The organism is Acidovorax cavernicola (assembly GCF_003581445.1).
On record NZ_QXMN01000044.1, the window covers coordinates 1 to 53,017 of the forward strand.

Annotated in this window: 59 protein-coding genes (1 of these 59 cut by a window edge); 27 read left to right on the top strand and 32 right to left on the bottom strand. The window is 68.9% G+C overall.

Translation table 11 applies throughout. The annotated features are described in order from the left end of the window. Positions 1 to 98: 98 nt before the first annotated feature. Complete coding sequence (locus D3H34_RS25475) at positions 99 to 1,301, bottom strand: ammonium transporter (RefSeq protein WP_119557026.1); 1,203 nt, start codon at positions 1,299 to 1,301, stop codon at positions 99 to 101. A 173-nt stretch (positions 1,302 to 1,474) separates the two neighbouring features. After that, the gene (locus D3H34_RS25480) at positions 1,475 to 2,416 is read right to left on the bottom strand and encodes a LytTR family DNA-binding domain-containing protein (RefSeq protein ID WP_119557077.1); all 942 of its coding nucleotides are present in this window, start codon (positions 2,414 to 2,416) and stop codon (positions 1,475 to 1,477) included. A 157-nt stretch (positions 2,417 to 2,573) separates the two neighbouring features. On the opposite strand from D3H34_RS25480, the gene D3H34_RS25485 reads away from it, so the two are divergent. Then, positions 2,574 to 3,830, top strand: coding sequence for an acyltransferase family protein (locus tag D3H34_RS25485; RefSeq protein ID WP_119557027.1), 1,257 nt, complete (start codon positions 2,574 to 2,576; stop codon positions 3,828 to 3,830). Here D3H34_RS25485 and D3H34_RS25490 read toward each other — a convergent pair. Next, positions 3,748 to 4,191, bottom strand: coding sequence for a PaaI family thioesterase (locus D3H34_RS25490; RefSeq protein WP_119557028.1), 444 nt, complete (start codon positions 4,189 to 4,191; stop codon positions 3,748 to 3,750). The two genes, D3H34_RS25485 and D3H34_RS25490, sit on opposite strands and share 83 nt — an antisense overlap. 234 nt (positions 4,192 to 4,425) lie before the next feature. Between D3H34_RS25490 and D3H34_RS25495 the strand changes: the two genes are divergently transcribed. Next, positions 4,426 to 6,051, top strand: a complete 1,626-nt coding sequence (locus D3H34_RS25495; RefSeq protein ID WP_119557029.1) for a DUF4139 domain-containing protein — start codon at positions 4,426 to 4,428, stop codon at positions 6,049 to 6,051. A gap of 21 nt (positions 6,052 to 6,072) precedes the next feature. Here the strand turns inward: D3H34_RS25495 and D3H34_RS25500 are convergent, their stop codons facing one another. The 7 genes from D3H34_RS25500 to ylqF form a co-directional block, all read right to left on the bottom strand. Further along, positions 6,073 to 8,259: a TonB-dependent receptor gene (locus D3H34_RS25500; protein ID WP_119557030.1), complete on the bottom strand. Its 2,187-nt coding sequence runs from the start codon at positions 8,257 to 8,259 to the stop codon at positions 6,073 to 6,075. Between the two features lie 37 nt (positions 8,260 to 8,296). After that, positions 8,297 to 9,778, bottom strand: a complete 1,482-nt coding sequence (locus D3H34_RS25505; protein ID WP_119557031.1) for an ABC transporter permease subunit — start codon at positions 9,776 to 9,778, stop codon at positions 8,297 to 8,299. Positions 9,779 to 9,792: 14 nt separating this feature from the next. Continuing rightward, the gene (locus D3H34_RS25510; protein WP_205736808.1) at positions 9,793 to 11,193 is read right to left on the bottom strand and encodes an ABC transporter permease subunit; all 1,401 of its coding nucleotides are present in this window, start codon (positions 11,191 to 11,193) and stop codon (positions 9,793 to 9,795) included. A gap of 4 nt (positions 11,194 to 11,197) precedes the next feature. Continuing rightward, a complete protein-coding gene (locus D3H34_RS25515) occupies positions 11,198 to 11,902 on the bottom strand; it encodes an ABC transporter ATP-binding protein (RefSeq protein ID WP_119557032.1) in 705 nt (234 codons plus the stop codon). Positions 11,903 to 12,024: 122 nt separating this feature from the next. Then, a complete protein-coding gene (ykgO, locus tag D3H34_RS25520) occupies positions 12,025 to 12,174 on the bottom strand; it encodes a type B 50S ribosomal protein L36 (RefSeq protein WP_013542562.1) in 150 nt (49 codons plus the stop codon). Positions 12,175 to 12,277: 103 nt separating this feature from the next. Beyond that, on the bottom strand, positions 12,278 to 12,748 hold the full coding sequence (locus D3H34_RS25525; RefSeq protein ID WP_119557033.1) for a Fur family transcriptional regulator: 471 nt from the start codon (positions 12,746 to 12,748) through the stop codon (positions 12,278 to 12,280). Positions 12,749 to 12,802: 54 nt separating this feature from the next. Further along, the gene (gene ylqF, locus D3H34_RS25530) at positions 12,803 to 13,789 is read right to left on the bottom strand and encodes a ribosome biogenesis GTPase YlqF (protein ID WP_119557034.1); all 987 of its coding nucleotides are present in this window, start codon (positions 13,787 to 13,789) and stop codon (positions 12,803 to 12,805) included. Between the two features lie 216 nt (positions 13,790 to 14,005). On the opposite strand from ylqF, the gene bamE reads away from it, so the two are divergent. The 3 genes from bamE (at position 14,006) to D3H34_RS25545 (ending at position 15,665) form a co-directional block, all read left to right on the top strand. Then, the gene (bamE, locus tag D3H34_RS25535) at positions 14,006 to 14,608 is read left to right on the top strand and encodes an outer membrane protein assembly factor BamE domain-containing protein (RefSeq protein ID WP_119557035.1); all 603 of its coding nucleotides are present in this window, start codon (positions 14,006 to 14,008) and stop codon (positions 14,606 to 14,608) included. A gap of 160 nt (positions 14,609 to 14,768) precedes the next feature. After that, entirely contained in the window at positions 14,769 to 15,197 is a 429-nt protein-coding gene (locus D3H34_RS25540) for a CBS domain-containing protein (protein WP_119557036.1), read from the top strand. A 105-nt stretch (positions 15,198 to 15,302) separates the two neighbouring features. Continuing rightward, positions 15,303 to 15,665 (top strand): HPF/RaiA family ribosome-associated protein, encoded by a 363-nt coding sequence (locus D3H34_RS25545; RefSeq protein ID WP_119557037.1) that lies wholly within the window; start codon positions 15,303 to 15,305, stop codon positions 15,663 to 15,665. A gap of 3 nt (positions 15,666 to 15,668) precedes the next feature. Here D3H34_RS25545 and D3H34_RS25550 read toward each other — a convergent pair whose 3' ends face one another. The 7 genes from D3H34_RS25550 to D3H34_RS25580 all read right to left on the bottom strand — a co-directional run bounded on the left by D3H34_RS25550 (position 15,669) and on the right by D3H34_RS25580 (position 20,998). Continuing rightward, on the bottom strand, positions 15,669 to 16,133 hold the full coding sequence (locus tag D3H34_RS25550) for a MerR family transcriptional regulator (protein WP_119557038.1): 465 nt from the start codon (positions 16,131 to 16,133) through the stop codon (positions 15,669 to 15,671). Then, entirely contained in the window at positions 16,123 to 16,551 is a 429-nt protein-coding gene (locus D3H34_RS25555) for a nuclear transport factor 2 family protein (protein WP_119557039.1), read from the bottom strand. Before D3H34_RS25555 ends, D3H34_RS25550 begins: the two co-directional genes overlap by 11 nt. A gap of 105 nt (positions 16,552 to 16,656) precedes the next feature. Then, a complete protein-coding gene (locus D3H34_RS25560) occupies positions 16,657 to 17,580 on the bottom strand; it encodes an SDR family NAD(P)-dependent oxidoreductase (protein ID WP_119557040.1) in 924 nt (307 codons plus the stop codon). Between the two features lie 123 nt (positions 17,581 to 17,703). Then, positions 17,704 to 18,084 carry a response regulator gene (locus D3H34_RS25565; protein WP_119557041.1) on the bottom strand — a complete coding sequence of 127 codons (381 nt, stop codon included), beginning with the start codon at positions 18,082 to 18,084 and terminating at the stop codon, positions 17,704 to 17,706. A gap of 161 nt (positions 18,085 to 18,245) precedes the next feature. Beyond that, positions 18,246 to 19,802, bottom strand: a complete 1,557-nt coding sequence (gshA, locus tag D3H34_RS25570) for a glutamate--cysteine ligase (RefSeq protein ID WP_119557042.1) — start codon at positions 19,800 to 19,802, stop codon at positions 18,246 to 18,248. Positions 19,803 to 19,967: 165 nt separating this feature from the next. Continuing rightward, on the bottom strand, positions 19,968 to 20,285 hold the full coding sequence (locus D3H34_RS25575) for a putative quinol monooxygenase (protein ID WP_119557043.1): 318 nt from the start codon (positions 20,283 to 20,285) through the stop codon (positions 19,968 to 19,970). Positions 20,286 to 20,335: 50 nt separating this feature from the next. Further along, entirely contained in the window at positions 20,336 to 20,998 is a 663-nt protein-coding gene (locus tag D3H34_RS25580) for an alpha/beta hydrolase (protein ID WP_119557079.1), read from the bottom strand. A 157-nt stretch (positions 20,999 to 21,155) separates the two neighbouring features. Between D3H34_RS25580 and D3H34_RS25585 the strand changes: the two genes are divergently transcribed. After that, positions 21,156 to 21,638 (top strand): Fur family transcriptional regulator, encoded by a 483-nt coding sequence (locus D3H34_RS25585; RefSeq protein WP_119557044.1) that lies wholly within the window; start codon positions 21,156 to 21,158, stop codon positions 21,636 to 21,638. Between the two features lie 7 nt (positions 21,639 to 21,645). Here the strand turns inward: D3H34_RS25585 and zigA are convergent, their stop codons facing one another. Further along, a complete protein-coding gene (gene zigA / locus D3H34_RS25590; protein ID WP_119557045.1) occupies positions 21,646 to 22,839 on the bottom strand; it encodes a zinc metallochaperone GTPase ZigA in 1,194 nt (397 codons plus the stop codon). A gap of 121 nt (positions 22,840 to 22,960) precedes the next feature. Here zigA and D3H34_RS25595 point away from each other — a divergent pair, with 121 nt between their 5' ends. Next, complete coding sequence (locus D3H34_RS25595) at positions 22,961 to 23,377, top strand: hypothetical protein (protein ID WP_119557046.1); 417 nt, start codon at positions 22,961 to 22,963, stop codon at positions 23,375 to 23,377. A 10-nt stretch (positions 23,378 to 23,387) separates the two neighbouring features. Here the strand turns inward: D3H34_RS25595 and D3H34_RS25600 are convergent, their stop codons facing one another. Together D3H34_RS25600 and D3H34_RS25605 are read right to left on the bottom strand one after the other, a co-directional pair. Beyond that, entirely contained in the window at positions 23,388 to 24,299 is a 912-nt protein-coding gene (locus tag D3H34_RS25600) for an SDR family NAD(P)-dependent oxidoreductase (RefSeq protein WP_119557047.1), read from the bottom strand. A gap of 71 nt (positions 24,300 to 24,370) precedes the next feature. Further along, positions 24,371 to 25,243 (bottom strand): helix-turn-helix domain-containing protein, encoded by an 873-nt coding sequence (locus D3H34_RS25605; protein WP_119557048.1) that lies wholly within the window; start codon positions 25,241 to 25,243, stop codon positions 24,371 to 24,373. An 89-nt stretch (positions 25,244 to 25,332) separates the two neighbouring features. Between D3H34_RS25605 and D3H34_RS25610 the strand changes: the two genes are divergently transcribed. Continuing rightward, positions 25,333 to 25,998, top strand: a complete 666-nt coding sequence (locus D3H34_RS25610) for a glutathione S-transferase (RefSeq protein WP_119557049.1) — start codon at positions 25,333 to 25,335, stop codon at positions 25,996 to 25,998. Between the two features lie 15 nt (positions 25,999 to 26,013). On the opposite strand, the gene D3H34_RS25615 is transcribed toward D3H34_RS25610, so the two are convergent. Continuing rightward, positions 26,014 to 26,916, bottom strand: a complete 903-nt coding sequence (locus D3H34_RS25615; RefSeq protein WP_119557080.1) for a LysR substrate-binding domain-containing protein — start codon at positions 26,914 to 26,916, stop codon at positions 26,014 to 26,016. 130 nt (positions 26,917 to 27,046) lie between these two features. On the opposite strand from D3H34_RS25615, the gene D3H34_RS25620 reads away from it, so the two are divergent. Both D3H34_RS25620 and D3H34_RS25625 read left to right on the top strand, forming a co-directional pair. Next, on the top strand, positions 27,047 to 28,396 hold the full coding sequence (locus tag D3H34_RS25620) for an MFS transporter (protein ID WP_119557050.1): 1,350 nt from the start codon (positions 27,047 to 27,049) through the stop codon (positions 28,394 to 28,396). Between the two features lie 57 nt (positions 28,397 to 28,453). Beyond that, on the top strand, positions 28,454 to 29,557 hold the full coding sequence (locus tag D3H34_RS25625) for a M14 family metallopeptidase (protein WP_119557051.1): 1,104 nt from the start codon (positions 28,454 to 28,456) through the stop codon (positions 29,555 to 29,557). A 5-nt stretch (positions 29,558 to 29,562) separates the two neighbouring features. Here the strand turns inward: D3H34_RS25625 and D3H34_RS25630 are convergent, their stop codons facing one another. Both D3H34_RS25630 and D3H34_RS25635 read right to left on the bottom strand, forming a co-directional pair. Further along, positions 29,563 to 30,360, bottom strand: coding sequence for an enoyl-CoA hydratase/isomerase family protein (locus D3H34_RS25630; RefSeq protein WP_119557052.1), 798 nt, complete (start codon positions 30,358 to 30,360; stop codon positions 29,563 to 29,565). 76 nt (positions 30,361 to 30,436) lie between these two features. Next, the gene (locus D3H34_RS25635; RefSeq protein WP_286186228.1) at positions 30,437 to 30,865 is read right to left on the bottom strand and encodes a hypothetical protein; all 429 of its coding nucleotides are present in this window, start codon (positions 30,863 to 30,865) and stop codon (positions 30,437 to 30,439) included. A gap of 148 nt (positions 30,866 to 31,013) precedes the next feature. On the opposite strand from D3H34_RS25635, the gene D3H34_RS25640 reads away from it, so the two are divergent. Continuing rightward, positions 31,014 to 31,229, top strand: coding sequence for a hypothetical protein (locus tag D3H34_RS25640; RefSeq protein WP_119557053.1), 216 nt, complete (start codon positions 31,014 to 31,016; stop codon positions 31,227 to 31,229). Between the two features lie 15 nt (positions 31,230 to 31,244). Here D3H34_RS25640 and D3H34_RS25645 read toward each other — a convergent pair whose 3' ends face one another. Further along, positions 31,245 to 32,159, bottom strand: coding sequence for a DUF808 domain-containing protein (locus D3H34_RS25645; RefSeq protein ID WP_119557054.1), 915 nt, complete (start codon positions 32,157 to 32,159; stop codon positions 31,245 to 31,247). A gap of 90 nt (positions 32,160 to 32,249) precedes the next feature. Continuing rightward, positions 32,250 to 32,768, bottom strand: coding sequence for a GNAT family N-acetyltransferase (locus tag D3H34_RS25650; protein WP_119557055.1), 519 nt, complete (start codon positions 32,766 to 32,768; stop codon positions 32,250 to 32,252). A gap of 87 nt (positions 32,769 to 32,855) precedes the next feature. On the opposite strand from D3H34_RS25650, the gene D3H34_RS34315 reads away from it, so the two are divergent. The 3 genes from D3H34_RS34315 to D3H34_RS25660 are packed head-to-tail and all read left to right on the top strand — an operon-like array spanning position 32,856 to position 33,579. Next, entirely contained in the window at positions 32,856 to 33,008 is a 153-nt protein-coding gene (locus D3H34_RS34315) for a hypothetical protein (protein WP_167481274.1), read from the top strand. Further along, positions 33,005 to 33,295: a VF530 family protein gene (locus D3H34_RS25655; RefSeq protein ID WP_119557056.1), complete on the top strand. Its 291-nt coding sequence runs from the start codon at positions 33,005 to 33,007 to the stop codon at positions 33,293 to 33,295. Before D3H34_RS34315 ends, D3H34_RS25655 begins: the two co-directional genes overlap by 4 nt. Continuing rightward, positions 33,292 to 33,579, top strand: a complete 288-nt coding sequence (locus D3H34_RS25660; protein ID WP_119557057.1) for a 2Fe-2S iron-sulfur cluster-binding protein — start codon at positions 33,292 to 33,294, stop codon at positions 33,577 to 33,579. The genes D3H34_RS25655 and D3H34_RS25660 overlap by 4 nt, the downstream gene beginning before the upstream one ends. Here the strand turns inward: D3H34_RS25660 and D3H34_RS25665 are convergent. Further along, positions 33,576 to 34,772 carry an MFS transporter gene (locus tag D3H34_RS25665; RefSeq protein ID WP_119557058.1) on the bottom strand — a complete coding sequence of 399 codons (1,197 nt, stop codon included), beginning with the start codon at positions 34,770 to 34,772 and terminating at the stop codon, positions 33,576 to 33,578. The two genes, D3H34_RS25660 and D3H34_RS25665, sit on opposite strands and share 4 nt — an antisense overlap. 143 nt (positions 34,773 to 34,915) lie before the next feature. Here D3H34_RS25665 and D3H34_RS25670 point away from each other — a divergent pair, with 143 nt between their 5' ends. Continuing rightward, entirely contained in the window at positions 34,916 to 35,581 is a 666-nt protein-coding gene (locus D3H34_RS25670; protein ID WP_119557059.1) for an RluA family pseudouridine synthase, read from the top strand. Here D3H34_RS25670 and D3H34_RS25675 read toward each other — a convergent pair. From D3H34_RS25675 to D3H34_RS25690, 4 genes are all read right to left on the bottom strand, one after another. Then, entirely contained in the window at positions 35,568 to 36,008 is a 441-nt protein-coding gene (locus D3H34_RS25675) for a universal stress protein (RefSeq protein WP_056579296.1), read from the bottom strand. The two genes, D3H34_RS25670 and D3H34_RS25675, sit on opposite strands and share 14 nt — an antisense overlap. Before the next feature lie 118 nt (positions 36,009 to 36,126). After that, entirely contained in the window at positions 36,127 to 36,876 is a 750-nt protein-coding gene (locus D3H34_RS25680) for a 2OG-Fe dioxygenase family protein (protein ID WP_119557060.1), read from the bottom strand. Further along, entirely contained in the window at positions 36,873 to 37,157 is a 285-nt protein-coding gene (locus tag D3H34_RS25685; protein ID WP_119557061.1) for a DUF427 domain-containing protein, read from the bottom strand. Before D3H34_RS25685 ends, D3H34_RS25680 begins: the two co-directional genes overlap by 4 nt. A 139-nt stretch (positions 37,158 to 37,296) precedes the next feature. Next, the gene (locus D3H34_RS25690) at positions 37,297 to 38,223 is read right to left on the bottom strand and encodes a LysR family transcriptional regulator (protein WP_119557062.1); all 927 of its coding nucleotides are present in this window, start codon (positions 38,221 to 38,223) and stop codon (positions 37,297 to 37,299) included. A gap of 234 nt (positions 38,224 to 38,457) precedes the next feature. On the opposite strand from D3H34_RS25690, the gene D3H34_RS25695 reads away from it, so the two are divergent. Genes D3H34_RS25695 through D3H34_RS35025 form a run of 11 tightly spaced genes read left to right on the top strand, consistent with a single transcriptional unit; the run spans position 38,458 to position 49,708 of the window. Next, the gene (locus D3H34_RS25695) at positions 38,458 to 39,249 is read left to right on the top strand and encodes a 5-oxoprolinase subunit PxpA (protein ID WP_167481275.1); all 792 of its coding nucleotides are present in this window, start codon (positions 38,458 to 38,460) and stop codon (positions 39,247 to 39,249) included. Between the two features lie 58 nt (positions 39,250 to 39,307). Further along, positions 39,308 to 39,556 (top strand): acetyl-CoA carboxylase, encoded by a 249-nt coding sequence (locus D3H34_RS25700; RefSeq protein WP_119557064.1) that lies wholly within the window; start codon positions 39,308 to 39,310, stop codon positions 39,554 to 39,556. 11 nt (positions 39,557 to 39,567) lie between these two features. Continuing rightward, positions 39,568 to 40,965, top strand: coding sequence for an acetyl-CoA carboxylase biotin carboxylase subunit (locus tag D3H34_RS25705; protein WP_119557065.1), 1,398 nt, complete (start codon positions 39,568 to 39,570; stop codon positions 40,963 to 40,965). Then, a complete protein-coding gene (locus D3H34_RS25710) occupies positions 40,962 to 41,861 on the top strand; it encodes a 5-oxoprolinase subunit B family protein (protein WP_119557066.1) in 900 nt (299 codons plus the stop codon). Before D3H34_RS25705 ends, D3H34_RS25710 begins: the two co-directional genes overlap by 4 nt. After that, entirely contained in the window at positions 41,851 to 42,828 is a 978-nt protein-coding gene (locus D3H34_RS25715) for a 5-oxoprolinase subunit C family protein (protein WP_119557067.1), read from the top strand. The genes D3H34_RS25710 and D3H34_RS25715 overlap by 11 nt, the downstream gene beginning before the upstream one ends. Before the next feature lie 50 nt (positions 42,829 to 42,878). Beyond that, positions 42,879 to 43,961, top strand: a complete 1,083-nt coding sequence (gene torT, locus D3H34_RS25720; RefSeq protein ID WP_119557068.1) for a TMAO reductase system periplasmic protein TorT — start codon at positions 42,879 to 42,881, stop codon at positions 43,959 to 43,961. A gap of 7 nt (positions 43,962 to 43,968) precedes the next feature. Next, entirely contained in the window at positions 43,969 to 45,474 is a 1,506-nt protein-coding gene (locus D3H34_RS25725) for a sugar ABC transporter ATP-binding protein (RefSeq protein ID WP_205736809.1), read from the top strand. After that, the gene (locus D3H34_RS25730) at positions 45,471 to 46,517 is read left to right on the top strand and encodes an ABC transporter permease (protein ID WP_119557069.1); all 1,047 of its coding nucleotides are present in this window, start codon (positions 45,471 to 45,473) and stop codon (positions 46,515 to 46,517) included. Before D3H34_RS25725 ends, D3H34_RS25730 begins: the two co-directional genes overlap by 4 nt. 33 nt (positions 46,518 to 46,550) lie before the next feature. Continuing rightward, positions 46,551 to 47,822 (top strand): 4-aminobutyrate--2-oxoglutarate transaminase, encoded by a 1,272-nt coding sequence (gene gabT, locus D3H34_RS25735; RefSeq protein WP_119557070.1) that lies wholly within the window; start codon positions 46,551 to 46,553, stop codon positions 47,820 to 47,822. Positions 47,823 to 47,843: 21 nt separating this feature from the next. Continuing rightward, positions 47,844 to 49,307, top strand: a complete 1,464-nt coding sequence (locus D3H34_RS25740) for an NAD-dependent succinate-semialdehyde dehydrogenase (RefSeq protein WP_119557071.1) — start codon at positions 47,844 to 47,846, stop codon at positions 49,305 to 49,307. A gap of 20 nt (positions 49,308 to 49,327) precedes the next feature. Then, entirely contained in the window at positions 49,328 to 49,708 is a 381-nt protein-coding gene (locus tag D3H34_RS35025; RefSeq protein ID WP_119557072.1) for a GFA family protein, read from the top strand. Between the two features lie 19 nt (positions 49,709 to 49,727). Here the strand turns inward: D3H34_RS35025 and egtD are convergent, their stop codons facing one another. Together egtD and egtB are read right to left on the bottom strand one after the other, a co-directional pair. Next, positions 49,728 to 50,726, bottom strand: coding sequence for an L-histidine N(alpha)-methyltransferase (gene egtD / locus D3H34_RS25750; RefSeq protein WP_119557082.1), 999 nt, complete (start codon positions 50,724 to 50,726; stop codon positions 49,728 to 49,730). 24 nt (positions 50,727 to 50,750) lie between these two features. After that, positions 50,751 to 52,013, bottom strand: a complete 1,263-nt coding sequence (egtB, locus tag D3H34_RS25755) for an ergothioneine biosynthesis protein EgtB (RefSeq protein ID WP_119557073.1) — start codon at positions 52,011 to 52,013, stop codon at positions 50,751 to 50,753. A 137-nt stretch (positions 52,014 to 52,150) separates the two neighbouring features. Here egtB and D3H34_RS25760 point away from each other — a divergent pair, with 137 nt between their 5' ends. Then, positions 52,151 to 53,017: the 5' portion of an NAD(P)/FAD-dependent oxidoreductase gene (locus D3H34_RS25760; RefSeq protein WP_119557074.1), read on the top strand. It continues 480 nt past the right edge of the window; 867 of the gene's 1,347 nt are visible here — the first part of the coding sequence; it begins with the start codon at positions 52,151 to 52,153; the stop codon falls past the right edge of the window.

Consider the following 53,017-nt stretch of genomic DNA (forward strand, 5'->3'; position numbering starts at 1 on the left):
GTCATGGGGGGGTGGGGACCGGTCGTTCAGATGGAAGCCGGCAAGTTTGCTACAGCTTCCGGATCCGTGCCTCGACTCGGAAAGGCCCCTTCACCGCCTTACCAGTTCACCTCGCGCTCGGGCGTCGCCGAGATGTGGTGGATCGACAGGTCGGCCCCGTCGTATTCCTCTTCCTGCGACAGGCGCAACCCCATGGTCGCCTTGAGCACGCCATACACGATCGCACCGCCGATCAATGCCCAGACCACGCCGATCACGGTGCCGATGAGCTGCGCCCACAGGTTCACGCCGCCGATGCCGCCGAGCATCTGCGTGCCGAAGATGCCGGCCGCGATGCCGCCCCAGGTGCCGCACAGGCCGTGCAGCGGCCACACGCCGAGCACGTCGTCGATCTTCCATTTGTTCTGCGTGCGCGTGAACATGAAGACGAAGATGGCGCCGGCCACGCCGCCCGTCACGAGCGCGCCCAGCGGGTGCATCAGGTCGGAGCCGGCGCACACGGCCACGAGGCCGGCCAGCGGGCCGTTGTAGACGAAGCCGGGGTCGTTCTTGCCCATGGCCAGCGCGACCAGCGTGCCGCCGACCATCGCCATCAGCGAGTTGACGGCGACCAGGCCCGAGATCTTGTCGATGCTCTGCGCGCTCATCACGTTGAAGCCGAACCAGCCCACGCACAGCACCCAGGCGCCCAGCGCCAGGAAGGGGATGTTCGACGGCGGATGCGCGCTGAGCGAGCCGTCGCCGCGGTAGCGATTGCGGCGTGCGCCCAGCAGCAGCACGGCCGGCAGCGCCAGCCAGCCGCCCACGGCGTGCACGACGACCGAGCCGGCGAAGTCGTGGAACTCGTGGCCCGTGACCGAAGCGATCCAGCCCTGGATGCCGAAGGCCTTGTTCCAGGCGATGCCCTCGTACAGCGGGTAGACGAAACCGACGATCACCGCCGTGGCGATGAGTTGCGGCCAGAACTTGGCGCGCTCGGCGATGCCGCCCGAAATGATGGCCGGGATGGCCGCCGCGAAAGTGAGCAGGAAGAAGAACTTCACCAGCTCGTAGCCGCTTCTTGCCGACAGTTCGGTCGCGCTCACGAAGAAATGCGTGCCGTAGGCAACGCCGTAGCCCACCAGGAAGTACACGATGGTCGACACCGAGAAGTCGACCAGGATCTTGACCAGCGCATTGACCTGGTTCTTCTTGCGCACGGTGCCCAATTCCAGAAAGGCAAAGCCGGCATGCATGGCCAGGACCATGATCGCGCCGAGAAGGATGAACAGCGCGTCTGCGCCCTGTTTGAGTGCGTCCATGAGAGCTTCTTGCAGGTTTTTGGTTTGATTTGGTGCATCGCACCCGAACGGCCCGGGTCGACGCGGCAAGAAAGCAAAAATGGTGCCCGCAGGCTCTTCGATGGTGCGAAACGACCCAATAGCGGGCCGATCTCACGCCCGCGCGCACCGGATCGGGCCGCGCGCCGTGTGGCTCAACCCGCGCCGGCGCGCAGCGCGTCGCGGTAGCGCCGGCTGCAGGGCACGGTCGTGCCGTCGTGCATGTGCAGCCGGGCGTCGCCGCCGTCGAGCGGCTCGATCTCGCGGATGCGGCCCAGGTTCACGGCGTGGCTGCGGTGCACGCGCACGAAAGTGGCGGGGTCGAGCTGGGTCAGGAAGTCGGTGAGCGTGGCGCGCAGCAGGTAGTCGTGGCCATTGACGTGCAGGCCGACGTAGTTGCCTTCGGCCTGCAGCCAGTCGATGTCGGTGGCGGCGATGAGGAATTCGCGGCGCAGCTTGCGCACGAGGAAGCGTTCGGGGCGCGTCGGCTGCGGTGCAACGGATGGGGGCAACTCCTGCATCGAGGGTTGGGCTCCCTCCGGTTCCGCCAAAGTCTCGGGCACCGGCGCCCCGCCCTCTTCCGGCGCATCGAGCACCCGCGCCTCGCCCTGCAGCCGCAGCATGAAGAACCGGTAGGCCCAGATGCCGAAGACCATCGAGACGTACACCCGCACGTCCTTCAGGTATTCGTAGCCCCACTGGTCGGTCCATCCGCCGAAGTCGTAGCGCCCGCCCGCCAACGCGTAGACCAGCGAGCGCAGCGCGAACATGCCCGCCACGTGCACGAGGCTGATCGCCACGCTGGCGACGATGTGTCCGGCCAGGAAGCGCAGCCAGCGCCCGGGCATCAGCGGCGCCAGCCGGCGCTCGATGGCCACCAGCACCGGGACCAGCATCAGCAGCACCAGGTGGCTCGACGCCTCCCAGGTGACGATCTCCCACATGGCGCGCGGCACGGCGCGGCCGCGGGCGTCGATCATCGCGACCAGGGTGTTGAACGCGCCCTGCAGCGTCATCAGCACGATCCAGAAGCCGACCTCGACGTAGCGGCGGATCGGCTCGTAGCGCTCGTACAGGTTCCGGCGGGACGCTTGCATGCCCGCGATTCTCGCCATCCGCGCGCTGCCGGGGCGAATTTCGTCCCACCCGGGCCACCGCTCGTCACAAAGCCCGGGCGATCCGTCCCACGGCCATCCCGCGGCGCGGCGCCGGCCCCCACGATGACCGCACTTTCCCCGTTTCGAGGACCTTGCGATGACCCTCCCGACCTCCCCGCCCGGCGCGGCCCGCCGCCACGACATCGACGCCCTGCGCGCCCTCGCCTTCCTGCTCGTCATCCTGTACCACGTGGGCATGTACTACGTGGCCGACTGGCCCTGGCACCTCAAGAGCCCGCACGCGGCCGACTGGCTGCCCTGGCCGATGCGGGTGCTGAACCTGTGGCGCATGGACCTGGTGTTCCTGATCTCGGGCGTGTCGCTCGGCTTCCTGAGCCGGGGCCAGGGCACCTGGGGCCTGCTGCGCAGCCGCGGCCTGCGGCTGATGCTGCCGCTGGCCTTCGGCATGGCGGTGGTCGTGCCCTACCAGGCCTATGCCGAAGGCGTGGCCCGCGGGCTGGTCGCCCCGGGCTTCGGCACCTTCCTGCTGCGCTACCTGTCGATGGGCGCACCGTGGCCCAAAGGTGCGTTCGCGGGGGCGGAGTTCGGCATCACCTGGAACCACCTCTGGTACCTGCCCTACCTGTTTCTCTACACGGCGGGGGTCGCGCTGACGCTGCCTCTGTGGCGATCGGCCGCCGGGCAATGGGTGCGCCGGCGCTTCAACGGGCTGCGCGGCTGGCAGCTGCTGGTGCTCCCGGCGCTGCCGTTGCTGGTGTGGACGATGCTGCTGGCGCGGCATTTCCCGGCCACGCACAACCTGGTGTGGGACTTCCACCTGCACAGCATCTACTTCACCGTGTTCCTCTACGGCTACTGGATGGGCGTGGACACCGGCATCTGGCGCGAGCTGGAACGGCTGCGTCGCGTGTCGCTGCTGCTGGCGGTGGCGGCGATCGGCGCGTTCATCGCCTTGCGCGTCGGCGCCAAGGCCCCGCCCACGGGGCTGCTGATGGACGTGCTGCGCAATGCCTATCTGTGGCTGGCGGTCGCGACGATCCTGGGCCACGGTCACCACTATCTGAACCGCCCCTGGCCGTGGCTGCGCTGGGCCAACGAATCGGTCTACCCCTGGTACATGCTGCACCAGACGCTGATCGTCGCGGGCGTGGCGGTATTGGCACCGCTGGCGCTGGGGCCGGTCTGGGAGCCCGTGGCACTGGTCGCCGTGACGATCGCCGGTTGCTGGCTGCTGACCGACGGGCTGATCCGCCGCGTCGGCTGGCTGCGGCCGCTGTTCGGGCTGAAGCGCAAGGCCGAGGTTGCGGTGGTCACGCCGCCTGCTTTGGCTTCGGCGTCGTCGATGCCTCGTCCACCGGCACCAGAATGGCATTCGCCGTCGCCACGAGCTTGAGCGCGTCTTCGCCCTGACCTGCCGATTGCGCGAACAGCTCGGCCCCGACGAACACCTGCTTGCGCCCGGCCTTCACCACGCGCCCGCGCGCCACGAAGGCGTCGCCGATGGCCGGCGAGATGCAGTTGACCGAGAAATGCGACGCGAGCACGCGGCCCGCCAGGGTGGCGGCCGCGAAGCCGCTCACGGTGTCCAGCAGCGCGCCGATCATGCCGGCATGCAGGAAGCCGGTGTACTGGCCCATGTCTTCGCGCCATTTCATGCGCAGCTCGGCCTGCCCGTCGGCGGCCTGTGTCACTTCGAAGCCGGCCCAGCGGTTGAAGGCGGCGGATTTGTTGATGGCCTGGATCGTGTCGAGCATCGTGCGTGTCCTTTCAAGAAAGGTGGAGGGGTTGTGGGGCCCACTCTAGGAAGCAGCAGCGCCGCACGCCGTCTCTTGGGTGACCGATCCGGCGCGGGCAGATGCATGCGCGACAGCGGCGTGCCCGCGTCACATCGGCGTCATGAAAAAAACTTCGCGACGCCTTAACCCCGTTCGCCCGCCTCGTCCGTAAGAGCAGAGATTCGTCACTGACTTTCTTCCGGAAGGCTTTCCATGCACACACCGTTCTCCGCCCGTCTCCTCCTGCGCGCCACCGCCGTCGCGGCCCTCTGGCTGACCGCGAGCGCCGCCGTTCATGCGCAGCTGCAGGCCGACGCCTCGCGCATCACGCAGGTCAAGGTCTACCCCGGCAGCGCGACGGTGGAACGCGTGACGCGGGTCGCGGCCGGCGCCCGCTCGGTCACCTTCGCCTGCCTGCCGGCCGGGCTCGATGTGCAGAGCCTGCAGGTCTCGGCCGGCGCGTCGGTGCGCGTGGGCGAGACCTCGGTGCTCAGCGAGGCGCGCGAACTCTCGGCGAACTGCGCCACCAGCGCGCTCGACGGCCGCATCCGCGAGCTCGAGGACCAGAAGGCCGCGCTGCAGGCCGAGACCGATGCGCTGGGCATGGTCACGGGCTACCTCAAGGGGCTCTCGGGCAGCGAGGCCACGCCCGGTGCACGTGCGCCCATCGATGCGCGCAACCTCACGTCGATGACCGAGGCGATGCGCCGCTCGGGCCAGGACGCGCTGCTCAAGCAGCACCAGATCCAGCGCCGCCAGACCGACCTCGATCGCCAGCTCAAGCCGCTGCTGGCCGAGCGCGACCGCACGCAGGGCCAGGGCGCGCAGGTGACGGCCGTGACCGTCACGCTGGCCGCCAGCGCCGACGCCGAGGTGAAGCTCAGCTACCAGGTCAACGGTCCCGGCTGGACGCCCAGCTACCGCGCGCTGCTCGACACCACGACGCGCAAGGTGCGCATCGAGCGCCAGGCGTTGGTGGCGCAGGCCACGGGCGAGGACTGGCGCGGCGTGAAGCTGGTGCTGTCCACCGGCCAGCCGCGCCGCGAGACCACGGGGCGCCTGCCGAATGCATGGCGCATCGGCATCGAGCCGCCGCCGCGCGTGCACGCCGAGGAGGCACGCATGTACGCCCCCATGCCCGCCGCGGCACCCATTGCCGCCGACCGGAAGATGGCGGCGTCGCGCGCACGCGAGCCGCTGTTCGACGTGAGCGTGTTCGACAACAGCTTCGCCACCGAATTTTCCGTGCCGCAAAGCATCGACGTGCCGTCCAACGGCCAGCGCGTGACCCTGGCGCTGGGCCAGCACGAGGACACCGCGCAGCTCGCCGCGCGCACCAGCCCGCGCGTGGACCCGAGCGCCTTCCTCGTCGCCGAGATGGCCCAGCCTTCGGGCGTGTGGCCGGCCGGGCCGCTGCAGCTGTACCGCGACGGCAACTTCGTCGGCCAGGGTCGCTGGAACGTGTCGAGCGACGAGAAGCTGACGCTCTCGTTCGGCCGCGACGAGCTGGTGCAGGTGCGCGCCGAGCCCGAGCGCGACAACCAGGGCACGGGCGGCTTCGCCGGCTCGCGCGCCGAGCGCCAGGTGCAGCGCGCCTATGTGGTCGAGAACCGCCACCGCACGCCGATCGCGGTGCAAGTGCTGGAGGCCGCGCCCGTGTCGGTCGATGAGCAAGTGCGCGTGACCACGCGCTTCGCGCCGCAGCCGGCCGAGCAGGCCTGGAACAAGCAGCCGGGGCTGGCGATGTGGCGCTTCGACCTGGACGCAGGGCAGACGGCGCGCGTGTCGGCGGACTACACGATCGGGTATCCGAAAGACGCGCGGCTGCAGATGCGCTGAGCGCACACCGCGGCGCTGTCGTCAGAAATCGAACTTCGCCGACACCTCGAAGGTCCGCCGCGGCGCCAGCAGCACCTGGCTCGCGGCGCGGCCGGTCCAGGTGGCGTAGAGCCGGTCCGTCAGGTTGCGCACTCGAAAGCTCAGCAGCGCGTTCTTCAGGCGGTAGCTCACGGCCGCGTCGACGGTGGTGAAACCGTTGATGCGGATCTGGTTGGCGTTGTCGGTGTACATCGGCCCGGTGTGGTTCAGCGACGCGAAGTATTCGAACTTCGAACCGTCGGGCCGGTAGGTGGCGAAGACATTGGCCATGCGTTCGGGCACGTTCGGCGGGGTCTTGCCCACGCGCGAGACGTTGCCCGCCTCCACCAGCGTGTCGAAGCGCGCATCGAGCGCCGCCAGGTTGCCCGCGAGCGTCCATTCGCGCGTGGGCTTCCACACGGCCGAGAGCTCGAGGCCGCGCGACGACTGGCGGCCGTTGTTCACGGTGGTGGCTGCGTTGTTCGGGTCGCGCGAGAGCACGTTGTCGAGTTCGATCTTGTACAGCGCCGCGGTCCACTCCAGGTTCGCCGCAGGCAGGCTCTGCTTGAAGCCCACCTCGGCCTGCTTGCCGCGCGACATCGGAAACGCCGCGTTCGAGGCCGACAGCAGGAACAGCGACCCCACCGGCAGCGTGGCGTTGGTGTACTGCGCGTAGACACTGGATTGCGGCGACAGGTCGTACACCGCGCCGATGCGTCCCGAGGTGGCGCGGTAGCTCGCACCGAAGCGCGAGACGCTGCCTGCGTTCAGGTCCCAGATACGGCGGTCGACTTCGGTGCGGTCGTGGCGCAGGCCGCCGACCAGCGTGAGATCGCGCATCGGCTTGAGCGCGTCTTCCACGAAGACCGAGCTGACCTTCACGCGCGAGAAGGTGTCGGCCCGGTTGCCCGCGCCGGTGGTCAGCGCGGGGTTGTCGTCGAAGTAGCCGGTGTAGGGGTCGAACACCGGCACGCGCAGTTGCGCAGCGGTGGAGGCGCTGCTGTTCGAAAAGCGCCGCTGGCTGCCGAAGCGCGTCTCGCTGTATTCGCCGCCGACGACGAAGCGGTTGTCCAGCCCGGCGATCTTTCCCTTGTGCGTGGCGTCGAAACGGTTGAGCCAGAAGTCCTGGTCGTGCGTGATGAGCGTCTGGTCGCGCGCGATGCTGGCCGGCGGCACGAAGGTGGCGCTCTCGGAGTTGCGGAACACGCGGTTCGACCGGTTGGCCGAGAACTCGTTGCGCCACGACCAGCCGCCGTCGAGCTGCCCCGTGAGGCGCGCACGCAGCCAGTAGGTCTCGGACGAGTTCTCGTCGTCGCGCACGTTGTAGTTGGTGCGCGCCATGCGCTTGTCGATCACGCGGCCGTCGGGCGTGCTCACCACCTTCGTCGGCTGCGTGGCGAAGCTGCGCGGCACGAGCGGCGTGCCCCAGTAGGCGTCGTTGTCGTCGCGCAGGTAGTCGAACGACAGATCGAGCTTCACCGAGCCGCCCAGGTCCACCAGCAGGCCGCTCGTGAAGTGGTCGATGCGCTCGCCGTTGCGATCGATGGTGCCTACCTTGGTGTCGTTGCGGCTGTAGTCGAGCCGGTAGGCGCTGGCCTCGCCCAGCGCGCCGCCGAAACCGAAGGCCGCGCGCGTGGAGCCGTAGCTGCCGTACGAGAGCAGCGCCTCCTTGTGCGGGTTGCTGCGGTCGGGCCGCTTGGTCACGAAGTTGACGATGCCGCCGATGGCGCCCTCGCCGTCGAGTACCGAGGCCGGGCCCTTGAGCACCTCGATGCGTTCGTAGTTCCAGGTGTCCTGCACGCGGTTGGTGACACCCGCCCCCGAACTGCGCACGCCGTCGTAGAGGTACATCAGGCTGGTGAAGCCGCGCAGCGACAGCGTGGTCGGCGACGACGGCGGGCCGCCACCCGACAGGCCCGCCATACCTCGCAGCGCCTCGCTGAAGGTGCGCGCGCCGCGCTGCGCGATCGCGTCCTGCGACAGGATCTCGACCGAGGCCGGCGTCTCGCGCACCGAGAGACCGAGGCGCGAGGCCGTGCCGCTCGACTCTTCGAGGTGCAGGCTGTTCGCGTCGCGGCTGCCTTCGATGGTGACGGTGCCGAGTTCGGCCCTGCTGCTGTCTTGGGCGGAAGCGACCTGGAAGGCGGTGAGCGCGGCCAGCGCGGCGGCGGTGCGGGTGAACGGGGTCATGAAGCGGTGCGATGAAGAAAAAGAAAAGAGCGATGCGTCAGGCCACCGAGAAGCGCCGCAGCCGCCAGGCCGCGAGGCCGAACAGCAGCAGGCTCGGCACCAGCAGTTGCAGCACGGCGAGCGCAGCCTGGCCGCGCACGAGGTCGGCGGGCTCTTCGTGCCATGCGAAGGTGGGCATGCGGTCGAAATCGGCCGGCATGAGCGCATCGTGTGCATCGATGCGCGGGAAGAAGAAGCCCTTCCAGGCCTCGTGGTGCGCCACGGTCTGCGCCTCGAAGCGCGCGTGGCGGCGCGCGCCGTTGCCGGCCAACGCGGTCATGCCTTCGTAGGCCACGGCCGCCGGCGACACGGCGCCGAAGCGACTCACCAGCGCCTGCTGCCGGGCCTGCTGCGCATCGAAGCGCGCGAGCTCGGGGCTGATCGCCTCATCGACTTCGCGCTGGATGCGGTAGTTGGCCATCGAGCGGCCGGCGATCTCGATCTTTCCGTCGCGCGGCACGAGGATGGCGCCCTGCCCCACGTGCTGGTACTCGGTGCCCAGCAGGTCCTGGTAGCGCTTCATCGCCTCGGCCGTGACCACGCGCTGGCGCGTGGCGAGTTCCGTGCGCGAAGGCGAGGGGCTGGCTTGCGTGACGGCCAGGTTGAGCAGCACCGGGGCCACGAGCACCAGCAGCACCCAGGCGATGACCAGCACCATCGCATTCGTCGCCGACGAGGCGCCGAAGGCATTCACCGCCACCACCAGCGCGAACCAGAACAGCGCGTAGGCGCCGACCAGCAGCGCCCACCACAGGGTGGCGCTGCCTGCCCCTCCAGTCTCTCCCGTGAGCCCCGCAGAACGCGCGATCCACAGCACGGCCACCGGCAGCAGCACGGCGGGCCCGAGCAGCACGGCCGCGCGCACCGTGAGCTTGCCCGCGAGCAGCGTGCGCAGCCGCAGCGGTTGCGACAGCAGCAGGCGCAGCGTGCCGTTCTCGCGCTCGGCCGACAGCAGGTTGTAGCTGAGCGCGAAGATCAGGAGCGGCAGCAGGTAGACAATGACGAAGGCCAGGTCGAAATGCCCGCTCAGCAGGTGCCACGGATTCTCGATGTCGCTCGGATTCATGAACACGACGCGGCTCTGGTTCGTGACCTGGTACTGGCTCGGGAACAGATCGCTCTGCCCCAGCGCGACCGGCCCCAGCGGCGCGGTCGGCAGCAGCACATGCTGGCCGCCGTAGCCGCTCGCCATGCGCGAAGGGTCGGCCGGGTTCTCGAAAGGCGTGGGCTGCGCGGTGCCGGCGAAGATGGCTTCGAGCAATGCGCGCTGTGCAGTGCGGGTGTCGCGGTCGGCCTGCGCCACGGCCGCCTGCGCGCGGTCGCGCTTGGCGGTCTGCAAGAGGCCGTTGCCCAGTGCATAAGCCACGAGCAGCAGGAACAGCGCGCCGACGATCCAGAGGCCGCGCTCGGCGAGCATCAGGCGCACTTCCTGGCGCATCACGGCCAGCAGGCGGCGGCCTTGGGGAGGATGGATGGACATGGGTGGCCTCCTCTCTAGAGCGCGCGCTGGCGCAGGGTGGCGAAGGCCGCGAAGGCCGCTGCGAGCAGCAGGCCCACGCACAGCACGATGAAGCTGCGCGCCTGGTGCCGCAGCGCCCATCCCGCCCCGGGCGGGTGGTAGTCGAAGGGCGGCACGGTGGCCCAGAGGTCGGCTGTGGCCTGGTACGAGAAATGGCGGTCGCCGAGCGGGTCGGCATGCGCCACGAGGTCCTTGCTCATCAGGTCCTGGATGTTGCGGCGGTGCAGTTCGGCCGCCGTGGTGAAGCGGCGGTGGTGCGCGAAGTCGGTGCCCGCCATGCCCATCGAGAAGCTGCGCACCGCGAGCAGCGGCATCAGCAGCCCGCCCCACTCCTGCACTTTCTGCTGCTGTTCCCAGGTGTCCCACAGACGGCCGTAGTGGCGGTCGTACACGGGGTACGAGGCCTGGTCGTCCAGGCGCAGCGCGATGCCCCACTTGCTCAGCGGCACGTCGCGCCCCCAACGCTCGGTGGTGCCGAAGTTCTGCTGCCAGACCTGGTTCGACACGGCCTTGAGTTCGGCACTGAGTGCCTTGTTGAACTCGAGCCGCGTCGGGCTCGGGAACCAGGTGCGCGAGAGTTCGGAGAGCACGCGCGGCGCCATCACGGCCTGCCCGATCCACAGCGCGAGCAGCACGGTGATCGCCATGCGCGAGGTGGACGACAGCGCCGACACGCCCAGCACGAGGCACACGAAGATGCCGAGGTACACCGCGTAGCCCAGCGACCAGGCGCCCAGCCGCAGCAACGCATCGATGCGCCCGCCCGGCTCCGCACCCACCGCCACCGCAACGGCGGCCACGAGCGCAGCCGGCACCAGCAGCACCGCCAGCAAGGCCGACAGCGCGAGCGCCTTGCCGGCCAGCAGGCGCAGCGGTGCGACGCCCAGGCTCAGCGTCTGGCGCAGGATGCCCTGCTCGCGCTCGCCCGCGAAAGCGTTGAAGCCCAGCACGATCACCAGCAGCGGGCCCAGCACCTGCAGGATCCAGCCGACCGACAGGTTGCCGAAGCGCTGCAGGCCGGTCGCGTCCTGCGCGGCATTGAACTTGACCTCGCTCTGGCGGTGCGCCTGCAGCCACACGGTGCTGCCGATGTAGGGGTTGATGCCCGCATCGACCATCGACAGCGGCGGCTCGGGCTTGAAGGCATGCATGCCCTGGTGCGCGGCGTCGTGCGGGTGGCGCTTGTCCTGGTGCAGCCAGTCGCGGTAGTCCATGGCCTGTGCAGCCACTTGCTCGGCATGGGCGCCGCGCTGGTGCGCCCAGCCGACGGCGAGCGCGGTGAAGAGCAGCACGGCCACGAGTCCGCCGGCCCAGTACAGGCGGCCGTCGCGCAGGCGTTCGGTGAATTCGCGTCGGGCGATCCAGCGCATCAGCATCTGATCAGGCCCTCATGTGTTGCAGGTAGAGGGACTGCAGATCGGTCTGGCCGATCTGCGCGCCTTCGAGACTTTCGACCAGCCGGCCGCGCTTCATGATCCCCACGCGCGTGGCGGTCTGCTGTGCGTGGAACAGGTCATGCGTGGTGGTGAGCACGGCCACGCCGCGATCGGCCGCGCGACGCAGCAGGTCGGAGAACTCGGCGGCGGCGTGCGGGTCGAGCCCCGAGGTCGGCTCGTCGAGCAGCAGCGCCTTGGCCTGCTTGGCCAGCGCCACCGCGATCCACACCTTCTGACGCATGCCCTTGGAGTACATGCTGACGCGCTTGTCGGCGGCTGCATGGTCGAGTCCCACCTCGGTCATCAGCGCGAGCAGGCGCTCGCGCGGCAACTCGTGGCCTAGCGCCAGGCCGGCGAAGAAGCGCAGGTTCTCCAGCCCCGACAGCGTGCCGTACAGCGTGACCTGCTCGGGGATGTACGCCACGTCCTGCTTGGTGGCGACCGGATGGCGCGTGACATCGGTGCCGTTGATCTCGACCGAACCCTCGGTGGGCGCGATGAAGTTCAGGAACAGGTTGATGGTCGTCGTCTTGCCCGCGCCGTTGGCGCCCAGCAGGCAGTAGATGTCGCCGCCTCGGATGTCGAGGTCGAGACGGTCGAGCGCGGTGTGCGCGCCGTAGCGCTTGGTGAGGCCGGAGGCTCGGAGCATGGCGGAGGGATTCCGATGAAGAAGAAAAGGAAAGGCGCGCGCAGGCACGCCCCGGCGTTCGCACGCCGATGCGGTCATCGAGGGGGAGTGAAGGCGACGGCGGCGAGATGGCCGCCGAATGCTCAGCGCTTGTTCTTGTTTTTCGCGCCGCCCTGCCGCGCCTTGAAGCGCGGGTTGGACTTGCAGATGACGTAGGTGCGGCCGCGCCGCGTCACCACCTGGCAATCGCGGTGGCGCTTCTTGGCTTCTTTGAGCGAGGACAGGACTTGCATGGACGTGACCGTTGAATTGCGTTCGGACACGCGAATATACTTTATTGAGAATTCATTCTCAATAACTTTATAAGCCTTCCCGGCCTGCCGGGACCCGCCGTCGTCAGTGCGGCGGATGCGCCTTCGGGGTCTTCGCGCCGGTTTCGACGCAGGTGGCGCACAGGCCGTGCAAGGTCACTTCGTGGTGCGTCACCTGGAAGCCCTGGGGCGCCAGGTCGTGCATCGGCCCCGGGCAGGCGTGCAGCAGGAACACCTGCCCGCAGTGCGAGCAATGGAAGTAGTGATGGTGGTGATCGTGGTGGTGCCCCGCGTCGCCACCCTCGCCTGCGTCGTGCGAATGGTCGTGCGGGTCGGCCTTGCAGGCCACCTCGTAGCGCGCCGGCTCGCCGGGCAGCTCGACCTTGGCGATCTCGCCATCGGCCAGCAGCAGCGAGACCTGGCGGTACACGGTCGACAGGCTGATCTCGGGCACGATGGCCCGTGCGTGTTCAAGGATTTCGGGGGCGGTCAGCACGCGACCGGCGTCGCTGAAGGCGGAGAAAACGGCGTTGCGCTGGCGCGTGAGACGTTGCATGTCTCGATGATAGGGGCGAGGCGCGCGGCGTTCAGTGGGCCGCGCGCAAGACCTTCACTCGTCCGCCGAGGGGTTGCCGTCCGCTTCCGTCGTCTCTGGTGCGACGGGCTTTTGCTTGCCCTTCTTGCCTCGCGCCGCCTTCTTCGCGGCGCGCTCGGCGTCGGCGCGCTGGCCGGCGGCCAGCCACTGTGCGAACTCCTCGGGCGTCTCGAGCGTGATGCGCCCCAGGTTGCCGGCGCGGAACTCGTGCATCACGATCTCGGCCGCCTTCTGCAGGTTGACCTTGCCCTTGCCCAGCAGCGCGCCGCGCTTGCGGCCGATGGTGTCGAGCACTTCCTCGTCCTTCATGGCGGCCATGGTGGCGGCATCGAGCTCGACGAGCTTGAAGCGCGTGACGAGGCCTTCGGCGTAGTTCGCCTTCAGGTAGTCCAGCAGCTCCAGCGCGACCTCTTCCTCATCGAAGGCGTTGCGACCCACCGCGCCGCTGGCCGCGAGGTTGTAGCCGCTCTTGGGCACGATGATGCGCGGCCACAGCATGCCGGGCGTGTCCCACAGGTAGAAGTCGTCGGCCAGCGTGATGCGCTGCTCCAGCTTGGTGATGCCGGCCTCGTCGCCGGTCTTGGCCTTGCGCCCGCCGGTGAGCGTGTTGATGAGGGTGGACTTGCCCACGTTCGGAATGCCGCAGATCAGCACGCGCATCGGCTTGGCCATGCCGCCGCGGTTGGGCGAGAGCTCATGGCAGGCGCGCACGATGCGCTGCGCGGGCATGGTCAGGCTGGCGTCGAGCGAAATGGCGCGGGTGTCGGGCAGCGCGTTGTAGTGCGCCAGCCAGGCCTCGGTGCGCGCGGGGTCGGCCAGGTCCTGCTTGTTGAGCACCTTGAGCGTGGGCCGCCCGGCCGTGAGTTCGGCCAGCATCGGGTTGGCACTGGAGCCGGGCAGGCGCGCGTCGAGCAGTTCGATCACCACGTCGATGTCCTTCACCCGTTCGGTGATGGCCTTCTGGGTCGAATACATGTGACCGGGGAACCACTGGATCGCCATCGATGGATGCTCTTTCTTTCGCGCTGTCTGGAAGGGGCCGGCCTCGCGGGCCGGGTGCGCATTGTGAACCGGGAAACGGACCGATTCCTCGATGCTGCGCTTTTGATAGCAACAACTGGCGTATTCACTGGCTTCACGGGCGCGGGAACGCCCCTAGAATCCGCGCGCTGCGCCACGCAGCTGTTTCAAGAAGTCACAACGAGGGAGATCCTTTCCATGGTCCAGCGCCTTGCCACCGCCGCCCTGCTGGCGGCCACCACCATCCTGTCCGCCACCGTGGCGCAGGCCCAGCGCCCGTCGCCCCCGCCCGGTCCGCTGACCGACGGTTTCCTGTGCTGCAACATGCGCACATACGGCGACTCGATCAGCGACATCAACTACGACGAACAGGGCACGAGCATCGTCGCCGTGGGCACCCCGGCGCGCATCACGGCCTACGACTTCCGCTTCTTCAACGTCGACCTCGCGGGCAAGCCCCAGCGCATCAAGAACGACTACAGCCGCAACATCACGCTGATCGACTTCGCCAAGCGCTACGTGGTCACCGAAGACCCGAAGCGCAAGATCGCGAGCTTCCCGCCCGAGGTCGGCGCGGCCATCGTCGCGGGCAAGGTGATGCCGGGCATGACGCGCGAACAGGTGCTGATGGCGCTGGGCTACCCGGTGGCCAGCGAGAACCCGAGCCTGGACGCGCCCGTCTGGCGCTACTGGCGCGACAGCTGGTCGGAGTTCCAGGTGAACTTCGACGAGAAGGGCCTCGTGAAGAACGTCGCGGGCAACGCCGTGGCGCTGAGCCGCGTGCTCGCTACCGCGCCCTGAGCTCACCCCCGAAAGCCGGCGGGGTTCGTGTGCGCTGCGTGACACGCGCAACACCCCGCAGGTTTTTGCATCGCGACGGGCGATTCCGCCCCTATGATTTGTCCGAAGCACGGCGCCGCGTGCGGCGGCCGGATCGAAACCCCTGAATGGAGTGCCCGCGATGAAACCCGTCTCCGAACTGCTCAAGCGCCACGATTCCGCCGCCTGGCGCACCTCGCCCCACACCAGCGTGTTCGACGCGCTGGCCACGCTGGCGCACTTCGAGGTGGGCGCGCTGATGGTGATGGACGGCGAGAAGCTCGTGGGCTTTCTGTCCGAACGCGACTACACCCGCAAGGTCGCGCTGCAGGGCAAGAACTCCAAGGAGATGAAGGTCGCCGAGATCATGACGCCCGACGTGATGACCGTCACCCCGCAGACCCGCACCCGCGCCTGCATGGCGCTCATGAGCCAGCGCAAGTTCCGCCACCTGCCCGTGGTCGACGGCGACAAGGTGGTCGGCATGATCTCCATCCAGGACCTGATGGACGACATCATTGCCGAGCACGAGCAGACCATCACGCAGCTGACCTCCTACATCCAGAGCTGACACGGGTCAGCTACCCCGGGCAACAGGGGCAACACACCTACGCACAGGGGCACTCTTTCGGGTGCACAGTGAAGGCTCGTTCACCATCCAGCAGGGACATACGCAATGCAGATCCAGGTCAACACGAGCAATGGCATCACCAACAAGGACACGCTGGAGCGCTGGGCCGACACCGAGATCAAGCAGCAGCTGAGCCGTTTCGTCCAGGACGTGACGCGCGTCGAGGTGCACCTGAGCGACGAGAACCACGACAAGGCCGGCAGCGGCGACAAGTGCTGCGTGATGGAAGCGCGCCTGGCGCACCACCAGCCGCTCGCGGTGACACAGCACGCGGCCAGCCTCGACGAGGCCTTCCGCGGTGCGGCCGACAAGCTCAAGCGCCTGCTCGACAACACGCTGGGGCGCCTGAACAACCGCCGCGACCGCGATTCGATCCGCAAGGACGGCACCGGCTTCGTCGCCGAATAGGGCTCAGCGCCCCGGCTTGCGCTGCTTCTTCGGCGGCGCCGCCGGCAGGCCCTGCGGGGTCTCCACCGGAATGAGCGGCGGGCGCCGCCCGTCGGCCATCCAGGCGTCGTAGAAATCGATCTTGCGATCGACCAGCGACAGCGCCTGCTGCCAGTCGGCAATCGTCTGGTGCACGCGCGCGCGATGCGCCTCGAGCAGGTCGCGCCGCTGGCGCAGGGTGGCCTTGCCCTGCATCGCGAGCGCCGTGTAGTCGCGCATCTCGGCGATCGACATGCCGGTGCGGCGCAGCCGGTCCATCAGGTCGAGCCAGCCCACATGCAGTTCGCCATACACACGCCGCCCGCCTGCGTCGCGCGCCACGCCGGGCACCAGTCCCTGCGATTCGTACCAGCGGATGGCGTGCACCGTGCGGCCGGTGCGCGCCGCCAGCTCACCGATGAGGAACGGGGCGCCGTGGTCAGCCGGCATGAGCGGTCGGCGCGTCGAGCGCCCGCTCGACCAGCGCCGTGTCGAAGTACTCGGTCAATGCCTTCACCTGGCCTCCTTCGAGTCGGTACACGTAGCAGTAGCGGTTGTTGTAGCGCTTTCCGGCCTTGGTCGGCACATCGCCGCTGAACAGCACCACCACGCGGTCGCCCTCGGCGACGATGCATTCGGTCTTGCTCACGTAAGGGCCGGCGAACTGCGCGAACAGCGGCCTGATGAGTTCTTCGCGGATCGCCTGCTTGCCTTGGTAGGTGCGCGACCAGGGTGTGCTGCCTTCCAGCGTCCAGCTGGCGTCGTCGGCCAGGCTGTCGATGAAGGCCTGGCCGTTGCCCTTGTCCAGCTCCGCGTGGATGCGCTGGACGAGGGCCTTGTTGTCGATGCTGTGGTCGATCGTGTGCATGGCGTGATTTCCTTGAGGGAATGAAGACACCGGACATCCGGTGAATTCATTGGAAATGCTCGAGTGCGCTCTAGGTCAAGCGCCATGACCCGAAGGACCGCCGACTCAGCCGCGCCTGGCGTTGGCCATGCCCTTGGCGACTTCGTTCGCGCCCTGGGCCGCGCCGCTCTGGGGCACGGCCTCGCCCTCGCGCTCGGTCACGTCCGACAGGCGCGCGGCCAGCTGCTCGGGCGTGTCGGCGGCAATGCCCAGCCAGGCGCCCTGCGTCAGCGTGATGTGCGCGGCCTCGAAGGTGCCCGCGCCCGCGCACAGGATGGTGCGGTTGGGCGCATCCTGCGCGGCCAGCACCAGCATCGCGGGCACCACGGCCTCGGGGCGGAAGGCCTCGAGCATTTCCGGCGGGAACAGGTCTTCGGTCATGCGCGTGGCGGCGGTGGGTGCCAGGCAGTTCACGCGGATGTCGTTCTTGGCGCCTTCGATGCTCAGCGTCTGCATCAGGCCCACCAGCGCCAGCTTGGCGGCGCCGTAGTTGCTCTGGCCGAAGTTGCCGTACAGACCCGACGACGACGTGGTCATCACGATGCGGCCGTACTTCTGCTCGTTCATGAGCGCCCAGACGGCTTTGGTGCAGTTCACGGCGCCCATCAGGTGCACGTCGACCACGAGCTTGAAGTCGGCCAGTTCCATCTTGGCGAAGCTCTTGTCGCGCAGGATGCCGGCGTTGTTCACCAGGATGTCGACGCGGCCCCAGGCATCGACCGCCTGCTTGACCATGGCCTGCACGGCCTCGAAGTCGGTCACCGAGGCGCCGTTGGCAATGGCTTCGCCGCCGGCCGCCTTGATCTCGTCGACCACCGCCTGCGCGGCGCTGACCGAGCCGCCGGAGCCGTCGCGCGCGCCGCCCAGGTCGTTGACCACCACCTTGGCGCCGCGCGCCGCCAGCGCCAGCGCATGCTGGCGACCCAGGCCGCCGCCCGCGCCGGTCACGATGGCCACGCGGCCCTTGAAGTCGATGGTGCTGTTGCTCATGAGGTCTGTGCTCGCTGTCTGTAAGGTGTTGGGAAGAGGTTGCCGACGGGCGGCAACCCGGCGTTTTACCTCAGTTCCCCACCCTGCCTGCCGCCTCGCGCCCTCGGGCGGCCCCGGCAGGAGTCACCCATGCGACGGCTGAACCGTGGCGCAATACGCGACCAGCTGGTCGAGCTCGGCCGATTTGTCGAAGAAGGCATCGGCGCCCAGTTGCTGCGAACGCAGGCGCATGTCGGCGGTGGCGTAGTTGCTGAGCACCACCACCTTCTGGTGCGGCGCCCGCTGGCGGCAGGCGTGCAGCACGGCCAGTCCGTTACCGCGCTGCAGGAACAGATCGACGATGGCCAGGTCCCAGTCGCTCTTGTGGTCGCGCAGCCAGGCGAGGGCTTCGTCGGCGGTGCTGGCCGAGGCCACCACATGGGTCTGGGCCACGTCTTCCAGGAAGTCGACGAGGTTCTCGCGGATCACGGGGCTGTCCTCGACCAGATAGGCATGGAGCGTCATGGTGAGGGTCCCGGGTCCGATTCGTGGCAGCGCATGGCGCCATCTTCCGGGCTGCCCTCACGGCCACGGTGGGCCGGACAGGTCAATGGCTGTAGGTCATCGACCAGCGGAGCTGTCGGCAAGCACTGGCTCGCCGACGCCCTTTGGTACCTCTGACTGACTCAGGCTGCGACGGGCAAACGGCCGGGGGCCATGCCCAGGCGCGCCGGCGAGACGTACTGCTCGCGGTAGATCTCGAAGGGCATGGTGTCGGCCGCCTCGATGCGCTTCTGTTCCTGGATCGACTCGGCCGTCAGGCGCTCGAACTCGGCCTGTTGCGCCGCGGTGAACGGCAGCGCGAGCAGCGCGGCGCGCGTCTGCTCCGACTGGGCACGCACGAAGCCCACGAACGAGTTGCCATGTTGCTGTTCGATAGCCGCGAGCACGCGCGCCGAGGGCAGGCTGTCGGGATGTTCCAGGCCGGCCTTGGCGGCGCGCACCGCATCGACGTGCTGTGTGCCACCTTGTGCCGCGTCGAGCGCGGCGGCAATGGGCAGGCACTGTTCGACCAGCTCCAGGCCCCAGTCGGTCAGTCCGACCTCGCGCCCGTCGCGGCGCAGCTTCAGCCCCGGCTCGCGGCCGCGCGCGGCCGTGAGGTGCTGGTTCTGCGCCAGGTCGGCGATTTCCTGCGGGGTGTCGTCGGGGCTGTCGCTCAGCAGGCAGTGCAGCAGGAACACGTCGATGAAGCGCATGGTCTGCGCATTGATGCCGACGGTCTCGAAGGGGTCGAGGTCCATCAGGCGCACCTCGACGTACTCGACACCGCGCTCGCGCAGCGCATGCAGCGGGCGCTCGCCCGGGTGGATCACGCGCTTGGGTCGGATGGTGCCGTAGAACTCGTTCTCGATCTGCAGCAGGCTGGTGCCCAGCTGGTTGTAGTCGCCGCCGAGGTTGCGGATGCCGATGGCCTCGTAAGCCGGCCACGGGCGCGTGAGCGCGTCCTGCAGCGAGGCGCCGTAGCCCTCGAGGCTGTTGTAGCTCACGGCCAGCGAGGCCTGCGCCTCGCTCTGGTAGCCCAGGCGGCCCATGCGCAGCGAGGTGCCGTGCGGCATGAACATGCTGCCGTCGCCCAGCGGCTGCAGCTCGTGCGGGCGGCCCGCGACAAAGCTCGAACACAGGGCCGGCGAGGCGCCGAACAGATACAGCAGCAGGAAGGCCTGGCGGCGGAAATTGCGGATCAGCGCGAAGTACTCTTCGCTCGACACGTCGGGCAGCGACCAGTTGTAGTGGATGCCCGAGATGGTCTGCATGCGGCGGCCATAGCGATGGCTCAGGCCCATGCGGTACACGCTCTTGGCGCGGCCCACGTTCGAGGAGCCGTAGCGGCCGATCGGAATGGTCTCGTCGGTCGGCAGGCCGCAGGGCATGCTCGACACCCACAGGCGCTCGTCCCCGAGCTGGTCGAGCACGCGGTAGGTGAACTGGTGCACGCGCGTGAGCTCTTCGAGCGCCGACTCCACGCCCGCGTGCACGCCCGTGATGAGCTCGAGCTGCGACTCGCTGAAGTCGGTCGTGATGTGCGGATGCGTGAGCGCAGAGCCCAGCGCCAGCGGATGCGGCGTGAGGGCCAGCTTGCCGTCGGGCAACGCGCGCAGGCTTTCCTTCTCGATGCCGCGACGCATCCCCTTCAATCGCGCGGCCGGGAGTGCACCCAACCTCTCCTGCAATCTGTTGCTCATGTTCTTATGACCCATCAATCTTCTGTGGGGCTGGAAGGTAGCACGGGCGGACAGGCACTGCTGAAGCAGGGAATCCCGCATCCGGCTATGCTGTTTTTTGCTACTCTTTTCATAGCTACCCTCTCACATGCCACGGGCATTGCGGTGCGGAACGAGCGCCCGAATTCAAGCCTTGGCGCGGCCCGCCGACAGGTCGATCTCGTCCGACTGGTAGACGTGGATCGACGGCATGCCGTCGGCCATGCCCGCGAGCGCCTTGCCGAACGCGCGCGACGCGTCGACGCGAAAGTGCGCCTGCAGCGCCGCCATGTCGCTCCAGCGCTCCACGAAGGTGAGCCGCAGCGGCTCCTGCACGTCGGTCGTGACCTCGTGCGAGATGCAGCCGGGCTCGGCGCGCGAGCGCAGCACGTGCTCCACGCTGATGGCCAGCATCGCCTGCAGGGTGTCGGGCTTTGCCAGCGCGTGTCCGATGACGAGGATCATGGGAATCTCCTTCTGTGTCTGTCTCGTGGGTTGCTGCTGCGGTGCGTGCTTCAGCGCAGCACGCGCAGCAGGAAATCGTTCAGGTCGGCCACTTCCTCCATGCAGACCGAATGCGCCATCGCGTACTCGTGCCATTCGACGGTGTAGCCCAATGCTGCGAGCGCGTCGCGCGACTGGAGCGCCCTGGCAATGGGCACCATCGGGTCCTGCCGGCCGTGGCCGAGAAACACCGGCGTGTCGTGGTTGGCCGCATGGCGCTCGGCCGCGGTGCTGGCAGCCAGCGGCAGCCAGCCCGACAGGCCGACGATGCCGCCCAGGCGCTCGGTGTGGCGCAGGCCCGTCAACAGCGCCATCGCGCAGCCCTGGGAAAAGCCCGCCACCACGATGCGGTCGGCGGCGATGCCACGGGCCTTTTCATTGGCGATCACGGCCTCGATGGTGGCTTGCGAGCGGCGCAGGCCGGCCGCGTCTTCCTGCACGTTGAAATCGGTCGCCGCGATGTCGAACCATGCCGGCATCTGGTAGCCGCCGTTGAGCGTGACCGGAATCACCGGCGCGTTGGGGAACACGAAGCGCACCGGGCCCACGGCGGACAGGTCGAGTTCGCCGGCGATCGGCACGAAGTCGTTGCCGTCGGCGCCCAGGCCGTGCATCAGGATCACCGAGGCGGTGGGGTTCGGGGCGGTTTCGATTTCGATGGGGGGACGGGACATGGTCAACGAAGGTATTCAGGAGTGCGAATGCCCAGACCTTAGCGCATTCGGGCGACCCGGGCCGTCGCGAAACGGCCGGTTGGCCGACTTGCACCTCGCAACACCCCGTCCCCTGCCGATACAAGGAGACGCCGGATGCAACACAATGGCGTTACGCATGAAGACCCCAAATCCGTCCCCGAAGTCATCGTCGCCCGGCGCCACCGCCGCTTTCGACAGCGAGGCGCTGCTGCGCGGCAGCGGGCTGCGCGTGACGCGCGCCGCCCAGACCGTGCTCGAACTGCTCGAACACGGCTCGCAGCCGCTGACCCACGAGGAAGTGGCCGCCGCCTACACCGCCGCCACGGGCGAACCGCCCGACCGTGTCACGCTCTACCGCGTGCTCGACCGGCTGGTCGAAGCCGGCCTGTGCGACCGCCGCGTGGCCGCCGACCGGGTCAACCGCTTCGCGCGGCACGTGGACACCGCCTCGGGCAACACCTTCGAATGCGACCAGTGTCACAAGGTGCTGGCGCTGCCCTCCGACCCCGAACTGCCCAAGGTGATGGGCCGGCTCGGCAAGGCGCTGCGCAAGCAGGGCATCGACACGCGGCACACGGCCTTGACCTTGCACGGCACCTGCGGCGACTGCTCCCGTTGAGCCGCTCCTACGCGTTCCAGGACGGAAACGGATCGGGCAGGTTCTGCCACCACGACGGGCCAAAGCGCATCTCGTCGGGCGTGAGCAGGCAGGCATCGAGCCGCGCGCGCAGCGCGGCCTCGTCCATGCCGATGCCGATCAGCACCAGTTCCTGGCGGGCGTCGCCGGTGGCGTCGTCCCAGTTCTTGCGGATGAGTTCGAGCCCGTCGGGGTCGGTCGGCCAATGCTCGCGCGGCACGGCAGCCCACCACAAGCCCGCCACGCCGTAGCGGCAGGCGCCGCCGGCCTGCGACCACGCGCCCGCACGGGTCGGGCGGCTCGCGAGCCAGAAGAAGCCCTTGGAGCGCACCACGCCCTCCAACTCGCTTTGCACCAGATCCCAGAAACGCTTCGGATGGAACGGCAGGCGCGAGCGGTAGACGAAGCTGCGGATGCCGTAGGCCTCGCTCTCGGGCACATGCTCGCCGCGCAGCTCGGCCAGCCAGCCGGGGGCCTGCTCGGCCTGTTCGAAATCGAAGAGACCGGTGTCGAGCACGCGGTCGAGCGCGACGCGACCGAATTCCGACTCCTCGATGCGCGCACGCGGGTTGAGGCTGCGCAGGATCGCCATCAGCTGCTCGCGCTCCTGCGCGCTGACAAGGTCGGTCTTGTTGACCACCAGCACGTCGCAGAACTCGATCTGCTCGATCAGCAGGTCGACCACCGTGCGCGTGTCTTCGTCTCCCAGTGACTGGCCGCGCTGGCCCAGGCTGTCGGGCGAGCCGTAATCGCGCAGGAAGTTGAAGGCATCGACCACCGTGACCATGGTGTCCAGCCGCGCCACGTCGGCCAGGCTCTGGCCGGCCTCGTCCGCGAAGGTGAAGGTCTCGGCCACCGGCAGCGGTTCGGAGATGCCGGTGGACTCGATCACGAGCTGGTCGAAGCGCCCTTCCTTCGCGAGCCGCTTCACCTCGATCAGGAGGTCTTCGCGCAGCGTGCAGCAGATGCAGCCGTTGCTCATCTCGACCAGCTTCTCGTCGGTGCGCGAGAGTTGGGCGCCGCCGTCGCGCACCAGCGCAGCGTCGATGTTGACCTCGCTCATGTCATTGACGATCACCGCCACGCGGCGGCCCTCGCGGTTGTGCAGGATGTGGTTGAGCAGCGTGGTCTTGCCGGCGCCCAGGAAGCCGGACAGCACGGTGACGGGAAGGCGATCGGCCATGGGAGGTTCGTTCTTCAAATGCAAGGGAGTTGCATTATATGGATTGACGCAACTTGGTTGCATTTATATCACCACACGAACCTGGCACCTGCCCGGCACACGCTCGCCTACCATCCGTCACATGACCGACTTTTCCGCCTTCGTCGCCCCACCGCCCTCCGATGCGCCGCATGCGGCTGTCGTGGAGGCCGCATCGGCCTGCCTGGACCGCTTCACGGCGGCATTCAACGCCTCGGACACGCGCGGCATGGACGCCGAGCTGCACTTTCCGCACACGATGCTCTCGGGCGCGCGTCGGCTCGACTGGCCCGCGCCCGGCCAGCATCCGGTGGACTTCTTCGACACGCTCAAGGCCGCCGGCTGGGCGCGCACGCAGTACGAGAAGAAGGAGCCCGTGCTCGTGAGCCACGACAAGGTGCACTTCGTCGTGCACTACACGCGGCGCGATGCGGCCGGCGCCGTGCTCAGCACGCACGCCAACCTGTGGATCGTCGTGTGCGCCGATGGGCGCTGGGGCATCGCCCTGCGCTCGTACTGAGCCTCCTGGGCTACAGCTCGAACGCCTCGACCTGCCGCCCGTCGATGTCGATGAAGCCGTAGGCACGCGCCAGGTCTGCCACACGCAGCACCTGGCCGGTCTTGTCGAGCACCTGCGCATCGCCCGCCAGCGCGGCCACGGCACGGCCCAGGTAGCGCGGCGATTCGGTGCGCGCCAGCGCGGGGCGCTCCTGCCAGTGCGCCTCGTCGGTCTTGTGGCCCGCGAGCACGAACTCCGTGCGCATCCAGCCCGGCGACACGGCCACCGACGCCACGCCGTGCGGCTGCAGTTCCTGCGCGATGCCGAAGGCCAGGCGCGTCATCGATGCCTTCGCAAGGTCGTAGAACAGGTTGCCGCGCAGGTAGTGGTCGCGGTTCCAGAAGGTGGTGGTGACGATCAGGCCCTGCTTGCGCTTCACCATGAGCGGCGCGGCGCAGCGGCTGGCCACGAGGTGGTTGCGCACGCCGCGGTCGAACATCGAGTCCCAGTTGGAGAGCGGGTGCTCCCAGAACGGCGCCTCGAAGACGCCCGTGAAGGTCTCGTGGCCGCCCCAGGCGTTGTTCACGAGCAGGTCGAGTTGTCCTTGCTCGCGCTCGACGCGCGCGAACAAGGCGGCCACCTCGTCTTCCTTCGTGTGGTCGCAGGCCGCGGCGATGCCGCGCCCGCCCAGGCGCGTGACCTCGTCGGCGGTGTCGTCGATGGTGCCGGGCAAGGACGCCAGTTCGGACAGGGCGAGCAGCTGGCCGTAGGTGTCGGCCGGCCGCGCGCGGGTGCTGCGCCCGGTCACGTACACGGTGGCGCCGGCCGCGCCCAGTTCCTGCGCGATGCCACGGCCCGCGCCGCGGCTGGCGCCAGTCACCACGGCCACGCGGCCCGCCAGCGGACGGTGCGCGGCGTCAGGGGTGGGGTGGTCTGCTGTCATGTGTCGTTGCTCCTTCGTTCGGTGGGGGTCCTGCTTCCAGAGAGAGGACGGCCCGCCACGATAGGCCGGCCTCAGCGCGCCGTCTTGGAAGAAACCGAAACCCTGTGCCCGAGGAACTCGGTAGGCGTCACGCCGCACAGGGCGCGGAACTCGTTGACGAGGTGCGACTGGTCGTAGAACCCATGGTCCAGCGCCATGTCGGCCCAGGCCGGCGCGCTGTGCTGGCGCAGCGCGCGCAAGCAGGCATGCAGCCGCGCGAGCCGGCCCCAGGCGCGCGGCGACAGTCCGACGTGCGCATGAAAGATCTGCTGCAGCCGGCGCTCGCCCACACCGACCGCCTGCGCCACCTCACGCAGTGCCTGGCGCCCGTCGGCAGCGGCGATGAGCCGTGCGGCCTGTGTGGCGGCGGCCGGTGGCTTGCCGTCGCCGGCCTTCTGCAGCCGCTTCATCAAGGCTTGCTGTAGCAACTCCGCACGCGCGACATCGCCGCGCACCTCGGCCATGCGCGCCAGCAGCGTGACACCCTCGCCACCCCAGAGTTCATCGAGGTGCACCGCGCGGCCCGCGATCTCGCCGGCCGGCACACCGAGCAAAGCGGCCGCCGCACCGGGTCGCAACGCCACCGACAAGCCCTCGACGGTGTCGTGCATCCGCACCACAGCCGGTGCAGCGAATGCACCGATCGCTTCGACCGCCTGCCCCGGCGCCTCGTCGGCCGAGGGCGCATCGCCGAAGTTGAAGACCAGCCGGATCGCTCCGTCGGGCAGCACGCGCTCGCGCATCTCGTGGCCGGGCGCGAAGGTCTCGCGGTACATCAGCAGGTACGAGACATGCGACTGCAAGGCCGGCGCCACCGGCAGCACGCGCAGCGCCTCGTCGGGCACGCCCGATTCCGGCCCGTGCAGCGGGTCGTCGTGAAGCCGGAGGAAAAGGCGATCGCCCATGGCGGTCGATTGTGAGGAAAAACCCGCCACCACGCGACCCGGCCGGATGCTTCGACAATCGGACAACTCCCCCGTCCACCTTGGTTTGCATGCCCGATTCCGCCCTCCCCGTGCTCTATTCGTTCCGCCGCTGCCCGTATGCGATGCGGGCCCGGCTCGCGCTGGTGGCAAGCGCACAGCCCTGCGAACTGCGCGAGATCGAGCTGAAGCGCAAGCCCGCCGAGATGCTCGCCGCCTCGCCCAAGGGCACGGTGCCCGTGCTGGTGCTCGATGGTGGTACCGCAGTGCTGGAACAGAGCCTGGACGTGATGCTGTGGGCGCTGCGCCGCAACGATCCGCTCGGCTGGCTGGCCCCGGAGCGCGGCACGGTCGATGACCTGCTCGCGCTGGTGGCGACCTGCGACAACGACTTCAAGCCGCTGCTCGACCGCTACAAGTACCCGGCGCGCCATCCCGCATCGGAAGGCTCGGCACGCGACGAAGGCGGGCGCTTCCTGCAAGGGCTCGAAGACCGGCTCGCGATGTCGGCGCAGCTGGCCGGCGCCCACGCAACGCTCGCCGATGCGGCGCTCATGCCCTTCGTGCGCCAGTTCGCGATGGTCGACATGGCCTGGTTCGACGGCCAACCCTGGCCTCGGCTGCAGGCATGGCTGGCGGGCTGGATCGGCTCGGAGATGTTCGCGCGCGCGATGGTCAAGCACGCACCCTGGCAGGCGGGCACGCCCGGCGTCAGCTTTCCGCCGCTACCGGCCTGAGACAACGCGTCGCTCCTACCCCGACATCGCCGCCGCCGAGGCTCGCTGGATGCACTCGATGAAGTGCTGCGCCGCCGGTGTCGACGGCTGCCCGCGGCGGCGCACCACGCACACGTTCAGCGTCGGCAGCGTCTCGCGCACCTCGACGCGCCGGATGCCGTGGCGCTTGAAGCTGAGCCTTGCCAAGGGTTCGACGAACAGGCCGATCAGGTCCATGTGCCCCACCAGCGCAAGCGCCACGGTGACCGAGTGGCCCTGCAGCACGTGCGTGGGCGGCGACAACCCGAGCGGGGTGAACAGCGGCGCCATGGCGTTGGTGCCGCCGTGGTCGTCGCCGGGCAGGACCCATTCGGCCGCATAGAGATCGTGCAGCGAGCGCGCATTGCGCAGCGGATGGCGCTCGCGCAGGCCGACCACCAGCTGCACCGGAAACAGCTCCAGCGCCTCGAACTGCGGATCGAGCGTACCGGGCACGATGTGCGCCACTGCAAAGTCGAGGTAGCCGTCGCGCAGCCGCGCGAGCATCCACGGCAGCACGGCTTCGCTGAACTGCACGTCCACGGCAGGCAGGCGCGTGTGGAAGTCCTTGAAGGCGGCGGGCAGCACGGTGAGCGCGAACGAGGCGCTCACGGCCAGTGAGACCGAGCCGGTGGCGCCGTCGCGGATCTGCGCGATCTCGTCGCGGGCGCGCTCCATGTCGGCCAGCAGCAGCCGCGCGCGCGGCGCGAAGGCCAGGCCGAACTGCGTGAGGCGCACGCCCTTCACGCTGCGCTCCACCAGCGGTGCACCGACCTCGCGCTCGAGTTCGCGCACGATCTTGGTCACGGCGGGCTGCGAAATGCCGAGCACGCGCGCGGCGGCGCGGATGCTCATCTGTTCGACCACGGCCACGAAGGCATGCAACTGATTGGGCTTCATCTTCAGTGTGACAACCAAAAGTTATCGTTGACGCCCAATTATTGTCTTTTCATGACAGCTGCGAGTCTCTAGCATCCGCCGCGACTCGGGCCCACGCGACCCGCGCATTCGAGAAACACTCAGGAGACACATGAATACCCCCGCTTCCCGGCCCACGCCCTCCTCGGTCTCAACGGCCTCATCCGCGTCCTCGCCCGCACGCCGGCGCCAGACCATCGTGGCCACGACCATCGGCAACGGACTGGAATTCTTCGACTTCACCGTCTATGGCTTTCTTGCGCTGGTGATCGGCAAGCTGTTCTTCCCGACCTTCAGTTCCTACGGCCAGCTGTTGCTGACGGTGGCGAGCTTCGGCGTCGGCTTCATCATGCGGCCGCTGGGCGGCATCGTGATCGGTGCGTACGCCGACCGCGCGGGCCGCAAGAAGGCCATGACGCTCACGATCTTCCTGATGGCGCTGGGCTGCGCGCTGATCGCCTTCACGCCGACCTACGCGAGCATCGGCGTGGCAGCGCCGCTCATCATCGTGCTGGCACGCCTGATCCAGGGCTTCTCGGCCGGCGGAGAGGTGGGCGCCTCCACCACGCTGCTGGTGGAGCACGCCACGCCGGCCAACCGCGGCTACATGGCGAGCTGGCAGTTCGCGAGCCAGGGCCTGGGTGTGATGCTCGGCGCCGTGGTGGTGGGCGGCCTCACCTTCTCGCTCTCGACCGAGGCCATGCAGAGCTGGGGCTGGCGCGTGCCCTTCGTGATCGGCATGGCGATCGCGCCGGTGGGCATGTACATCCGCCGTCACCTGGAAGAGTCGCTGCACATCGCACCCGAAGACGCCAAGGCGCCGCGCGAGAGCAGCCTGAAGATCGTCTGCACGCAGCATGGCCGGAAGGTGCTGGCGGCCATCCTCACGCTGGTGGGTGGCACCACGGCGGCCTATGTGGTGACGTTCTACATGCCGACCTATGCGGTGCGCGAGCTGGGCCTCACGCCGTCGGTGGCCCTGTTCGGCGCCGCCCTGACCGGCCTGATCTCCTTCGCGCTGGCGCCGCTGGTGGGCAAGTGGTCGGACATCGTGGGGCGCAAGCCGCTGATCCTGTGGAGCCGCGTTGCACTGGCGATCCTGATCTACCCCGGCTTCCTGTGGCTCAACGCCTCGCCCACGCCGGCGGTGCTGTTCATCGTGCTCGGCGTGCTGAGCGTGGGCCTGGTGGCCCAGACGGTGCCCGGCATCACGATGCTGCCCGAGATGTTCCCGAAGGCCGTGCGCGCCAGCGGCATGTCGCTGGTCTACAGCGTGGGCGTGGCCCTGTTCGGCGGCTTCGCGCCCTTCATCAGCACCTGGCTGCTGAACGCCACGGGCAGCAAGCTGGCGCCCGCGTGGTACCTGGTGGCGATGACGCTGGTGTCGCTGCTCGGGCTGATCTGGCTGCGCGACCATACCGGACGCGACATCGATGCTGACAACGCCTACGCTGCGGCCTGAACGGCACTGCGACTCCGCTTTTCATCCAGCACAGATCAAGCACAGGAATTCCCCGCCATGTCCTCCCACACCACCGCCGCCACGCGCCATTTCTCGGGCACGTATGTCGAAGCCCGCGCCAAGTTCCTCGAAGCCGCCGCGGCGCGCGGCGCGGCCATCGAGTCGTTCGTGCACCCCACGCACCGCGGCGCGCTGGGCGAAGAACTCGCCACCGACGTTGCGCTGCTCGGCGCGGTCGACGCGAAGAAGGTGCTGCTCGTCACCTCGGGCACGCACGGCCCCGAGGGCTTCTGCGGCTCGGGCGCGCAAGTCGCCACGCTGCACGACGCCGACCTGCTCGCGCGCCTCGAACGCGCGGGCGTCGCGCTGCTGCTGGTGCATGCGGTGAACCCGCATGGCTTCTCGCACCTGCACCGCACCAACGAAGACAACATCGACCTGAACCGCAACCACATCGACTTCGGCGCGCCGCTGCCGGTGAATGCCGAGTACGCCGATGTGGAACCGCTGGTGCTGCCCGCCCAGTGGCCGCCGACGCCGGACGATGAAGCCGCCGTGGCCGCCTACATCGCGAAGCACGGCATGACGGCCTTCCGCGCCGCCGTCACGCGTGGCCAGTACACCTCGCCCGACGGCCTGTTCTACGGCGGCACGGCGCCGTCGTGGAGCAACCGCACCATCCGCGCCATCCTGCGCAGCTATGCGGCGTCGGCCACGCACCTGGGCTGGATCGACGTGCACACGGGCCTGGGGCCCTACGGCCACGGCGAGAAGATCTACCCGGGCCGCAACACGCCCGAAGACCTCGCGATGGCTCACGCCTGGTGGGGCGCCGACGTGTTCGCGCCCTTCGCGGGCGACTCGGCCTCGGCCGACGTGTCGGGCCCGGTGATCTCGACCGCCTACGACGAGTGCCCCAATGCGCGCGTCGCGCCCATGGGCCTGGAGTTCGGCACGCTGCCCGACCTGGAAGTGCTTGATCGTCTGCGCGCCGACACCTGGCTGCGCCGCCATCCCGAGGCGCCCGAATCGCAGAAACGCGAAATCCGCCGCCGTCTGCGCGACGCTTTCTACTGCGACAACGACGAATGGAAGGGCATGGTGCTGGGACAGACGCGCGTCGTCCTGCTGCAGACCTTGCAGGGCCTGAGCAAGGCCTGATCCGGCTAACCGAAGTTCGGCGCGCGTTTCTCGCGCAGCGAGGCCACGCCTTCGCGCACGTCGGCACCCGCGAAGCCCATGAATTCGAGCGCCAGCGAGGCGTCGAAGGTCGGCCCCGCCTGGCGCAGCCAGTTGTTCAGCGCGTACTTGGTGTAGCGGATCGCGCTCTGGCTGCCGGCCGCGAGGCGGTCGGCGATCTCCCAGGCGCGCGGCAGCAGGTCGGCTTCATCCACCGCGAGCGACACCAGGCCGATGCGCTCGGCCTCCTCGCCGCTCACCGGCTCGCACAGCAGCAGGTGGTACTTGGCCTTGGCCATGCCGCACAGGAGCGGCCACACGATGGCTGCGTGGTCGCCGGCCGCCACGCCCAGGCGCGTGTGGCCGTCGACGATCTTCGCGCCCTTGCTCGCGATGGAAATGTCGGCCAGCAGGCCCGCCACGAGCCCCGCGCCCACCGCAGGGCCGTGCATGGCGCTCACGATGGGCTTGTCGCAATTGATGATGTTGTAGACGAGGTCGCGCGCCTCGCGCCACACGCGCTGGCGCACGACGTCGTCGGTGGTCATGTCCTGCACCATGCCCAGGTCGCCGCCGCCCGAGAAGCCCATGCCCTCGCCGCGCAGCACGGCGCAGCGCACCGTGTCGTCGGCGGCGATGTCGCGCCAGATCTCGGCCAGCTCGCGGTGACCGTCATGGCCGGCCGTGGGCAGCTTGCCGTTGGCGGCGCGCATCTGGATGTCGAGCACCGCGCCGTTCGCGCCGCGGCGCGTGATGGCGAGGGTCTGGTAACGGGCGTAGTCCATGCGTGTGTCTCCGCCCCGCACGCACGGCCATGGCGCGGGGACTTCGTTCGATGAGGGGAAGGAAAAGGCCGGAGGCCTATTTTTGCGCGGCCAGCTCGCGGCAGCGCTTCACGTTCGCCTCGAAGCGCGGCGCCAGGCCCGGCTCGCAGCCGTCGTCGGCCGGATTCAGCCTGCACATGCCGACCACCGCGTAGTCCATGACGGCTGCCGTGCACATCGGGTAGGCGGCCAGATCGGGATTGGCCTTGGCCTTGAAGCCCCAACGTTCGGAGAACTGCACCATGCGCGTCATCGCGCCGAGGAAGAAGCTGCGGTCCTTCGCGGCGATAGCGGCCTCCATGCGCGGCAGCTCCTCGTTGAGGTAGCCGACCGAGTCCAGCGGAAAGCCGGCGGGGTCGTGCTGCGCAAGAGCCGTGGCGGCCACCAGGGCCAGCGAGGCGCCGACCACGACGCGTCGCAACGGAAGGAAGATGGCGGAACCGGAGGGCAGGAGGCGGTGTGACATGGCCTGCGATTCTGCAACGTTTGGAAGCATTTTTGCGGGCCGAACGATGCGCGTACGCGACGTTTTTCGCCGGTCGGCGGCCTCCCCTCGCGGCGCGGGACAATGGCCGCCTCCGCTTTCCCGCCAATTTCCCCGCAAAGACAGACTCATGGCCCGACGCCCCCAACGACAGCTGCGCACCATCGAGCGCGGCATCCTCTGCCTCCTGATCGGCGCCGCCGTGCTGCTGGGGCCGCGCTTCCTGCAGGGCACGCGCTGGTTCGAGATGGTGGCCGGCGCCTATCTGGTGGGCTGGTTCGCCCTGGCCCTGGGCATCGCGCTGGTTGGTGTCGGCCTGTTCCAGCGCGGCAAGCCGGACCGCTGAGGCCCGGCTGCGGGCTCAGTGCGCCGCCTTCTTGCCGCGCAGCTTGCCGACGAGTTCCACCACGGCCAGCACGACGGCACCGGCCACGAGGCCGATGGCAGCATTGACGCCCATCGAGCCGAGCGTGCCGAACACGCCGCCGGTGGCCTTGGCCCAGTCTTCGACCGCATGGCCGAACGCCGGCACGCCGTGCACCAGGATGCCGCCGCCCACGAGGAACATGGCGGCCGTGCCGGCCACCGACAGGCCCTTCATGAGCCACGGCGCCGCCGCCAGGATGCCGCGGCCCAGACCGCGCGCGAACGCGCTCGCGCGCTGGCTCAGGTACAGGCCCAGGTCGTCGAGCTTCACGATGCCGGCCACGAGGCCGTAGACGCCCACCGTCATGATCAGCGCAATGCCGACCAGCACGCTGAGCTGTGTCGTGAACGGCTGGCCCTGCACGGTGCCCAGCGTGATGGCGATGATTTCGGCCGAGAGGATGAAGTCGGTGCGCACCGCGCCCTTGATCTTGTCCTTTTCGACAGCGACCACGTCGACGGCCGTGTCGGCCACGGCCTGCTGGTGGCGCGCGGTGTCGGCCTCGTGCTCCTTCTTGTGCAGGAACTTGTGAGCCAGCTTCTCGGCGCCCTCGAAGCACAGGAACGCGCCGCCCACCATGAGCAGCGGCGTCACCAGCCAGGGCAGCCAGGTGCCGATGGCCAATGCGGCCGGCACCAGGATCGCCTTGTTGACGAGGGAGCCCTTGCACACTGCCCACACCACCGGCAGCTCGCGCTCGGTGCGCACGCCGGTGACCTGCTGCGCGTTCAGCGCGAGGTCGTCGCCGAGCACCCCGGCGGTCTTCTTGGCGGCAACTTTGGTGAGGACGGAGACATCGTCGAGCACGGTCGCGATGTCGTCGAGCAGCAGGAGCAGGCTGGTGGCCATGGGCGAAAGTCAGGCTGTGGAAGAAGCGGCGAGCTTATCCGCAGCCGGTGACCGCGCCGGCGAAGACCGTACGCGGCATCCGGGGGTGGATCAGTCCACCGAGCGCTTCAGGCGGATCTCTTCGACGCGCACGGCGCCCAGGGCCGTGGTCTTGGCGGTCTTCATCTCGCGCTTGAAGCCGGCGAGTTCGTGAAAGCGCATGGCGCGGTCGTTGCGGATCGGTACCCAGACGGTGACCGTGGTGCAGCCCTCTTCCTCGAGGCCTTCGCGCGCGGCGTCCCACAGGGCCACGCCCGCGCCCTTGCCCCAGTGCTCGGGCTTGACGTAGATGGCCCAGATCTCGCCCGTGGTGGGCGGCGTCTTGGGGTCGCGCGAGCGGTCGAAGCCCACGAAGCCGACGATCTCGCCGTCCTTCGTGGCCACCTGCACCTGCGGTTCGCTGAATTCGATGGCTTCGCGCCACTTGGCCTCGCGCGTGGCGGGGGTCACCACACGCAGGTCGTCCTCGGACAGGATGCCTTCGTAGGCAGCCTTGGCGGCGATGGCATGGATTTCGGCGACGGCCTTGGCGTCGCGCATCGTGGCGGGGCGAACTTCGTAATCGGACATGAAAGCGGAAAAACGTGTGGAACCGCCTATTGTCGCCGCACCGCTAAACTGCCCCCCGCATCCGCACGTATCAACTGGAGAAAGCACATGGCCAAGGGTCAGCAACGTACCAACAAGGAAGCGAAGAAACCGAAGAAGGACACTTCGCCGCCGAAGGCCCCCACCGGCGGCGGCGGCATCGAACCCGTGCGCACCATCACCACCGCGGTGATTCCGCGCGGCAAGCTCAAGAACAAGTGACCGACACACCCGCGCCCGCCCCCAGGCCGGCGCAACCCCGCAACCCGTTGCACGGCCTCACGCTGGAGGCCATCGTGACCACGCTGGCCGACTACTACGGCTGGGAACAGCTGGGCCACCTGGTGCCGATCCGCTGCTTCATCAGCGAGCCCAGCGTGAGCTCCAGCCTCAAGTTCCTGCGCAAGACGCCGTGGGCGCGCGAGAAGGTCGAAAGCCTGTACCTCTTCATGCTGCGCGAGCAACGCCGCGAACAACAGCAGCAACCCCAAGAACCTCCGACACGATGAAGGTCCGCCTCGAACCGTCGGGCCTGGAATTCGAGGCCGAGGCGGGCGTCACGCTGCTGCACGCGGCCGAGGCGGCCGGCATCGAGCTGCCGAGTTCGTGCCGCAACGGCACCTGCCGCACCTGCGTCTGCCAGCGGCTGTCGGGCGAGAGCCGCCATCTCATCGAATGGCCGGGCCTGAGCCTCGACGAGAAGATCGAAGGCTGGATTCTTCCGTGCGTGGCCGAGGCGCTGAGCGACCTCACGCTCGACGTTCCACACGCGCGCGAGCTGTTCCCCGATTAGTTTCGCGCCGCAGCCGGCGCCGCCACCACCAGCCGGTCGCGCTGCGCGAGCGACGGGAACAGCCGGAACCACGTCAGCGCCACCAGCATCGTCCCCACGCCGCCGAGCACCACCGAGCCGACCGGGCCCAGCAGCGCCGCCGTGGCGCCCGATTCGAACTCGCCGAGCTGGTTGCTCGCGCCGATGAAGATCGAGTTGACCGCGCTCACCCGCCCGCGCATGGCGTCGGGCGTTTCCAGTTGCACCAGCGTCTGGCGGATCACGACGTTGACCATGTCGGCCCCGCCCGACACCGCGAGCGCCACCAGTGAGACGAAAAAGCTCTTCGACAGGCCGAACACCACCATGCACAGCCCGAACGCCCCCACGGCCAGCAGCAGCGTGCGCCCCACATTGCGCTCGACCGGCCGGCGTGTGAGCGCGATCGACATCACCAGCGCGCCCACGGCCGGTGCGCTGCGCAGCAGGCCCAGGCCCCAGGGGCCGGTGTGCAGGATGTCCTTGGCGTAGATCGGCAGCAGCGCCACCGCGCCGCCCAGCAGCACCGCGAACAGGTCGAGCGAGACCGCGCCCAGCACCGGCTTGCGCCGCCAGATGAAACTGACGCCCGCGAACACCGTGGCCAGCGTGACCGGCTCTTTCGCGGCCGGCGCGTGGTCGTAGCGCAGCCGCAGCACCAGCACGCAGGCCACCACGAAGCACAGCACGCTCGCACCGTAGACCACCGCCATGCCCGCCACGAACAGCAGGCCGCCGAGCGCCGGCCCGCCGATGATCGCGCCCTGCATGCCCGCCGAGCTGAACGCCATCGCGCGCGACAGCAGCAGCGGCGGCACCAAGAGCGGCGTGAGCGCCTGCTGCGCCGGCATCTGGAAGGCGCGCACCGCACCGAGCACCAGCGACAGACCGAGCAGCAACCCGCGCGTGTCATTCTTGTGCAGCACCGCAAAGAGCAGCGCCAGCGCCACCGAGCCCTGCACCGCGAAGCACACCGCCACGATGCGGCCGCGATGGTGGCGGTCCACCACGTGGCCGGCCAGCAGTGCCAGCAGCAGCGCGGGCACGAACTGGTACAGCCCGACCAGCCCCAGGTCCCACGCACTGCCGGTCAGCTCGTACATGTGCCAGCCGATGGCCACCAGCATCATCTGCGAGGCCGCGGTGCCGAACAGGCGCGCCACCCACAGCTGCATGAAGGGCCGCTCGCGCCGCAGGTCGGTGAAAGTGGGAGACAGGGGGGAAGCGGAAGACGCGGAAGAATCGGGGCCGGGCATATCGGTCGAGGATAGCCCAGGCGTCTTCCCGCTTTCTGAGCCTCTCTACACTCGGCGTCCCCATGACCGCTTCGCCGCCACCGCTGATCCCCGTTCACGAAGACGCCCACCTGCTGGTGCTCGACAAGCCCGCCGGCCTGCTGTGCGTGCCCGGTCGTGGCGAGGACAAGCAGGATTGCCTCAGCGCACGCGCGCAGCAGCAGTGGCCCGACGCGCTCATCGTGCACCGGCTCGACATGGGCACGAGCGGGTTGGTGGTGATGGCGCGCGGCCTGGAGATGCAGCGCGCCCTGAGCGCGGCCTTCGCCGACCGCGAGATGCACAAGCGCTACGAAGCCATCGTCGACGGCGTGATGCCGCAACGCGACGACTGGTCGCTCATCGACGCCCCGCTGATGGCCGACTGGCCGCGCCGCCCGCTGCAGAAGATCGACCCCGCGGGCAAGCCCAGCCTCACGCGCTGGCGCGCCCTGGCCAGCGGCCCTGCTGCCACGCACGTGCTGCTGGAACCGCTCACCGGCCGTTCACACCAGCTGCGGGTTCACCTGCTGTCGATCGGGCATCCGATCCTGGGCGATGCACTGTACGGCGACGCGGCGCTGCAGGCACGCGCGCCGCGCCTGCTGCTGCATGCCAGGGAATTGGGGTTCGTGCATCCCGCGACGCGGGAGCCGTTGCACTTCGAACGTGCGGCGGGGTTTGCGGCGGAGTTTCTCAGCGGCCCTTGACGACGAGCACCGGCATGGTGGCGTCCTGCAGCACGCGCTGCGTCACGCTGCCCAGCAGCAGTTTCTCGATGCCGCTGCGGCCGTGCGAGCCCATCACGATCAGGTCGGCCGCGATGGCGATGGCCGTGTCGACGATGCCTTCATGCACCACGTGGCCGTCGATCACGCGCTGGTCGCTGTGCAGGCCTTCGGCCGCCAGGGCGGCCACGCCGCGTGCGAGCGCCGCATTGGCGCTGGCGGTGGCCGCCGCGAGGTACTCGTTCTGGCCGAGCGCATAGTCCGCGCCCACACCGATGAAGGGGTAGTTGTCGATCACGTGAATCAGCGTGATGCGACTGCCGAAGGCCAGGGCAAGACCACTGGCCTTGCTGACCGCGAGCATGGAAGTTTCGGAGCCGTCGATCGGAACCAGGATGTGATTGAACATGGCGGACCTCGCTTTTCGTTCGCAGACAGACACGGCTCGACGCCGAGCCGGGCCCCGAATTTAACCGCTGCGCGCAAGGCCCCCTGTAGGACTCGGGCCAGCGACGCCGCAAGGCCCCTCAATCCCCCTGGAAACCCTCGGCCCGGCAGGTGACCACGAGCGTGTCGCGCCATCCTTCACCGCCCTCTTCGACCGGTTGGATCGGCGTGGACTCGTGGATCACGCGCGCATCGTCGAGCAGCAGCAGCGTCCACGGCTGCGTCATGGTGAAGCGCTCGCCGCGCCGGCCGTTGGCCTCGAACACGCGCGTCTCGCCGCCCTTGATGCCCTGGCGCCCGATCAGCACCACCGCCACCAGGTCGACGCCGTCGCGGTGCGCGCCTTCGGGCGTCGGGCGGCCGATGCCGCCTGCCGTGTCGATGCGGAACTGGTGCGCTTCCACGTACCAGCGCTGCGGTGCGCCGCGCATGTCGCTGCTCACCTGGCCGAGTTGCTGCATCAGCCGCTGCCACACGGGCTGCGCGACCGTGGCGTCGAGCATCGGCGCGAACCAGCGCTGCATGCCGCCGTGCAGCGCGTTGTATTCGACCGGCTGCCAGTGCGCGCGGTGCGGCACCTGTGCGAGCGTCGCATCGGCATCGACGGTGAAGCAGGCGTGGCGCCGCGTGCGGTAGCGGCCGCCGTCCTTCAGGTATTCGTCGGGCGGCAGGTCGTTCCAGTCGGCGTGCAGGGCTTCGAGCTGTGCCAGCGGCACGCCGAGCCAGTCGCACACGCCCTGCGGGCTGAGTACCGCATAGCCCTGTTCGCGCAGCGCACCGGCCAGTTCGGCCGGCGGCGTGAACGGAGGAGCGAAGGCGGCGGTGCTCACTGGGCGCTGACCTTCACGTCCTTCCAGAACGCGACGCGGTCACGGACTTCCTCGGCTTCGGGCTTCGGGTCGGGGTAGTACCAGGCGGCGTCGGCATGCAGCTCGCCGTTGACCAGCAGCGAGTAGTAGTTCGCCGAGCCCTTCCACGGGCAGGTGGTCTTGTGGTTGCTGAAGGTGACCACGTCGCGGTTGAGCGAGCTCATCGGGAAGTAGTGGTTGCCTTCGACGAGCACGGTGTCGTCGCTTTCGGCGATGGTGACGCCGTTCCAGGTTGCTTTCATGGGATCGATCTCCGGGGGAGGTGCAAGGTGCCGATGCCGCGTTGCGCGCTCGGGACAGGGACTATTGTGACGCTGGTGAGGCAGGCTTTCCTTGCGCCGGGTCATGCCAGCCCGATGGCGGCAGGGTTTCCCTGTTGCATCAACCTCTGCCGCGCCCCGTGCGCCCCGACGCCGGCTCGAGAAACAGCTGGCGAAAATAGTCGCGAAACGCCGTCATCGCCGGCGAGAAGGCGATGCCCTGCTTCCAGCCCAGCCCGATGTTCATGGTGGGCACCGCATCGCGCAGGTTGATGGTCTCGATGCGCTTGCCTTCGAGCGACCACGGGCGGTAGACCATGTCCGACAGCACCGTCACGCCCAGCCCGTTGGCCACCGTGCTGCGCACCGCCTCCACCGAACTCGTGCGCAGCCGCACCTGCGGCTGGTGCGGCGTCTTGCTCCAGTACTTGAGCGCGGTGGCTGCGGCTTCGTCCACCGTGAGCATGATGTAGGGCTCGGCCGCCACGTCGGCCAGCGTCACCTCGGCCTTGTCCAGCAGCGGGTGCTTGGCCGGCACCCACAGCCGGCGCTGCGAGCCGAAGAAGGTTTCGAGCGACAGCTCGCGCAGCACGACGTTCGACGTGAGCACCACGCCGATGTCGTAGCGCTGCGTGATCAGGCCCTCTTCGATGGCCTCGCGCGCCACCTCGTGCACCTTCACCGTCACCTGCGGATGCAGCTGCTCGAAGCGCTGCAGGTGATGCGGCAGGAAGTAGCCCAGCACCGTGTAGCTGGCCGCGATGGTGAGCGAGCCCTCGACGTTCTCACCCTCGTGCGGCATGCGCACCGCCTCGTCCGCCGCCGACAGCACGGCATACGCGTGACTCAGGAAACGGCGCCCGGCCTTGGTGAGTTCCACGCCGTGCGGGTGCCGCTCGAAGAGCTGCTGTCCCATCATGTCTTCGAGTTCGCGGATCGCGGTGGTCACGGCCGACTGCGAGATGTTCAGCTGCAGCGCCGCATGCGAGATGCGCCCCACCTCGGCCACCGCCGAGAAGTACTTGAGCTGGCGAAGGGTCAGGGACATGGCGCCGTCTTCCTAGGGTATTTACGGATACGCGCTGCCTGCCTCGGGCGAAAACCCGATACCGCGCGATCGCTTCCCTCCAGCGTAGCGCCCATTCCGGCCACTTGCAGCATCTGTTTTTCAGATATCGAGCCGTCTGAAAACAATGCTTTTCGGCCTTTCGACCGCTGGCTAACCTTCGCGCCAACCTGCACCGCCCCCTCGGCGATGCGCACCACACAAAGGCTGGACGACGTGACGAAGACAACGCGGATCGATCTGAATTCCGACATGGGCGAAGGCTTCGGCCCCTGGACCATCGGCGATGGCGTCGACGAGCAGCTGATGCCGCTCATCAGCTCGGCCAACATCGCGACCGGCTTCCATGCCGGCGACCCGAACATCATGCGCAGGATGGTGCTGCTGGCCCGCACGCACGGCGTGGGCATCGGCGCGCACCCGGGCTTTCGCGACCTCGTGGGCTTCGGGCGCCGCCACATCAATGCACCGGCCGACGAGCTGGTGAACGACATGGTCTACCAGCTCGGCGCGCTGCGCGAGTTCGCGCGGCTGGCCGGCATGAGCTTGCAGCACATCAAGCCGCACGGCGCGCTCTACATGCATGCGGCGCGCGACGAGGCGCTCTCGCGCGCGCTGGTCACGGCCCTGCAGCAGATCGAACCGACGCTGCGCCTGTTCTGCATGGAATCGTCCGTCACCTTCCAGGTGGCGCGCGAGCTGGGCCAGCCGGTGGTGCGCGAGTTCTACGCCGACCGCGACTACGACCTGAGCGGCTCCATCGTCTTCACGCGCCGTGTCGGCGCGCTCGACCCCGAGGCCGTGGCCGCCAAGGTGCTGCGCGCCTGCACCGACGGCGTGGTGCGCACCGTCGAAGGCCAGGACGTGGCAATCGGCTTCGACTCGGTCTGCATCCACAGCGACACGCCCGGCGCGCTGGCGCTCGTGCAAGCCACGCGGCGCGCGCTTGCCGACCACGGCATCGAAGTTGCAGGCCTTGCCGGCACCACTGCGCCGGCGCAGGCTTGAGTTTTCCGTTCTTCCCGCTTTCGCTTTCGTTCTTGTTCCCGTTTCCAGGAGTGCCCCGATGCCCGCTACCCATGAAGTCCTGAGCCCGCTGCCGGGCACCTTCTACCGCCGTTCGGCGCCCGACGCGCCGCCGTTCAAGGCCGAGGGCGACACCGTGGCCGTGGGCGACGTGATCGGTCTGGTCGAGGTGATGAAGCAGTTCAGCGAAGTCACGTCCGACGTGGCCGGCCGGCTGGTGAGCTTCGCCGTCGAAAACGGCGAGCCCGTCGATCCGGGCCAGGCGTTGGCCGTCATCGAAACGGCGTGAGACACCGGACCATGACCGCTGCATTCGACAAGCTGCTCATCGCCAACCGCGGCGAGATCGCGGTGCGCATCATCCGCGCCGCGAAGGAACTGGGCCTGAAGACCGTCGCCGTCTACAGCGACGCCGACGCGCAGAGCCTCGCGGTGCGCATGGCCGACGAGGCCGTGCGCATCGGCCCGGCGCATGCCACCAAGAGCTACCTCAGCGTGGACGCGATCCTGCAGGCGGCGGCCGACAGCGGCGCCGGCGCGGTGCATCCGGGCTACGGCTTCCTGTCGGAGAACGCCGCGTTCGCCGAGCGCGTGGAAGCGGCGGGCCTGGTGTTCGTCGGCCCGACGCCGCACGCGATCCGCACCATGGGCGACAAGGCCGCCGCGCGCGCCGCGGCCATGAAGGCCGGCGTGCCCACCGTGCCGGGCAGCGCGGGCGTGGTGACCGACCCCGACATCGCCGTCGAAGTGGCGAAGGACATCGGCTACCCGATCATGATCAAGGCCTCGGCCGGCGGCGGCGGGCGCGGCATCCGCGTGGCGCACGACGAGGCCGAGCTGCGCCAGCAGTTCGCCACCGCCACCGCCGAAGCGCAGGCCGCCTTCGGCAACGGCGAGGTGTACCTCGAGCGCTTCATCCGCCAGGCGCGCCACATCGAGGTGCAGATCCTGGGCGACGGCCAGCGCGTGGTGCACTGCTTCGAGCGCGAATGCTCGCTGCAGCGGCGCCGCCAGAAGGTGTGGGAAGAAGCGCCCTCGGCCGCCATCAGCGAGGCCACGCGTGCCGCGCTGTGCGAATCGGCGCTGCGGCTCGCCAATGCCGTGGCGTACCGCGGCGCAGGCACGCTCGAATACCTGTACGACGACGACACGCGCGAGTTCTTCTTCATCGAGATGAACACGCGCATACAGGTCGAGCACCCGATCACCGAGATGATCACCGGCGTCGACCTCGTGAAGGAAATGCTGCGCATCGCGCTCGGCCAGCCGCTGCGCCTGAAGCAGGAAGACATCCGCCTGACCGGCGCGGCCATCGAGGTGCGCGTCAACGCCGAGAACGCGGCGAAGAACTTCATGCCGAGCCCCGGCCTGGTCTCGCAGCTCGTGGTGCCGGGCGGCCCCGGCGTGCGCTTCGACACCATGCTGTTCCCCGGCTACACCGTGCCGGCGTACTACGACTCGCTGCTGGGCAAACTGATCGTGCACGACACCGACCGCGCCGGTGCGCTGGCCCGCATGCGGCGCGCTCTCGACGAGCTGCAGGTGGAAGGCATCCACACCACGATCCCGCTGCACCGCGCACTGTGCGAAGACGCGGATGTGGCGAAGGCCGCCTTCCACACCGGCTTTCTCGAAACCTGGCTGGCAGCGAACCCGCTGGCCGACGCCCCCGCTCCACTTCCGAAGGTGACCGCATGACCGCTGCCAGCACCCTCCCCGCACAAGCGCGCTACAGCTTCGGCGGCGACGAGCACCTGTTCGTCGAGATCAGCGAAGAGATGTCGCTGCCCGCCTTCTTCAAGGGCATGGCGATCTGCAACGAGCTGCGCCGCCGCGCGCTGCCCGGAGTCACCGAGATCTGCCCCGCCAACGCCGCCTACCTCGTGCGCTTCGACCCCGATGCGATCGCACCCGACGCACTGCTCGCCACGCTGAAGGAGATCGAAGCGGGCCTGGGCGATGCCGACCTGCAGATGCAGACGCGCATCGTCGAGATCCCCGTGCTCTACAACGACCCGTGGACGCACGAGACGCTGATGCGTTTTCGCGAGCGTCACCAGGACCCGTCGAGCACCGACATCGAGTACGCGGCGCGCATCAACGGCCACGCCTCGGTCGAGGCCTTCATCGAAGCGCATTCGTCGGCGCCGTGGTTCGTGTCGATGGTCGGCTTCGTGGCCGGGCTGCCCTTCCTGTTCCAGATGGTCGAGCGCCAGCGCCAGATCCAGGTGCCCAAGTACCTGAGCCCGCGCACCGACACGCCCAAGCTCACGCTGGGCCACGGCGGCTGCTTCAGCTGCATCTACTCGGTGCGCGGCGCGGGCGGCTACCAGATGTTCGGCGTCACCCCCGCGCCGATCTTCGACCCCGCGCAGCGGCTGTCGTACCTCAAGGACCTGATGGTGTTCTTCCAGCCCGGCGACATCGTCAAGTGGAAGCCCATCGACCGCGCCGAGTACGACCGCCAGATCGCGCAGGTCGAAGCGGGCACCTACGCGCTGCGCATCGCGCCGGTGTCCTTCTCGCTCAACGATTTCCTGGCCGACCCCGACGGCTACAACCAACAGCTCCTGAAGGTGCTCCATGGCGATTGAAGTGCTCAAGCCCGGCCTCGCGACCAGCGTGCAGGACGCGGGTCGTCCCGGCTACTACCACTTGGGCATTCCGCTGTCGGGCGCGCTCGACCAGCAAAGCCTGGTGCTCGCGAACCTGCTGGTCGGCAACGACGAAGGCGCGGCCGTCATCGAAAGCACACTGCTCGGACCCGAGCTGCAGTTCGACGCGCCCGCGCTGGTGGCCGTGACCGGCGCCGACGCGAAGATCAAGCTCAACGGCAACGAGGTGCCGCGCAACACCTCGTTCGCGGTGCAGGCCGGCGACAAGCTCGGCTTCGATTTCATGAAGCTTGGCGCGCGCATGTGCATCGCCGTGGCCGGCGGCATCGACGTGCCGGTGGTGCTGGGCAGCCGCTCGACCTACGGACTGGGCGCGTTCGGCGGCTTCAACGGCCGCAAGCTGCTGGCCGGCGACAAGCTGCCCGTGGGCGCGCCATCCGCCAACGCCCGCGCGGGCCGCATGGTCGATGCGTCGTTGCTGCCGGTGCTCGAAAAGGAAGTGGCCCTGCGCGTGCTGCCGGGCATCTACTTCCACCGCCTGCAGGAGGTGTCGGTGCGCAGCTTCTTCGCCGACACCTGGACCGTCGGCTCCGAGGCCGACCGCATCGGCTACCGCTACAAGAACGGCACGCCGCTGAAGTTCCAGGAACGCACACCGCCTTTCGGCGCGGGCGACGACCCGTCGAACATCGTCGACGCAGGCTATCCGTACGGCTCCATCCAGGTGCCGGGCGGGCGCGAGCCGATCATCCTGCACCGCGATGCGGTGTCGGGCGGCGGCTACGCGATGGTCGGCACCGTCATCAGCGCCGACATGGACCTCATCGCGCAGATGCAGCCCAACCACAAGGCGCGCTTCGTCGAGGTCGACATGGCGCAGGCGCTCGAAGCCCGCGCCGAACGGCGACGACGGCTCGACCGCCTGCGGACCGCGCTCGCGGCCTGACGCGCCCCTTCTTCCCTCTTTTTTCACCGCTGTCACCCAAGGAGTTCTTCATGAACAGCTCGCCCCTGCGCGTTTCATTGATCGCCGCTTCGCTCACCGCCGCCCTGGCGTGGCACGCCCCGGCCTCAGCCGCCGACTGGTTCCCCTACAAGGCCGAAACCACCGAGCCCGCCTTCTCGGCCGAGGGCACGAAGAAGCCCATCGACTACACGCCACTGGCCAAGGCCTCGAAGAAGTGGGACATCTGCGTGTCGTTCCCGCACATGAAGGACGCCTACTGGCTCGGCGTGGACTACGGCGTGATCGAGGAGGCGCGCCGCCAGGGCGTGAAGCTGCAGGTGGCCGACGCGGGCGGCTACACCAACCTGGGCAAGCAGGTCTCGCAGATCGAGGACTGCGTGGCGCGCGGCGCCAACGCGGTGATCATCGGCGCGATCTCGGGCGACGGGCTGAACAACGTCATCAAGGCCACGGCCGCGAAGAAGGTGCCGGTGATCGACCTGGTCAACGGCATCAGCTCGCCCGACCTGTCGGCCAAGTCGCTCGTGTCGTTCCACACCATGGGCCACTCGACAGGCGAATACCTTGCCAAGAAGCACCCCGCGGGCTCGCCGCCGGTGAAGGTCGGCTGGTTCCCCGGTCCGGCCGGCGCGGGCTGGGTCGAAGCCGCGCACAAGGGCTTCATGGAAGCGATCAAGGGCAGCGCCGTGACGGTGCTCGACCCCAAGTACGGCGACACCGGCAAGGAAGCGCAGGCCAAGCTCGTCGAAGACGTGCTGCAGGGCAACCCCGACCTCGCCTACGTGGCCGGCACCGCCGTGACGGCCGAGGCCGCCACCGGCATCCTGCGCGCGCGCAACCTCGACAAGAAGGTGCAGGTGCTCTCGTTCTACATGACGCCGGGCGTGTACGAAGGCATCCAGAAGGGCCGCATCGTGGCCGCGCCCGCCGACTCGATGGTGATCCAGGGCCGTATCGCGGTCGACCAGGCGGTGCGCCTGCTGGAGAACAAGGACGTGGTGAAGCACGTCGGCCCGAAGATCTTCGTGGTCGACAGCAGCAACATCAAGACGGTGAAGCAGGCCGACATCCTGCCGCCGACCGGCTTCAAGCCGGTGTTCGAGGTCAAGTAAGCCCGCCATGGCTCCTGTGCTGCTGCAGACCCTCGGCCTGGGCAAACGCTACCCCGGCGTGCTCGCGCTCGATGCGATGGACTTCGAGCTGCGCGCCGGCGAGGTGCACGTGCTGTTCGGCGAGAACGGCGCCGGCAAGTCCACGCTGATCTCGCTGCTGGCGGGCGCCAACACGCCCTCGGCCGGCGAGATCCGCATGCACGGCGCGCCGGTGCGGTTTGCGAACGTGCACGACGCGCGGCGCCACGGCATCAGCGCGGTGTTCCAGGAGTTCTCGCTGATCCCCACGCTGTCGGTGGCGCAGAACCTGAGCCTGGGCGAAGAGCCGTGCACGGCCGGCCTGCTCGACCGCGCGGTGGTGCGCGAGCGCGCCCGCGCGATGCTGGCCGACCTGGGCTTCGAGATCGACGTCGATGCGCCCGTGTCGGGCCTCACGCGCGCGCAGCAGCAGATGGTGGAGATCGCCAAGGGCCTGCGCGGCGAGGTGTCGGTGCTGATCCTCGACGAGCCCACGGCCTCGCTCACCGACACCGAGACGCAGCGCCTGTTCGAGCTGGTGGCGCGGCTGAAGGCGCGCGGCGTGGGCATCGTCTACATCTCGCACCGCATGCAGGAGATCGCGCAGATCGCCGACCGCATCACGGTGCTGCGCGACGGGCGCAAGGTCACGACGGTGGACGCGCATGCGACCAGCGCCGACCGGCTCATCGAGCTGATGAGCGGGCGGGCCATCGAACAGATCTATCCGCGCATCGAGGCGCGCCCCGGCGAGGTGGTGCTGCAGGTCGAAGGCCTGGGTTCGCCCAACGGCGTGCGCAACGCGAGCCTCACGGTGCGGCGCGGCGAAGTGGTCGGGCTCGCGGGCCTCGTGGGCTGCGGCAAGTCGGAGCTGTTCCGCGCGATCTACGGGCTCGATCCGGTGAGCGAAGGCCGCGTGCTGTTCAAGGGCCAGCCGCGCACGGGCGCCAAGGTGCGCCAGCTGCTCGACGAGGGCCTCTTCTACCTGCCGCCCGATCGCAAGGGCGAGGGGTTGGTGCTCGGCTTCACCTCGCGCGCCAACATCACGCTACCGCTGGTGCACGGGCCGATGCGCGGGCGTGGCGGCTGGCTGCGCAAGCGCCTCGGGCGGCGCCTCTCTTCCACCGCCGCCGAGCGCGTCGAACTCGCGCCGCGCAACCTCGACCGGCCGGTGGGTCTGCTCTCGGGCGGCAACCAGCAGAAGGCGCTGTTCGGCAAGGGCATGACGCGCGACGCCGCGCTCTATGTGTTCGACGAACCCACGGTCGGCGTCGACATCGGCACGCGCAGCGCGCTCTACGAAGTGATCCGCAAGCTCTGCGAAGGCGGCGCCGCGGTGGTCGTGATCTCGTCCGACCTGCCCGAGGTGCTGCACCTGAGCCATCGCGTCTACGTGATGTGCCGCGGCGAAATCGCCGGCGAGCTGCAGGGCGACGCCATCAGCGAGACCCGCGTGCTCAACCTGTTCTTCGGCTCCAGCGAAAGCAATCCATGACTCCGTCTCCCACCGCGACCGCCCTGGCGGCGCCCGCTCCCGGCCTGGCCGGCCGCTTCCTCGGCCTGCTGCGCGCCCTGTTCCTGCGCCTGGGCGTGCTGCCCTTCATGCTGGTGATCGCCTGCGTGGTGTTCGCCACGCTGTCCGACCAGTTCCTCACCGCGCAGAACCTCGTGAACCTGCTGCGCCAGTCGGTCTACCTGATCCTCGTGTCGATGGGCCAGATGCTGGCGCTGGTCACCGGCGGCTTCGACCTCTCGGTGGGCACCGTGATGGCGATCACCTCGGTGGTCAGCGCGCTCGCCATGCAGATGCTGGGCGCAGCATTCCCTGACGCGGCCTGGATGGTGGTGATCGTCGGCTGCCTCTGCGGGATGCTGGCCGGGCTGGTGGTGGGCCTCATCAACGGCTTCGGCGTGGCGGTGATCGGCGTCTCGCCCTTCATCATGACGCTGGGCGTGCAGTCGATCGGCGTCGGCTTTGCGCTGTTCCTCACGGGCGGCGTGCCAGTGTCGGGCCTGCCCTCGGAGTTCAGCGAACTCTTCGGCTTCGGCACCGTGTTCGGCGTGCCGGTGCCGATCCTGGTGACGGCCGTGTGCGTGGCCGGCATGGGCGTGCTCATGGGTCGCCTGCCGACCGGCACGCACCTGCTCGCGGTCGGCGGCAACGCCAAGGCCGCGGCGCTGTCGGGCATCGACACCCGCCGCGTACTGCTCATGGCCTACCTGCTGTGCGCGGGCCTGGCGGCCGTGAGCGGCCTGCTGCTGACGGCGCGCGTGGAAACCGGCGAGGCCAACCTCGGCGGCACCGTAGCGCTCGAATCCATCGCCGCCTGCGTGATCGCCGGCGTGAGCCTGCGCGGCGGCATCGGCCGCGTGCCCAACGTGGTGATGGGCGCCATCTTCATCGGGCTCGTGCAGAACGGCATGAACTTGGCCAGCGTGGGCTCGTACCTGCAGATGGTGGTGCTGGGCGCGCTGCTGATCGTGGCCGTGGTCGCCGACCAGATCCGCCATCGCATGGTGGCACCGGGCGGCCACTGAGCCTCAACCAACACAAGCAACGAAGGGAATCTCATGACCAACAAGACCAACGCCGCCATCGACGCGCGGCGCATCGCCGCCACGCCGCGCGGCATCGGCATCGGCTTTCCGATCTACGCGGAGCGCGCGCTCAACGCCGAGCTGTGGGACGTCGAGGGCCGGCGCTACATCGACTTCGGCTCGGGCATCGCGGTGCTCAACACCGGCCACCGGCATCCTCGCATCGTCGAGGCGATCCGCGCGCAGCTCGACCGCTTCACCCACACCGCCTACCAGGTGGTGCCGTACGAAAGCGTGGTCTCGCTGGCCGAGCGCCTGAACCGGCTCACGCCGGGCACGCACGCCAAGAAAACCGCCTTCTTCACGACCGGCGCCGAGGCGGTGGAGAACGCCATCAAGATCGCGCGCGCCGCCACGCGCCGGCCCGGCGTGATCGCGCTGGGCGGGGGCTTTCACGGCCGCACCTTCATGGGCATGGCGCTCACGGGCAAGGTCGTGCCGTACAAGACCGGCTTCGGCCCCTTCCCCGGCAGCATCTTCCACGTGCCCGCGCCGATCGCGCTGCACGGCGTGTCGGTGGACGACTCGCTGCGCGCCATCGAGAAATTGTTCAAGGCGGACATCGAGCCTGAGCAGGTGGCCGCGATCATCCTGGAGCCCGTGCAAGGCGAAGGCGGCTTCTACGCCGCACCGCCCGCCTTCATGCGCGCGCTGCGCGAGATCTGCGACCGCCACGGCATTCTGCTGATCGCCGACGAGATCCAGACCGGCTTCGCGCGCACCGGCAAGTGGTTCGCCATGGACCACTACGACGTGGTGCCCGACCTCATGACCATGGCCAAGAGCCTGGCGGGCGGCACGCCGCTGTCGGCCGTGTGCGGCCGCGCCGAGATCATGGACGCGCCCGCGCCCGGCGGGCTTGGCGGCACCTATGCCGCCAACGCGCTGGCCATTGCGTCGGCGCATGCGGTGCTCGACGTGATCGAGGACGAGCGGTTGTGCGAGCGCGCGCAGGTGCTCGGCGACCGGCTCAAGGCGCGCCTCGAAGGGCTGCGCGCCAGGGTGCCGCAGATCGCGGACGTGCGCGGCCTGGGCGCGATGGTGGCGGTCGAGTTCGCGGGCGCCGACGGTGCGCCCGCCCCCGTGTTCACGAAGCAGGTGCAAAACCGGGCGCGCGACGCGGGTTTGCTGCTGCTGACTTGCGGCGTGCATGCCAATGTGGTCCGCTTCCTGTTCCCCCTCACCATCGAAGACGCGGTGCTGAACGAAGGACTCGACATCCTCGCCGTCGCATTGCAAGCCTGAGACCACAACCTCAACCACCTCATGCCTTTGAAACTCCAAGACCCCACCCTGCTGCGCCAGCAGGCCTATGTGGCCGGTGCCTGGGTGAATGCCGACAACGGCACCACCGTCGCCGTCACCAACCCCGCCACCGGCGAACACATCGGCACCGTGCCGATGTGCGGCACCGAGGAAACCGTGCGCGCCATCGCCGCCGCGGAGAAGGCCCAGAAGGCCTGGGCCAGGGTGCCCGCCAAGGAACGCTCGGCCATCCTGCGCAAGCTCAACGACCTGATGCTCGCGAACGTGGACGACCTCGCGCTCCTCATGACCAGCGAGCAGGGCAAGCCCCTGGCCGAGAGCCGGGGCGAGATCGCCTACGCCGCCTCCTTCATCGAATGGTTCGCGGAAGAAGCGCGCCGCGTGTACGGCGACACCATTCCCGCGCCGCAGGCCGACCGCCGCATCCTCGCGCTGAAGCAGCCCGTAGGCGTCACGGCCGCGATCACGCCGTGGAACTTCCCCACCGCCATGCTCACGCGCAAGGCCGGTCCCGCGCTCGCGGCCGGCTGCGCGATGGTCGTGAAGCCGGCCACGCAGACGCCGTTCTCGGCGCTGGCCTTCGCGGTGCTCGCCGAGCGCGCGGGCGTGCCGAAGGGCCTGCTGTCGGTGCTCACCGGTTCGGCCAGCCAGATCGGCGGCGAGATGACGCGCAGCCCCATCGTGCGCAAGCTCACCTTCACCGGCTCGACCGAGGTGGGCCGCACGCTCATGAAGCAGTCGGCCGACACCATCAAGAAGCTGTCGCTCGAACTCGGCGGCAACGCGCCCTTCATCGTGTTCGACGATGCCGATGTCGATGCCGCCGTCGAAGGCGCGATGGTCTCCAAGTACCGCAACACCGGCCAGACCTGCGTGTGTGCCAACCGCCTGTACGTTCAGCGCGGCGTGCTCGAAGCCTTCACGCAGAAGCTGGTGGCCAGGGTCAACGCGCTGAAGGTCGGCAACGGCACCGAGGCCGGCGTGAACCAGGGTCCGCTGATCGACGCCAAGGCCGTCGAGAAGATCGAGGAGCACGTGGCCGATGCCGTCGCCAAAGGTGGCAAGGTGCTGGCGGGCGGCAAGCGCCATGCGCTGGGCGGCCTTTTCTACGAGCCCACCGTGATCGGCGGCGCCACGGCCGACATGTTGTTCGCGCGCGAGGAAACCTTCGGTCCGCTCGCGCCGATCTTCGCCTTCGACACCGAGGCCGAGGCCATCGCCGCGGCCAACGACACCGAGTTCGGCCTGGCCGCGTACTTCTACAGCCGCGACATCGGCCGCATCATGCGCGTGGCCGAGGCGCTCGAATCGGGCATCGTGGGTGTGAACACCGGGCTGGTCTCGACGGCCGAGGCGCCGTTCGGCGGCGTCAAGCAGTCGGGGCTGGGGCGTGAGGGCTCGAAGTACGGGCTCGACGACTTCCTCGAAGTGAAGTACGTCTGTCTTGCGGGGCTGGACAGCTAGGCTGCGAAAATTCGCAGCCTATGACAACGTACCGGGGCTCTTGCCACTGCGGCGCATGCCGCTTCGAGGTCGACACGGACCTTGACCATGTCCGCAGCTGCAATTGCTCCGTGTGCAGGCGCCGGGGCGCGCTGATTCACCGCGTGCCTGAATCAGCGCTTCGCATGCTCACCCCGCTTGAAGACCTGACGGTCTATGAATGGCACTCACGGACCGCGCGTGACTACTTCTGTCCCCGATGCGGAATCATGCCGTTCCGAATTCCCAGCGCGCCCACTGCGCAAGAAACAGCGCAGGGCAAGCTGCCGTTCGCGGGATGGGCCATCAATGCGCGCTGCCTGGAGGGCGTTGACCTCGCCAGCATCCCGGTCAGGCTCGTGAACGGCGCCGATCTGTCCTGAGTGCCAAGGGCGGTTGGGTTCAGCTCACCAGCCAGTGCACGCTGAACAACCGCTCGGGGTCGGTCCACACCGCCCCGACGCGGAAGCCCGCGCGCACCGCGAGTGCCTGTAGGCCCTCGACGGTGAACTTGTGCGAATACTCGGTGTGGATGGTTTCGCCTTCCTCGAACGCGAAGTGCTCGCCGCGCAGCTGCACGCTCTGCGCGCGCCGGCTCACGAGGTGCATTTCGATGCGCCGCATGGGCGCGTTGTAGAAGGCCGCATGCGAGAAGCCGTCGAGGTCGAAATCGGCCGACAGCTCCGCGTTCGCGCGCCGCAGCAGGTTGAGGTTGAACGCCGCCGTCACGCCCTGCGCGTCGTTGTAGGCTGCATGCAGCCGGTCGGGGTCTTTGACCAGGTCGACGCCGATGAGCAAGCCGCCGCCGCGCAGCATGCGCGCTGCGAGCTGTAAAAACGCCAGGGCCTCGTCGGGCTCGAAGTTGCCGATGGTCGAACCCGGGAAGAAACCCACCCGCCGGCCCGCCCCGGCCATCGGCGCAGGCAGCACGAGCGGCATGGTGTAGTCGGCCGCGATGGGCTGCACGGCCAGCGCCGGGTAGTCGGCCTTCAGGCGCGCCGCCGCGGCTTCGAGGTGCTCACCCGAAATGTCGATCGGCAGGTAGCGTTTCGGTGATTCGAGCGCGTCGAGCAGCAGCCGCACCTTGGTGAGCGAGCCGGCGCCGAACTCGACGATCTCCGCATGCGGCCCGATCTGCGCGGCGATCTCGCCGGCGCAGGCGGCGAGGATGCCCAGTTCGGTGCGCGTGGGGTAGTACTCGGGCAGCTCGCAGATGCGGTCGAACAGCTGCGAGCCCGCCACGTCATAGAAGAACTTGGGCGAGATGTTGCGTGGCGTTCGCGCCAGGCCGGCCTGCATGGCGCGGCCGAACTCGGACCACGGGGCGGTATCAGCCTCGGGAGGCTCTGCCTGGCGTTGCAGGTGGCTGGCAAGGGCGAACGGGGCGGTCGGATTGCGCATGGTGCTCGGCTCCATCGAGGTCGATCAAAGGTCTTTCGCGAGCCGCAGCCCCGAGAACTGCCAGCGTGCCGCCGGCGGGAAGAAATTGCGATAGCTCGGCCGCGTGTGCCCGGCCGGCGTGGCGACGCTGCCGCCGCGCAGCACCAGCTGCCCCACCATGAACTTGCCGTTGTATTCGGCTGCGATGCCGGGCAGCGGACGAAAGCCGGGGTACGGGTCGTACGACGAACGCGTCCATTGCCAGACGTGGCCGCTCATCTGCGTGATGCCGGGTGCGTCGAAGGCGGCCTCCCACTCGAACTCGGTGGGCAGGCGCGCGCCGGCCCATTCGGCGTACGCCGCGGCCTCGTAGAAGCTCAGCTGTGCCACGGGCGCATCGACCTCCATCGGCCGCACGCCGTGCAGGCCGAACACCTGCCAGCCGCCGGACGCGGCATGGCCGCCGCCTGCACCCAACTTGGCGATGCGCGGGTCGTCGGCTTCGAGCCAGTAGGCCGGATGGCGCCAGCCCTGGGCCTGCACCGTGGCCCAGCCGTCGGACAGCCACAGCTCGGGCCGGTGGTAGCCGCCGTCGGCGATGAACTGCGCGTAGTCGCCGCAGTTCACCAGCCGGTCGGCGATGGCGTAGGGGCGCAGCAAGGCGGCGTGGCGCGGCGTCTCGTTGTCGAAGCAGAAACCTTCTCCCGCATGCCCGACGTCGACCATGCCGCCCGGCTGCGCCAGCCAGCGCACCTCGGCCGGCACGGCGGCCAGCCGCAGCGCGGGGCCGCTCGAGGGCTTGCAGGCCGGCAGCAGCGGGTTGCACGACAGCGCATGCAGGATGTCGGTGAGCAGCAGCTCCTGGTGCTGCTGCTCGTGGTTCAGGCCGAGCGCGACGATGGGCTCGATGGTCGCCCAGTCGATCTCGGACGTTGCCAACAGCGCGAGCACCGCCTCGTCGACGTGGCGGCGGTAGGCGTGCACTTCATCGAGCGACGGCCGCGTGAGCAGGCCGCGTTGCGGCCGGGGGTGGCGCGGGCCGAGCGCCTCGTAGTAGGAGTTGAAGAGGTAATGGAACCGCGTATCGAACGGTTGGTAGTCCGCCGCATGCGCTTGCAGCAGCACCGTCTCGAAGAACCAGGTGGTGTGCGCCAGGTGCCACTTGGTCGGGCTGGCGTCGGGCATCGACTGGATGCACTGGTCCTCGGCGGACAGGGGCGCGGCAAGCGCCAGGCTGGCGGCGCGCACCGTGCGGAATCGCTCGCGCAAGGCGTTCGCCACGGGGGCGATCGGCCGGGAAAACGTCATGGTGTCTCCAGTCGGGTCAGCGGGAAGTTTTAGCCCATCCGGGTGACAAAGGCACGTAGGACAAGACGCCGCCGCCGCGCCGCCGCGGGAGCCCGTCCTGTGCCTGGCGGCCCCGGGCCGCTGCGTATGATCCGGCCATGCAAACCCCCTCTCCTTCGGCCAGGCCCCACGTTGTCATCATCGGCTGCGGTTTCGGCGGACTCGAGGCAGCGCGCAAGCTGCAGCGGGCCGACGTCGATGTGACGGTGATCGACAAGACCAACCACCACCTGTTCCAGCCCCTGCTCTACCAGGTGGCGACCGCCGGCCTGGCGGCCCCGTCGATCGCGGCGCCGGTGCGTGCCCTGTTCCGCAAGCAGGCCAACGTGACCACGCTGCTGGCCGAGGTGACGGGCATCGACCCCGCCGCGCGCAGCATCCGGCTGGGCGACGGCAGCGATGTGTCCTATGACCACCTGATCGTCGCGGCCGGGGCCACGCACAGCTACTTCGGGCACGACGAATGGTCGGGCGCCGCGCCGGGCCTGAAGACGCTGGCCGACGCCTTCGAGATCCGCCGCCGCGTGCTCATGTCCTTCGAAACGGCCGAGACCACCGCCGACCCCGAGCGCCGCCGCGCGCTGCTCACCTTCGTGGTGATCGGCGCCGGCCCGACCGGCGTCGAAATGGCCGGCACGCTGGCCGAGATCGCCAAGCACACGCTCGCGGGCGAGTTCCGCCGCATCGACCCCGGCAGCGCGCAGGTGCTGCTGGTCGAGGGCGGCCCGCGCGTGCTGCAGGCCATGCCCGAAAGCCTGAGCCAGAAAGCGCTCGAACAGCTCGAAAAGCTCGGCGTGGAAGTGCGGCTGAACGCGCGCGTCACGGCCATCGACGACAGCGGCCTCGAAGTGCAGACCGGCGGCGGCCCCGACGGCGCGCCGGTGCAGAGCTACCGCATTCCGAGCAGCTGCGTGGTGTGGGCTGCCGGCGTCGCAGCCTCGCCGCTGGGCCGGATGCTGGGTGCC

Bases quoted from the DNA above. Each gene is read 5' to 3' on its own strand.
- egtB (WP_119557073.1), bottom strand. From the start codon at position 52,013: ATGACGTTTTCCCGGCCGATCGCCCCCGTGGCGAACGCCTTGCGCGAG.
- D3H34_RS25710 (WP_119557066.1), top strand. From the start codon at position 40,962: ATGACCGCTGCCAGCACCCTCCCCGCACAAGCGCGCTACAGCTTCGGC.
- D3H34_RS25650 (WP_119557055.1), bottom strand. From the start codon at position 32,768: ATGTCCGATTACGAAGTTCGCCCCGCCACGATGCGCGACGCCAAGGCC.
- D3H34_RS25690 (WP_119557062.1), bottom strand. From the start codon at position 38,223: ATGTCCCTGACCCTTCGCCAGCTCAAGTACTTCTCGGCGGTGGCCGAG.
- D3H34_RS25505 (WP_119557031.1), bottom strand. From the start codon at position 9,778: ATGTCCATCCATCCTCCCCAAGGCCGCCGCCTGCTGGCCGTGATGCGC.
- D3H34_RS25630 (WP_119557052.1), bottom strand. From the start codon at position 30,360: ATGGACTACGCCCGTTACCAGACCCTCGCCATCACGCGCCGCGGCGCG.
- D3H34_RS25665 (WP_119557058.1), bottom strand. From the start codon at position 34,772: ATGCAGCTGTGGGTGGCGCGCCTGTTCGGCACCGCGGCCTCGCAGATG.
- torT (WP_119557068.1), top strand. From the start codon at position 42,879: ATGAACAGCTCGCCCCTGCGCGTTTCATTGATCGCCGCTTCGCTCACC.
- D3H34_RS25495 (WP_119557029.1), top strand. From the start codon at position 4,426: ATGCACACACCGTTCTCCGCCCGTCTCCTCCTGCGCGCCACCGCCGTC.
- D3H34_RS34315 (WP_167481274.1), top strand. From the start codon at position 32,856: ATGGCCAAGGGTCAGCAACGTACCAACAAGGAAGCGAAGAAACCGAAG.
- D3H34_RS25510 (WP_205736808.1), bottom strand. From the start codon at position 11,193: ATGCTGATGCGCTGGATCGCCCGACGCGAATTCACCGAACGCCTGCGC.
- D3H34_RS25740 (WP_119557071.1), top strand. From the start codon at position 47,844: ATGCCTTTGAAACTCCAAGACCCCACCCTGCTGCGCCAGCAGGCCTAT.
- D3H34_RS25645 (WP_119557054.1), bottom strand. From the start codon at position 32,159: ATGGCCACCAGCCTGCTCCTGCTGCTCGACGACATCGCGACCGTGCTC.
- D3H34_RS25705 (WP_119557065.1), top strand. From the start codon at position 39,568: ATGACCGCTGCATTCGACAAGCTGCTCATCGCCAACCGCGGCGAGATC.
- gshA (WP_119557042.1), bottom strand. From the start codon at position 19,802: ATGAGCAACAGATTGCAGGAGAGGTTGGGTGCACTCCCGGCCGCGCGA.
- D3H34_RS25685 (WP_119557061.1), bottom strand. From the start codon at position 37,157: ATGAAAGCAACCTGGAACGGCGTCACCATCGCCGAAAGCGACGACACC.
- D3H34_RS25670 (WP_119557059.1), top strand. From the start codon at position 34,916: ATGACCGCTTCGCCGCCACCGCTGATCCCCGTTCACGAAGACGCCCAC.
- D3H34_RS25515 (WP_119557032.1), bottom strand. From the start codon at position 11,902: ATGCTCCGAGCCTCCGGCCTCACCAAGCGCTACGGCGCGCACACCGCG.
- ylqF (WP_119557034.1), bottom strand. From the start codon at position 13,789: ATGGCGATCCAGTGGTTCCCCGGTCACATGTATTCGACCCAGAAGGCC.
- D3H34_RS25550 (WP_119557038.1), bottom strand. From the start codon at position 16,133: ATGCCGGCTGACCACGGCGCCCCGTTCCTCATCGGTGAGCTGGCGGCG.
- D3H34_RS25640 (WP_119557053.1), top strand. From the start codon at position 31,014: ATGGCCCGACGCCCCCAACGACAGCTGCGCACCATCGAGCGCGGCATC.
- D3H34_RS25580 (WP_119557079.1), bottom strand. From the start codon at position 20,998: ATGTCCCGTCCCCCCATCGAAATCGAAACCGCCCCGAACCCCACCGCC.
- D3H34_RS25660 (WP_119557057.1), top strand. From the start codon at position 33,292: ATGAAGGTCCGCCTCGAACCGTCGGGCCTGGAATTCGAGGCCGAGGCG.
- D3H34_RS25715 (WP_119557067.1), top strand. From the start codon at position 41,851: ATGGCGATTGAAGTGCTCAAGCCCGGCCTCGCGACCAGCGTGCAGGAC.
- D3H34_RS25605 (WP_119557048.1), bottom strand. From the start codon at position 25,243: ATGGGCGATCGCCTTTTCCTCCGGCTTCACGACGACCCGCTGCACGGG.
- D3H34_RS25615 (WP_119557080.1), bottom strand. From the start codon at position 26,916: ATGAAGCCCAATCAGTTGCATGCCTTCGTGGCCGTGGTCGAACAGATG.
- D3H34_RS25560 (WP_119557040.1), bottom strand. From the start codon at position 17,580: ATGAGCAACAGCACCATCGACTTCAAGGGCCGCGTGGCCATCGTGACC.
- D3H34_RS25555 (WP_119557039.1), bottom strand. From the start codon at position 16,551: ATGCACACGATCGACCACAGCATCGACAACAAGGCCCTCGTCCAGCGC.
- D3H34_RS25525 (WP_119557033.1), bottom strand. From the start codon at position 12,748: ATGCAACGTCTCACGCGCCAGCGCAACGCCGTTTTCTCCGCCTTCAGC.
- D3H34_RS25730 (WP_119557069.1), top strand. From the start codon at position 45,471: ATGACTCCGTCTCCCACCGCGACCGCCCTGGCGGCGCCCGCTCCCGGC.
- D3H34_RS35025 (WP_119557072.1), top strand. From the start codon at position 49,328: ATGACAACGTACCGGGGCTCTTGCCACTGCGGCGCATGCCGCTTCGAG.
- D3H34_RS25595 (WP_119557046.1), top strand. From the start codon at position 22,961: ATGACCGACTTTTCCGCCTTCGTCGCCCCACCGCCCTCCGATGCGCCG.
- D3H34_RS25540 (WP_119557036.1), top strand. From the start codon at position 14,769: ATGAAACCCGTCTCCGAACTGCTCAAGCGCCACGATTCCGCCGCCTGG.
- egtD (WP_119557082.1), bottom strand. From the start codon at position 50,726: ATGCGCAATCCGACCGCCCCGTTCGCCCTTGCCAGCCACCTGCAACGC.
- D3H34_RS25575 (WP_119557043.1), bottom strand. From the start codon at position 20,285: ATGATCCTCGTCATCGGACACGCGCTGGCAAAGCCCGACACCCTGCAG.
- D3H34_RS25475 (WP_119557026.1), bottom strand. From the start codon at position 1,301: ATGGACGCACTCAAACAGGGCGCAGACGCGCTGTTCATCCTTCTCGGC.
- D3H34_RS25480 (WP_119557077.1), bottom strand. From the start codon at position 2,416: ATGCAAGCGTCCCGCCGGAACCTGTACGAGCGCTACGAGCCGATCCGC.
- D3H34_RS25585 (WP_119557044.1), top strand. From the start codon at position 21,156: ATGAAGACCCCAAATCCGTCCCCGAAGTCATCGTCGCCCGGCGCCACC.
- D3H34_RS25500 (WP_119557030.1), bottom strand. From the start codon at position 8,259: ATGACCCCGTTCACCCGCACCGCCGCCGCGCTGGCCGCGCTCACCGCC.
- D3H34_RS25610 (WP_119557049.1), top strand. From the start codon at position 25,333: ATGCCCGATTCCGCCCTCCCCGTGCTCTATTCGTTCCGCCGCTGCCCG.
- D3H34_RS25635 (WP_286186228.1), bottom strand. From the start codon at position 30,865: ATGTCACACCGCCTCCTGCCCTCCGGTTCCGCCATCTTCCTTCCGTTG.
- D3H34_RS25620 (WP_119557050.1), top strand. From the start codon at position 27,047: ATGAATACCCCCGCTTCCCGGCCCACGCCCTCCTCGGTCTCAACGGCC.
- bamE (WP_119557035.1), top strand. From the start codon at position 14,006: ATGGTCCAGCGCCTTGCCACCGCCGCCCTGCTGGCGGCCACCACCATC.
- D3H34_RS25600 (WP_119557047.1), bottom strand. From the start codon at position 24,299: ATGACAGCAGACCACCCCACCCCTGACGCCGCGCACCGTCCGCTGGCG.
- D3H34_RS25485 (WP_119557027.1), top strand. From the start codon at position 2,574: ATGACCCTCCCGACCTCCCCGCCCGGCGCGGCCCGCCGCCACGACATC.
- D3H34_RS25675 (WP_056579296.1), bottom strand. From the start codon at position 36,008: ATGTTCAATCACATCCTGGTTCCGATCGACGGCTCCGAAACTTCCATG.
- D3H34_RS25545 (WP_119557037.1), top strand. From the start codon at position 15,303: ATGCAGATCCAGGTCAACACGAGCAATGGCATCACCAACAAGGACACG.
- D3H34_RS25625 (WP_119557051.1), top strand. From the start codon at position 28,454: ATGTCCTCCCACACCACCGCCGCCACGCGCCATTTCTCGGGCACGTAT.
- ykgO (WP_013542562.1), bottom strand. From the start codon at position 12,174: ATGCAAGTCCTGTCCTCGCTCAAAGAAGCCAAGAAGCGCCACCGCGAT.
- gabT (WP_119557070.1), top strand. From the start codon at position 46,551: ATGACCAACAAGACCAACGCCGCCATCGACGCGCGGCGCATCGCCGCC.
- D3H34_RS25565 (WP_119557041.1), bottom strand. From the start codon at position 18,084: ATGACGCTCCATGCCTATCTGGTCGAGGACAGCCCCGTGATCCGCGAG.
- zigA (WP_119557045.1), bottom strand. From the start codon at position 22,839: ATGGCCGATCGCCTTCCCGTCACCGTGCTGTCCGGCTTCCTGGGCGCC.
- D3H34_RS25490 (WP_119557028.1), bottom strand. From the start codon at position 4,191: ATGCTCGACACGATCCAGGCCATCAACAAATCCGCCGCCTTCAACCGC.
- D3H34_RS25700 (WP_119557064.1), top strand. From the start codon at position 39,308: ATGCCCGCTACCCATGAAGTCCTGAGCCCGCTGCCGGGCACCTTCTAC.
- D3H34_RS25725 (WP_205736809.1), top strand. From the start codon at position 43,969: ATGGCTCCTGTGCTGCTGCAGACCCTCGGCCTGGGCAAACGCTACCCC.